Origin of the sequence: Brevibacillus sp. HB1.1 (assembly GCF_013332445.1) — a bacterium.
Taxonomy (GTDB): domain Bacteria; phylum Bacillota; class Bacilli; order Brevibacillales; family Brevibacillaceae; genus Brevibacillus; species Brevibacillus porteri.
In genome coordinates, this window is the sequence record NZ_JABMIV010000009.1 from 230686 (window position 1) to 288356 (window position 57671).

The following is a 57671-nucleotide window of genomic DNA, read 5'->3' on the forward strand; positions in this document are numbered from 1 at the left end:
TCGTCGTGTAAGGTGGCAGCTTCACTTTTGCCGCCAAGTACGGATAGGAAATCACTTGCGGGTACATTCTACCCGGATCAGGCAGCGTTTGTTTGACATACACAAAAAGCTGCTCCCAGCTCTGCTCGACTTTGGTTACTTGCAGTCCGTAGCCAGGATTCGGCGAGGACCCGCGTGCGATGACATAAAGATCTCCCTGCTTGTGAATGCCTTGCTGTTCTTTTACCGAGTCAATAAATGTACGTTCCTGTTCCGTCAACTTATCGGCATCAACAAGCGTAAAGCCACTCTCTTCTCCGGCCATCACAATTTCCACCGCCTTTTTCTCGGCATTCCACGTGATTTGATGTCCGGCCTGCTCTGCCATCCATCTCAACGGCAAATACACTTGCTTGTCACGCACGATTGCGCCCTGCCCATCTTGCAGCGACTTGCCATTCAACGCTACTTTGCCTGAAGCCAGTTGAAACGTCAGCGTACCTTTTGCCAGCTTCATTTCTCCATTCGTTGCGTCTTGTTTCCAAGTGCCTTCTAAAATCCGGCTCGCATCCTCGGCAGAGACATATGTACGCTGCTGGACGAGAATCGGTGCTTTTGCCAAGGTAGATTGCTCTCCGTTTACCATGATCGCAGTTGTCGCTGTTTGTGCTGTGCTAGCCCCTGCCGCCTGCACAGGGTAAGCTGCCAACATCTGAAGTGTCAATGCAACTGCCAAAATCGATTTGCCTTTCATTGTTGTTCCTCCATCCCTGATCATCATTTTCGTCATTCTTTACTTGTTAGACATAGGTTACCTCTGATTCGTTTCACTATGACTGAGATTGGCGAGAGATTAGTGCAAGAGCCAATTTCCCATGACCAGAACAACCGGGATGGACAAGAGCGCCAGCAAGGTAGAACAAACCGTCGTCATGGCACCCATCTCCTCATCTGCCGCGTAGCGCCCGAATAAGATCGAGGCCAATGTCAGGGTGGGCATTGCTACTTGCACAAGGGAAACGCTGACAATATCGCTGTCGATTGAAAAAACGGACAAAAGAAAAGCCGTCATCAGCGGAAAAACAACTAATTTAAACGTGAGTGGCATACTCAAAAGCTTTAATGACACTTGCGGTTTATTGCGCAAAAACATAGGCAAGAGCATACCAATGTACATCATGGCTAACGGAGAAGCGAGCTTGGACAGCGTTCCAAACAGTTGCTTCACAGGCTCAGGTGGCACAAACCCGATGATGGCAGAACCGAGTCCAAAAACGATTGCAATCATCGGGATGTTAATGAGTGTCTTGAGCCCTTTTAAGGAGAAGCTTCCTTTTTCCTGGAGCATCATCACACCAACGGTCCATAGCACAACATCCACGCCTGCGTCGAAAATAGCGGCCAAGAGCGCCCCTTTTGGTCCAAACAATGCCGCACAAAGCGGTAAACCGATGAAGCCTGTATTCCCCAAGCCGGACAAGAGCGCAATCTCCCGACGTTTTTTCACCGGAAGCGGAAGGGCACGCGCACCTAACCAGCCGATGAAAATGCCCAGGCAGTTTAGGATAATTGAAATGAAGAATATTGCAAAAATTTGGTATAAAATTTGTTGATCAATGGTTGTCTGAAAGATCCCGTCTAAAATAATGCACGGCATGGCAACATTTACAATAATCGTGATGACGAGTTGGCGGGAGTCCGCAGTCAAGGGTTGCCGGTAGCCGATTAAGCTACCGATCCCAATGATGACGGCCATGATGAGGATGGACTGCTGCAACGTTTGTAGTTCCATGCTGCCCTCCTGCCTACATTTCTACCGGAAGCCATTCGAGTTCGGTCGGCTCCCCTTTTTCACATGTTCGTAGCAAATCTCCGCACAAAGGAACAACTTGCTCAAGCGGAACGCACCAGGAAAGGGGAAAGGCAACTTCACTACCCTCGATGACGAGCGTGGACATTACCGCCGATTGCTTGTCTGCCGCAAGTACAAAGTGCTGCTCAACCGGCTCATGTTCTTTCCATTGCACTAATACTTTACCGTTGTTCCCGCCTGCTACGACCAAATCCACATGGTCTCCATACGCTGCGTGTACCAACGTCCGCGTTACTCCGTCCAATTGAGCGATTTCCTTCAGCACTTCATGCCAAGCTACATGCTTTTGCTCCATTCCACTTCCATCTGTATACATACGCCAGTCATTTAACATGTTGATTGACTCCTTTTATCGGTGCGCTCTCCTATGAAGAACAAGCACGTAATTGCTTGTAGGCCTTTCAATTCGTACTAATTGTACGCTTCTTGACGAGGAACCTCAACCACTACTTCTGCGGCAAGTTTCGTTCCATGCACATAGCCACCGTATGAATGGAGAATCCTTAAAAGAGATAAAAAGTGTAAACGTTCTGTAGTGGTGGGGAGGAAACAGGAGAAAACGCTCAGCTTCTTGTCCCACCCGCTGGGGGATTCACTGCCCGACTCCATGCAAAAAGCGAAACCGCGTCCAAAGTGGTCATTCCAGGATGCCTTTTCAGAGGTGGACGCTTAAGAGCGTGTTTCGCTTTTTGCATTCCGTCTCGGTCGGTGTACCAAAGATCTTCGCTGTTTTCTCCTGTTTCCTCTAAGCGCTTTCCGTGCTTATCCCGCTTTTTAAAGCTTTGAAAGAATGAAGGAATGTCATTAGTTACGACAGAGAAGAATATTTCCAGACGTAGCGACTTGTGGAGTCCTACCGAGCGGAGAAGCGATTAGCGGGCAAAAGAAACTTAGGCGTGCCCACACGACGAAGCTGCTACCACTTTTGCGTTTCCCCGCTAATCGCTTCGGAGCGGACAGTCTCAGCCCCCAGCAGGACGGAGCCTGGAGCCTAGACTGGAAATATTCTTCTCCCCACGGCAGCTACATAGAACCTTGTCCCCTCCAATTCAAAGTAATCAAATAGGATTTAACAATTTAAAGATTGACAAAGGCATGAACGACCACTACTATGAATCCATGAAATCCGATTAACATAAAGGGGATTACAACATGAAAAAAGTCATTCTGTCTACCTTACTATCTTGCCTGCTACTGGGAATGGCTGGCTGCGGCACTTCTGGTTCTCCTTCTCAGCCGAATCCTACGAATCCGCCTGCTGATCAAGCAGCTTCGCAAAATTTGCTAGAAAAAGTGAAAGCCGAGAAAAAACTCGTCATTGGTACGGAAGGTACATACTCTCCGTTTACGTACCATGATCAGTCGGGCAAATTGACCGGCTATGATGTGGAGGTTATCACGGAAGTTGCCAAGCGGCTCGGTGTAGAGCCTGTGTTCCAGGAAACCCAGTGGGATGCCATGTTTGCGGGACTCGACTCTAAGCGCTTTGACGTCATTGCCAATCAAGTAGGAATCCGTCCTGATCGTCAGGAAAAGTACGATTTCTCCAAGCCATATACGATTTCCCGTGCGGTTTTGGTGACTCACAAGGACAATGACACCGTCAAAGACTTCAAGGATATCAAAGGGTTAAAAGCCGGACAATCCATGACCAGCAACTACGCTGACCTCGCACGCGCCAATGAGGCAGAAATCGTCGGTGTAGACAATTTCAATCAAGCCATTGACCTGATTGCACAAAAACGCGTGGACGTTGTGCTCAACGATAATTTGTCAGTACTTGATTTCCTGAAACAAAAGCCTGATACGCCCATCAAAGTCGTGGCGAAAAATGCAGAGGGCCAACCAACCGGTTTTATGTTCCGTAAAGGAAGCACAGAACTGACTGACGCGATTAATAAGGTGCTCGATGAGATGCAGCAGGACGGCACCCTTTCCAAGATTTCCGTCAAATGGTTCGGCGAAGATATCACGAAGTAATTCTTAGTCATTGACAAAATTGTCTGTCCCTTTTAGTATGTTCCTATTCAAATTCACATCGGTTTAGTGGGGGTTAATTTATGAAAAAACTATTTTTTTCCCTTCTCGCTTCCACTCTGTTAGTCGCATTGGCAGGCTGCGGGTCGTCTTCAACGGGACAACCACCGCAAAATAGTGCCACTCCTGCCCCAACAGAAGAGAAAAAAGAACAAAACTTGTTGGAAAAAGTAAAAGCCGACGGAAAAATTCTGATTGGAACCGAGGGCACGTATGCGCCGTTTACGTTCCACGATCAGTCTGGCAAGCTGACGGGCTATGATGTGGAGGTCGTGACAGAGGTAGCGAAGCGCATCGGAGTAGAGCCTGTTTTTCAAGAAACACAATGGGATGCGATGTTTGCTGGACTCGACTCCAAGCGCTTTGATGTCGTAGCGAATCAGGTAGGCATTCGCCCTGATCGTGAGGAAAAATACGATTTCTCCAATCCATACACCGTATCCACAGCGGTCCTTGTCACCCATAAAGACAACACGACCGTAAAAGGCTTCGAGGATATCAAAGGTCTGAAAGCAGCCCAAACATTGACGAGCAACCTCACAGATATCGCGAAGAAAAACGGAGCGGAAATCGTCGGTGTGGAAGGCTTTAACCAAGCGATCGATTTGCTTGTTTCCAAGCGTGTAGACATTACGATCAACGACGGGATTTCCCTGTTGGACTTCATGAAGCAAAAGCCTGATGTTCCTATCAAAATTATCGCAAAAGATCCGAACGTAGCGAAAAACGGTTTCCTCTTCCGCAAGGGTAGCACAGAGCTGGTTGATGCATTCAACAAAGCACTGGACGACATGACGAAAGATGGTACCCTCGCAAAAATATCAGAGAAATGGTTTGGTGCAGATGTCTCTAAGTAGCTTCTTTGAAAACCCAGAACGCCTGAACCGATGGATCGATATCGCGCAAAGCTCCTTTCTTCCTCTGTTGAAAGGAGCCTTGCTCTATTCTTTGACAATCGCCATCGCGTCCTTTTTCATTGGTCTGATCATTGCGGTTCTCACTGCGCTGGCACGTCTATCCGGCATAAAGCCGCTGATTGCCATCGCCCGCTTTTATGTATCGATCATTCGCGGTACTCCTTTATTGGTCCAATTATTCATCATTTTTTATGGCTTGCCGAGCATCGGCTTGATGATCGATCCGATACCGTCGGCAATCATCGGCTTCTCTCTCAGCATCGGTGCCTATTCCTCCGAGGTGGTACGTGCCGCGATCTTGTCCATTCACAAAGGGCAATGGGAAGCAGCCTACTCCATGGGGATGACCTACTGGCAAGCACTGCGCAGAGTCGTGCTCCCTCAGGCAGCTCGCGTCTCCATTCCTCCTTTGTCCAACTCGTTTATTAGTTTGGTCAAGGATACTTCGCTGGCTTCGGTCGTTCTGGTACCAGAGATGTTCCGCAAAGCCCAAGAAGTCGTCGCTGCGACATATGAGCCGCTGCTCGTCTATGCGGAAGCAGCCCTTATCTACTGGGTGATTTGCTTCATACTCTCTATTATCCAGGATCGCATCGAAAACAAGCTGGACCGTTATGTCTAAAAAGCAGGTGAAAACGCATGATTACGATCACGGATGTGCATAAACAATTCAATACCTTACATGTACTCAAAGGCATTTCTCTCTCGGTGGAAAAAGGAAAGGTAGTCGTTATCATCGGTCCTTCTGGCTCCGGGAAAACAACCTTGCTTCGCTGCCTGAATGCACTTGAGGTTCCGACCAGCGGTAGCGTCCAAATCGGCGACGTCAAGCTGGACTTTTCCAAAAAAGTAGAGAGAACGAGTATTCCGAAGCTGCGAAAGCAGACCGGGATGGTGTTTCAAAACTACAATCTGTTCCCGCACATGACAGCCCTTGAAAATGTGATGGAGGGACCCGTCACTGTCAAAAAAGTAGACAAAGAAAAAGCACGTGCGAAAGCCGCTGCTCTCCTGACAAAAGTAGGTCTTGGTGACAAGCTGGACCATTATCCTGCACAGTTGTCTGGTGGACAACAGCAGCGTGTAGGGATTGCTCGGGCACTGGCGATGGACCCGCAAGTCATGCTATTTGACGAGCCTACCTCCGCTCTCGACCCGGAGCTCGTTGGCGAAGTGTTGAGGGTGATGAAGGAGCTTGCCCAGGAAGGGATGACGATGATCGTCGTCACGCACGAGATGGGGTTCGCCCGGGAAGTTGCCGACGAGGTTATTTTCATGGACCAAGGCGTCATCGTGGAGCGAGATACACCGTCCCATTTGTTCGCAAAGCCGCGTGAGGAACGCACACGTCAATTTTTGCAGCATTTGAAGTAAGAACCAGAAAAAAGACTCTGTCTCTTGTATAAGAGCACAGAGTCTTTTCTTTGCAATAGTGCCTTAATCATCAATGAAGCAAATCACTAGGAAAATAATAATGAGAATCCAAATGAACCCGCCACCAAAAAAGCCGAAACCATCGCGATTGCAACCCATCATTTACCTCTCCTCTCATTGAAATCAGATGGAAGCACCGATCTGCTGGCAAGGATCGGTACTCCATTCAGCTTATGACGACCGCATCTCTCCTGTATGGATGCCTGTCTATCCCAGTGATTAAAAAGAAAAAAACGGGTGCTTGCCCTCCGCATTTATACAAAACCTAAAATTAACAAATGCTTCATGTTCTCTCTACTCTTCCTTAACATCAGACAACTATCATGAATGTGTCAGACCCTACGATGGACATTACGTCCTCCATTTCCGCCCGAATAGCCCCCTTCTACATCGGGCGGGCTTTTTTTCTTTGCCGTAAACCTATAATATATGGATAAATAGACCATTTTTAGCGGAGAGAGGGATCATTTGTGGAAGGCTATAAACAGGCGTTAGCGCAATATATTGACGCTACCAATACACATGACTTTGCCAATGTAGAAAAGGTGCTTCATCCGAATGCCATTTACTGGTTTTCCGACAAGACTTGTACATCCATGAGTGAGATCCGCGCTTACTTTGAAAATGCATGGCATCTGATCAAGGATGAAGTCTATGCGGCTACGGATGTCCAGTGGATTGCTGTCGATCAAAGTTCCGCTAGCTGTGTATATACGTATCAATATCAAGGCTATTACAACGGGGAATTCGTCACGGGAAGTGGCAGAGCTACGAATATTTTTACGAAAACAGAGACAGGGGAATGGAAGCTCATTCATGAGCATCTGAGCGGCAAAGTGGAGTAAGCCCCAAAAATAAAAGCCTCGCTAGGAAGCAAGGCTTTCTTGGTAAGTCGAGACCCCTCGTACAAGGGGTCTCGTTTGTTTTTTATCGATTAAAAAGGGATTCGCTCTGAATGAATCACATACTGATGCTGGGCAGCCCACTCTTGGAGACCATCCCAGAATAATTCGCAAGCGCTAACGATTTTTGCTGGATCAGTCAGATCCCCCGCCATCACCAATCTGGCTACCTGATCGAATCCAGCCGGACGATGCGGCAATTCCATCGCTTCCGGCAAAACCTTGGCCCCTGTCGAGTAAAGCTTTCGGTTGTGCAGCCCGATCAACATCGCACCGTATTGGGCAAACTCCATAGCCAAGTAGGGCAGATAGGTATGTGGGCCGTTTAGATTTACGTTTCGCAACTTGCCAATAAACTCGTACATTTCCCCTACGAGAATACCGTTGATTCCCTCTGTGAACTCTTCCTGCGCTGGTGATTCTGCTGCTTTTTTGAGCGTTTCAAAAAAGTCCTTCGGATCGTACAGACTCAGTGGAGTAAAGAATGGGCCATGTGTCAGCGGCCAATCATCTTCGACAGTAGCGGCAGTGTTCAGCAAAACATCTGCACTGCACACATTTACTTCAGCCTTCCAAGGTCCCGCTGACCATTCGTAGCTAAATTCTATTTCTTCCCCTGATTCTTCTAATACACAAAACATCTCGATATCCGAATAAGGGCCGTCTGTCCCTCGAGAAATAGAGCCGTACACCCCAATGGCGAGAACTTTTTCTTTGTACACTTCATGTAATCTCGCAGCAATTTCTTGGCAGGTTTGAAATCGTTCACTTCGAGATATTTTTACAGGTCCATTCATGTTCATTTACGTACATCTCCCTTGATCTATTTTGGGGTAGCTGACACAAATACATGAATGGAGGACCTCGGGATTAACGGGGGACTTTTTTTGGATGCATGTGAACTTCCTCCCATCGACCAGATCGTGGTTCGTAATGATATGCATTTTACCAAGGAAAGGAAAATCTTACGAGCGATTTTTATTCGTGTTGGGAGCATGAGTGTTGTCGATGGCCGATTGAATATACGCTTGTAGCGTATCGATGAAGGTACGAGCGGCAAACCCCATATATTTGTCTCTGCGATAAACCAAACAGATATCTTGGCTGGGTGTCGGATGCAAGAGGTTGATGATCGCAATCTCGTCGTCGTTTATGTTTTGCAGCAATAAGCTAGGCAGAATACAGCCCCCGATCCCCTTTTTCACTAGAGTCAATAGGGACAGGAGTGTGGTCGTTTCGATATGAGGCTGCAAGCGAAAGCCTTCCTGCATGCAATAGCGATTGATGAGCTGTCTCGCTTGATGATCCGACGGAAACATCACCGTTTTCACATCTTGAAGCTGCTCAAACTTGATTGCCTTTTCCTTGGCAAGTGGATGTGCGGTATGAACCGCAAGCGCGAACTCTTCGTGAAATAGCGGAATGACAGTGATTCTCTCATCCGGCTCAGGTAACACAGTCACGCCCAAATCAATCTCGCCGGATGTGATTTGCTCCACTATTCTTGTAGACTCAATGACGGATAAGGATGTTTTTGGATACAAGCGGTGGAATTCTACAAGAAGAGCATCAAACAACAAATCGGCATCGCCAGGCAGGACACCGATCGTGAGCGTGCCCCCTTCGTTGTTTTTCATGGCAGCAATCGCTTCGCGTGCGTAGTCGATATGGGAAAAAACATGCCGACTCTGTTCCAGCAATACCTTTCCTGCTTCTGTCAGCGTGATTCGCTTGCCTAAGCGGTCAAACAGCGGGACACCCAGCTCATTCTCTAAAAACTTGATTTGCTGACTGAGATTGGACTGCGAGGTACACAGCTTTTCTGAGGCCCGGGAAAAATGCATTTCCTCACATATTGCCATAAAATACTCCAATTGCCTGAGCTCCATTGCTTCACCTCTTGTGCCCATTATCATTTTTACTAATCATTCTAATCGGAAAAGCATGATTGTTGCGATTTCCCCTACGACGTACACTTTAGTTGACGGTAAGATCGCTGTCAATCATAGGAAAATGATAGGGAGGTTTGTCTCATGTCTCAAAGCATGATCACTACAGCCACATCCGTTCGTCAAATTGGCCTGCAACAGATTCCGTTGATTCCTGAGGAGCTATTGGATGTGCAATCCCCCGCTTTTTCAAATACACTTCGCTGGAATATCGGGCATATCGTCTTTTGTTTTCAGCATTTTCTGTCCATCGGCTTGCCTTACCAATCTGACCTGCCCGCTTCCTACGCTACTCTTTTTCAGACGGGAACGAAGCCTTCTGACTGGACGACTGCACCACCCTCGATAGATGAGCTGATTTACTACTTGTCCGTACAGCTTGAACGGTTGGCCTCCGTCACCCCTGACGAGCTAGAGGCAGCATTGCCAGCCCCCATTACAATGGGTCCCTTCCAGTTTACGACGGTTGGAGAAGTCTTTAACTTTGCCGTCATGCACGAGTCCATCCATCTGGGGATCATTTCAAGCATGGTAAAAGTCGTAGCGCAGGAAGCAGCAGCAAAGTAATTGCAAAAAAACGAGACCTGTGAATGGTCTCGTTTTTTCTTCCCCAACCGTGTGCCTCGAGCGTGAGCAACATTTACCTTGCAAGAAAGTACTCGACACTTTTGACATTCGCTATGTCTATTTTCCCCGTTGTTCCTTGCAATTCTCTATCCTCATAGGCGTCCCAACTGGAATCTCGCTTTCTATTCCAGGCAAAGATACGCTCCCAGCTTTCCTCTTTTGAAATCGTACCTTTTCCTTGATGATATTCTTCATATTCCTGTTCACTGTTAGCTAAGAAGTCATTATTTAATACCATATGCCACTCATCATAGTCAGAGAGTAAAACGTCTTGTTCATCCAATTCCACTTTGATTCGAACGAACTGGACTCCACTTTCAAAATAGCCTGTACGCCTCAAATCAGGTTTATCCACCCATAACCAAATCGGGTATTCTCCCCTATACTTCGCTACTCTCTTTTTCATCTGATGAATCATCCATTCGTATTCCTTAGGGAACATCGCATGTTTTCGGTCCCCTTGTAAAAAACCCCGTTCTCGAGCCAATTCCCACACTTCTTGGTTTTGTAACGTCCAAAAAACCCTCATGTCATACACCCTAATCGCATATTTCAAGTTACGTAAACATAATCAAGCACTAGTGTAGCAGGAAGTTGTCCAGTTATCACGAAAAAACGAGACCTCAGATTGGTCTCGTTTTTTTCCATTTATTCGAACCGAGTGAACTTTTCTTCAGCAGATGTGCGTGTGCGTGCTGCTGGTACATTTTCCTGATCGAAAAAACCGAGGTGCAGGAAACCAACGATTTTCTCTCCTGGCGTAACACCCAAGATGACGTGTGCCTTCGGATCCCAGTTGTGCGCGTTCGTTTTCCAGACTACGCCTAATCCACGCTCCCATGCGAGCAACTGGAAGTTTTGAATGAGAGCTGCCGTCGCACTGAAATCTTCTTCCCATTGTTTTTGGCGCGGATCTTCTTTCATGATGACGACCAAATAGGCTGCCGGTTGGTTGTACATGTCTCGGCGCGCCTGATGGGCTTCTGGGGGATAGCAGGTGATCAACTTCTCTACAAACGCTTCTTTTTTCTCTGAAGATACAAACAGAAATCTCCAAGGCTCACGAATACCATGGTTCGGCGCGTACACAGCGTCATTCAATAGCTCCAAAACAAGTTCTTCGGACACAGTATCTGGTTTATAGTCTTTTTTAATAGAGCGGCGCTCTCGAATGATTTTGGCAATGGACACAACGGTCACCCTCTTCTCTTAGACTCCCACACTTTGATAATGGTTATCAATCTTATTCAGAACATATGTTATCGTGTACACTCGGCAAAATCAAGTAAGAAGTAAACGAAACTGCACACCACGCTTACAGGGATATGGTAAACTTTTGGACGAGGAGGGATGTAGCTTGGACGAACAGCGCCCAGCTCTCATAAAGCCCGGATTTTTCAGTATCGATGCGCCAGCAGACAGACGACGCAACGAATTTGACTTTCATAATGAAGCGCTGCTCTTCCACCAGCAGCCCGTCGATTTTGTTTTTTTCGGCGATTCCATCACGCATTGGTGGGATCTCGCTACCTTTTTTGGTCGGTCGGGTCAGACCATCGTGAATCGTGGAATCGGCGGTGACACAACCGAACAGGCCCGCAGACGTTTTGCCGCAGATGTCCTTCAATTGAAGCCACGTTACGTGGTGATCATGATCGGGATTAACAATACGTGGGCGTTGGATACATTCTTGCCTTCCGACCGACTGACACCTCAAGAGATTAACCAGCAGGTGACCCGTGATGTAGAAGCAATGGTGCATGCGGCTCTCGAGCAAGGCATTCAGCCCATTCTTTGTTCCCTTTTGCCTACATGCATGGACCGATACGCACGCAACTATGAGCGAAACCAACTCGTCATCACGATCAATGAACGTTTTCAAGCGATTGCTGAACAAACAGACTGTCTCTATGTCGATTACCACTCCCGCATGACGGACGCAGATGGTATCACACTGCGCAAGGAATTGGCTGACGACGGACTTCATCCGCATGTCCTCGGCTACCAGCTCATGGCGACCGTTCTCCGCGATACACTTTCTGCACACGACATCGCACTTGGCACACCATCATGAATAAAAAAAGGATGCGGCTTCTTATGCCCATCCTTTTTTGCTGCTTATTCCGGTCGACGATCCGTCAGCCAATGCCCACCTGCAATTTTGCCCACGGATGCCATCAAAATAGACAAATGGGACTTGCCATCGATGCCTAAATATTCGTTCATGTCATGATCCATCCAGTGACCAATTGTCGTTACCCCAAGCCCCAGTCCGTTTGCTACCAAATGCAGGTTCTGCGACACGTGCCCGGAATCCCACCAGATATAGCGGTACGCACGTTCTTTGTATTTGTCTTTCGTGCGATCCACCATCGCTGTCCAAACGAAATTGACAGCAGCCCGTCTCGTTACCTCTTGCTCTTCCGTGAACAGATAGGCGATCTCGGACGTGTCTTCTCTCTTCAATCCTTCCAAGCACCAATTCTGTACATCCAGATGATACAGGCCTTTCTCCAGTCCCTCCACGTTGTTAATCATCAGATACGTCTCAATCGGATACAGGGCACCGGCAGACGGCGTCGTGCGTAATTGATAGTCACCCATATCATCTGTGATGCCCTGTGTACCCCACAGTAGGAGATTCAATTCGTTAAGCGTCATTGACTGCTTCAAGAAATTACGCTTGGATCTTCGATTAGCGAGGACCTCCCACAAATCGACGGACGCTGGAAACTGTGGCTTGCCTAAATCAACGCGGGCAAATACCTCTTCATAACGCAAATACGTCGCAGGTCTTTTGGAAAAATCGTAACGAGAGGCCCAGCCTTTTTCCAGCTCGCCCACTCGGTAAGAGGTCGCCTCGATAAATTCATTTGCAATTCGCTGCCATTCGGGATGCATCTATGTTCCTCCTCGTATTTTCTTACTGGTGATGCCTTTTACTATACGAAGCTCTTTTCCATTAGTAAAACAATGATTTATAATATTTTTCATAAGAAAAAACTAATGAAAAGGAACCAGGAGACATGACGCTTACCCAACTGCAAGTGTTTGTCGCCGCAGCAAAAGCTGGAAGCTTCACGCGGGCAGCAGAAGAAATCGGCTTTACGCAATCCGCCGTCTCGCAAATGATTCAGTCCCTGGAAAAAGAGCTCGGTGTCAGTCTTTTTCAACGAAGTCGCAGCGGGATCACTCCGACGAGCATCGGAGAGCGAATGCTTGCGCACGCTCGCGACATTTTGAACATCACATCCTGCATGACGGAGGAAGCAAACGTGGCCCGCGGGATTTCGTCCGGTACCCTGCGTATTGCCTCGATCCCCAGCGTCGCCTCCCGCTTTTTACCTGGACTTTTGGGTAGCTTTCGCAAGCGGTTTCCGGCCGTGGACATCCTGCTTTTGGAAGGCGATAGTGATGAAATTAGCAACTGGCTGCACAGCTTAGTTGTCGACATTGCCTTTACCGTTATGCCTGATAAGGAAATGCAAACGTTGCCGCTCTTGCAAGACGAAATGATGGTCATTTTACCAGATACCCATCCACTGAAAGACAGTCAGACCCTTCGTTTTTCCGAAATTGCGGAGCGTTGTTTTATCATGCCAAAGGATGGCTGCATCCGAAAAATGCTGCAAGAGAATCACATTACCCCAACGGTAACGTTTGAAGTACGTGAGGTGTATACGATTTTGACCATGGTGCAGGAGTATATCGGCGTCACCATCATGCCTGAGCTGTACATGCCACCTGTCATCCCCAAAGTCGTCGCGATCCCTCTGTCGCCCCCTATTACAAGGGAAGTGGTGCTCGCGGTGCGCAACTGGCAGTCGATCTCCCCACTCACGGCAGAGTTCGCCGTTCATAGCCAGCAATATGTAAAAGGCATGGACTTCACGCCAACGAGCAAGTAGCCCCACGAACAAAGCCCTCGCCTATTGGGATTGGCGGGGCTTTTGGTGTGCGAGAAGCTCTGTTAGCCATTTTTCAAATTTGTTGGCACTCATGATTTCATGTGTAATAAATTCACCCTGATAAAACAAGCCAAAGGTCGTCCATATGACAGGCGCGTTCTGTGCTGCTTCCCTCGTTGTCAGCTTGTACGAATGAAAGGGAACACTTTTCGCTTCCGCTACTTTTCTCAATTCTTCCAAAACACCAACAGCAAATGGACACTGTGCTGTGTAATAAATGGTGACGCCATTCTCCTTTGAAGAAGTTGTTCCTGTTTTCTTCAAGGACGGTATAGCAGCTTGTTCATTCCATTTCCATGCCACTAATTGAAAATACGGTTCTGCTTGATCTGCCAGCTCAAACCCCATATGTTCAAAAAAACGTCTCTCACTCAAATACGGGTACTTGTTCTTCCCTACGATATGAACGATTCCGTCCATGCCACGTTTGATAGCATCCTCCTTGCAATGATGCAACAATTGTTTCGCATACCCGTTCTCTTTATATCTGCCAGACACCCACAAGCAGTTGATATACATATAATTGGGCGCTTCAATTGGAACCCAGGCCATTTCCGCAGGCAAGTATTCAATAAACACTTTTGCCCGCTCATCTAAGCGATAAAACACCAATCCTTCATCCATTCGCTCTGTCAGCCACTTCTTCTTCTCGGCTACTTCATGTTCGTATTGTTTTGCACCTAATGCACAGCATATGTGCTCCGTTTCTATATTCTTTTTTGTTATTTCTATATACCCCATTTACTTCCACCTCCATCTTTCCTCTGCTTTTATATACTATCGCGGACGATTTGACCCAGTCTTTCGATACCAGATTCAAAATCGGCGATCGACGAGTACCCATACGACAGCCGGACATATCCTTCTTGCGTCTCCCCGTAAATCTTGCCCGGATTCAGCAGAATGCCCTGGCGTTTGGCTGCTGTAAAGAGCTCCATCATCGAGAGCTTTCCGTTCATTTTCAGCCAGATGAAAAATCCTCCAGCAGGCACTTCCCACGTCGCGTGTTCACTCATGTGCTTCGTAAGTGCCCGGATGGCAGCCGCTCGTCTCGTAATTAGCTGCTCTCTGACCTTGTGCATATGCCTCTCATACAAGCCACTCGCCAGCCACTCCTCCGCCACACGTTGCGATAGCGAGCTAACCCCGTAATCCGTCTGCATCTTGATATCGGCCAGGCGTTCGATGACTGGCTCTGGCCCCACTACCCATCCAATCCGCAAGCCGGGAGTCAGTGTCTTGGACAGGCTCCCGATGTACAGGACATGTCCATGTTTATCTCTTGCCTTGAGCGGCAGAGGTGGAGGCTCATTCGTCCACAGCTCGCGGTAAATGTCATCCTCGATAACAGGCAGACGCTCTTCTTCACATACACGCAGCAGCTCCAGCCGGCGTTTCTCTGTCATCAGGATGCCTGTTGGATTATGAAAGCACGGATTGGTGTACAGAATCGCCCCTTGCTCCTGTTTTCGCCTCGCATAGATCGCCTGCGCAATCATCCCCTGACGATCCATCGGCAATCCCGCAAGCTCCATCCCCGCCGACTGGAACACATGCAAAGAATTGAGATACGAAGGCTGTTCCAAAAACACGGTTGAACCTCGATGCAATAACCCAACCGAAATTAATTGGAGTGCCTGCAATGCACCAGACACGATTAAGACAGAAGACGGCGAAGCTGTAATTCCTTGTCGTCCGACATAATCACTGACCGCTTGGCGCAGGGGAAGGTACCCTCTCGGCTCTTCATATCCAAATCCGCTTAGGTTCCTCGTCACTCGCTCCATGACTTGCTTCATCGCTTCGACTGGAAACATGTCTGGGGAGAGCTCTCCTTTGCTCAACTGAATCAGGTCTGCCTGGAATTCACGCGTATTGATTTCTTGAACCGCCGTCATGCTTGGCTTGTGCAATCCAGATCTGACGTACTCACTCCAATCCGGAGGTCGTGTCGTAGCCAACAGCGTCCAGGTGTTGTTGACGACGACAGTGCCCATCCCCAGCTTTCCCTCGATCAACCCGTCTGCGGTCAATTCCTCCAATGCTGCAATGACCGTGCTCCGATTGACTTCGAACGATTGTGCCAAGTCGCGTTGGCTGGGGATTTTGCTGCCAATCGGCCATTCTCCTGTCGAAATTTTTCCTTTGATAAAATCAATAATTTTCCGATATTTCGGCAACCGTTTCTCTCTGTGCAACCTGATCGATCCCCTTCATCTTCCTCATCTTAATAGGTAAAAGTGGTTGGTTTTTTTGATAGCCGAGTGGTTGCAGATATTTTACCACTTCTTGATTACCATAGAAAAGAAAGAAGAAACAGTGAATAGGTGGTTGGTTTTTTCATTCAAAGGAGGGAAGTTATCTTGTTGCATCATGTCAGAAGTCGTATTTTCGCTGCACATGCTATCAGCATTTTGTTATGGGCCTCGGCCTTTGCTGGTATTCGCGTTGGGCTGCAAGCTTACTCGCCGGAGCATCTCTCGCTGCTTCGCTTTCTTATCGGCTCTCTTTTTCTCGGGATACTCGCACTCTTTTTCCGTATCCGTCTGCCAGAGTTAAAGGATGTCCCAGCTATCTTTATGCTTGGGGGCTTGGGTTTCGCCGTTTATCATACAGCGCTCAACTACGGGGAGATGACTGTAAGTGCAGGTGTAGCCAGCCTCTTGGTCACGACTACGCCTATCTTTTCCGCTCTCCTCGCTCTCCTATTTTTCCGGGAGCATTTCGGGGTAAGAGGCTGGCTAGGTGCACTGATCAGTTTTCTCGGAGTCTCCATCTGCACGATTGGCACAGGGGAGACCCTGTCTATATCAGACGGAATATTCTTGATTTTATTAGCAGCCATTAGCGAAAGCATTTACTTTGCGTTTCAGAAGCCATTCGTAGAAAAATACGGCGTTTTCGCATTTACCGCCTACACCTTGTGGGCAGGTACCTTATGTATGCTCTTCTTTTTGCCCGGGCTTGGCACAGCGATAGCCCAAGCGCCATGGGATGTGACACTCAGTATTGTGTATTTGGGGATTTTCCCTAGCGTTGTTGCTTATTTGTCCCTCGCCTATGTGACTTCTGTCGTCGGTACCTCAGAGGCTACTACCTCCCTTTATATGACGCCAGTGCTCGCTTTTTTGATTGCCTGGATGTGGCTGGGTGAAGGTCCTACGCTTGTGACGATGGCTGGTGGCGTTGTGACGCTTGTCGGTGTCCTGCTCGCAACGATGAAGCCGCGGTTATCCAGAAGGACTGTCAAGCACCAAGCCTTTTAGAAACGCCAGTATTTCCATGCTTGTCGCTATTGGCGCATCGATCGGCATCAAGTGCTTGGCGTTTGGAATGACTACCGTTTTGCTTTGCGGATGCCTCGTAACTTTTTGGATGAGAGAGAGCTTCACATCGAGCTTTGGCTCAGTCTCCGCCGGGAGAAACAGAACCGGGCATCTCATTTGTGCGTAGGCATCTTCATAGTGCAAATCACAGACTGTCTCCATGATTTGAAGGTTAATCGTAGTCGGTATCTGGTATGTGATCAGCCCATCAGACAGAGGGTAGATCGTCACATGCTGAAACCATTTTTCGTAATACGGGTCCCACGGATACCAATGCTGCCTCGCGTATGACGCAAACTCCTCTCGATACTGGAACGCTGGCACTGCACGCTTGCGATACTGCTCCAAAATTTCAGCTTTTGATCCTTCCCGCTCGCCATTTGGGCCCACAAAATCAATCATGCCTGAATCCAGATTAATCAGTGATCGCACACGGTCAGGGTACCTCGCTGCAAAAAAGGTGGCGAAATCTCCGCCGAGAGAATTGCCAATCAGATGCGCTCTATCTACCCCAGCATGATCGAGTACTGCCCGTATATCCTCACATTGCGTACCGATATCGTAGCCAGTAGCCGCATGCTCCGATTGGCCATGCCCACGCAAATCCATACAAATGATGTGGAAATCCTCTGAAAAATAAGGTAACATGTCGTTCCAGATAGATGAGGTCCCGCCTTGGGGGTGCAAGAACAGAATCGTTTCACCATTTCGTGCGCCTTCTAACACATGTAACCTCGTCCCCTGCTGATAAATCATCACTGATTTCACTTTGACTCACCCTTTTATTCGTTTTAGCTAAAGCGAGGAATACATATGAACCGAACAGGTCGTTTACTAGAACTGCTTGCACTTTTCCACACAGGAAAAACCTTTACCGTGGGCGATTTAGCCAATACGTTGTCTGTGTCCAAACGAACGATGCTGCGTGACTTGCACTTGCTCAGCGAGGCTGGTGCGCCCTTGCAAGCTTCCCCCGGTCCTGGCGGCGGTTACAGGCTGATTCGATCCCATCAGCTAGCGCCCCTTGCTCTCACGACAGAGGAAGCCGTTGCTCTGATTTTGTCGTATGAAGCTCTTCTCTCCTACACGGACAAGCCATTTGCAAAAGAAACCCTATCTGTGATCGCCAAGCTGCTCTCGAGTCTTCCAACAGACGCTTTGATGAGAGTAGAGCAGCTACGCAAAAAACTGCGGGTGACGAACCCGAGCAGAAGTGTGGAAGCGCCCTTTTTGCGACCTCTCTTGGATGCTGCTCTTTCCCAACAAGCTGTGGAAATTGCGTACGACTCCCTGAATCGACGAAGCACCCGCATCATTCAGCCCGATTATTTGTACGCCTTCGATGGCTACTGGTACTGCAAATGCTTCTGCTTTCTCAGGGGATGCACGGTCAAACTGCGCGTTGACCGCATCCAAGCCATGACGATTGTGGATACCCCTACCTTCGTCCCTGATCCGCATGTCTCGCAGTATGAAGAACTAGAGCAGCTTCCCCTGCGAATTCGTTTGACGAGAAAAGGCTGCAAACTAGCCGAAAGCCACCATCAATTCGGCAATCAGATTACGCTTCTGGCAGATGGTTCCGGTTTCATTATCGACACTGTCGCTCCCTCCGAAATCGATTGGGTAGCCCGGTTTGTACTCGGTCTGGGAAGGGAAGCGACAGTAGACGAGCCTGCTGAGCTAATCGGCTGGCTGCATAAAGAGCTTCATGCCCTGTGTCATTTTTATCCCGTTTGAACGCCACTCTGTTCGGTCCTGAGATGAGCATAGCAACAAATGGTGTCAATCGATGTCAGTAATAAGAAAAGCCAGGAAGACTCTCTTCCTGGCTAGTACTGCATGCCGAGCTCTGCCGCCAACACGAGAAACATCGCATGCGACCAAAGGAGCGGCACAGCAGGATGGCCTGCCCTCTCCACCCACCTCTCATAATGAGCCGGAGAAAGCAAATGCTCCTGCACTTGTTCAGGCAGTCCGCTCGCTTGCCGCTGGGAAACAATCCACGCTGCTATCTTTTCCGCTTCTTCACGCCTGCCCGTTTTCACGTAATACCAGCCCAACCACGCAGATAATAGCAGCCACTGCCCCCCGCCATAATACGTATCGGTCGGGTAGCGATGCACGCCGTATCCTGCTCGCAGCTCCTCTTCTATGGCCTGCACGGTTCGGATCATGAGCGGATCATCCACGTCGACGATCCCATACGGCAGGGCCAGCCAGAGAAGACTCGCATCCACCGAATGATCCCCAACGGACTTTATCAATCGCCTGTTGGCTGTGCCATGCTCGCGTATGAATTGGCGAATGGTCTCTCCTTGCTGAGCGAGTTCGAAAGCTCGGTCGGACAAATAAGGCTCCATCGCCTTGATCCCGGCATAAATAGCTCCTAGCGTTACTGGGTGGATTCGGTCTCCTCCCTCTTCCCAGCAATCAAAGTTAGGGAGCTGCCAGCACGCCACTACATAGTCAATCGTCAGTTCAATAGATGGCTTCAGCTCGTGAATCAAGTCATGCTCCCCACTCATCCGCACATGCTCAGCCAGCCCCCACAGCCATGTCCCGTAGCCATCGAGCTGAAAGCTGCCCCATTCGCCTGCTACTTCTTCTCCGTCCGCTGTATAGCGCGTATGCAAATAGCGGTCGTTCCCCGCATCATTTTTGTCTAATCCTTTTTTTACTGCCGAAATGGCTGCTCTTGCCTTTGCCTCATGCTTTCGGATCACATCATCGCACCATTGGTAAAACTTGCGGGCGCTCTCATGGTTGCCGGTACGGTTCATCGCGTAGGCCGTAAATGTTCCATCGCGGAGCCATGCATATTGATAGTGAATAAATGCGGGTGAAGCGAGATACGCCCCCGTACTCCCTTGATGCTGAAGGATCAACTTTACACTTTCCTCAATCAGGGTCATGGTTATCCCCCCTTATTCGGACAAGCCGACTTCGTAACAAATACAGTCGCTGCTCGTCTTCCGGCTATGCTTTTATAGCATATGCAACCGACGTCCAAACGAAAACCCAATATGCATAGCAAAAGAAAACCCACTGGATGCGCATATCCAGCGGGTTCTTGTGACATTTAATTTTGTGAAGGTACATCCGTCTGTTCGGATTTCAAGTAATGCTGCAGCTCCTCATAAAAAGTCGGGTTGCAAGCCATCACGCTGCTTTTTTGGTCGTACGGCAGTGGTGTCCCCATCATGGTCGTCACCCGGCCACCCGCTTCCTCTACAATAATGCGAGCTGCCCCGAAATCCCACGCATTGAGCTGCATACTGACGTAGCCATCCAGTCTACCCGCAGCCACATACGCCATCTCCAGAGCGGCGCTTCCTAGCAGGCGCATTCCGCGAACCTTCCCAGCAAGCTTTTTCACGATCAAGTCGATGCCAATCTGCTCAGCACGCTTGTTCCAAAATACACTCGTGCATAACAAAGCTTGTTCCAGGCTTACTGCTCGATTCACCTGCAAGGGACGATCATTGAGAAAAGCCCCTTCCCCTTTTACCGCATAAAATAACTCGTCTCTGGAAGGATCGTAAACCGCTCCGACCATTCCCTCTCCTTTATGGTAAACGGCAATGGAAACGGAAAAATTGATTTGCTGATGAACAAAATTGGTCGTGCCATCAATCGGGTCGATGACCCAAAGCGTGTCATACTGCTTGTAATCCTCCGCATGTGCACTCTCTTCTCCAAGAATGCCGTGATCAGGGAAGCGTGCAAGAATCATCTGAATGACGTGATTCTCCACTTCTTTATCTACGGCTGTAACAAGATCGGAGGCTGATGTTTTATACTCGACGGTAAAAGGCTCCTTCATTCGCTTCAGACTCAGCTCACCCGCTGAACGGGCGCATTGCAAAGCGAGCTCCTTGAGAGCCGCCAGTGTTGATGCTTGCACACGTATCGCCACCTAAAACTTGACTTATTTTTTCGCAAAGCACGCCCCTTTCACCTAGAAAGAGAGGCTTCGACGTTTTATTTAAAAATGATGAGACAGCTCGTGCTAAAAAACGGCCATGCTATATTATTTAGTGTACCATACTTTACCTGCTGTTACACCACACGTTAGCCATGAGGAATGCGCCTGAAAACGCCCGAATGATTGAAAAAAGGTGTCTCCCTCGTCATTATCTGACTGTGGAGACACCCTTTTTTACATGACTACTTTAGCAGCAGCGCGTTACGCCGCCTTTTTCAAAGCGTTCAGTCAAGGCGTACATGTAGTACTCACGCTCTGTCATCGGAAAGATACCTGGCGCCCCATGCGTCTCGTACCAATGGGCGAGATAGCGATCATAGTCGGGCATTCCGAAAATCGTTTTAATAGCCGAGCTCACTTTGCGCATTGCCTTTCGCATGGCTCTTAGCTTGCGCCTCATGCTACGTGATGCCCTTTCCCGTCAAATACATTTCCTTTGGACTTGATGTACGGCGACTCCTGCAACGGATAGTGCTTGCCACGGAGAATATTGATCCATACCCGCGCTCCGTCGAGAATGATCCCAATCGTAATGACCATGAAGATCGCACATACCACAGCATCGATCTGGTCGTTGAAGATCATTTTTTGTGCAGCTTCCACCGTTTTTACCCCTTTTGGAAGCGTATCGGCATCCAGTGCCTTTTGGAATGCTTCTGCATGCGAGAGGAACCCGATTTTTGGATCAGGATGGAACAGCTTTTGCCAGCCCGCTGTCAACGTAGCCGTCGTCAGCCAAGCCATCGGTACGAGTGTGATCCATGAGTAGGCGGCTTTGCCCATTTTGAAAATAATCGTCGTTCCCACCGTAAACGCAATCGCGGCGAGCATCTGGTTGGCAATACCAAAGAGCGGCCACAGGGTGTAAATGCCTCCCAACGGGTCCATGACACCTTGGAGCAGGAAGTATCCCCATCCGATGGTAATGATCCCAGAACCAATCAGATTACCCGGCAGCCAGTTGACTTCCTTCATTTTCGGAATGACGTTTCCGAGCATGTCTTGTACCATAAATCGTCCGACACGCGTTCCCGCATCGATCGTCGTCAAAATAAAGACTGCCTCAAACAAGATCGCAAAGTGATACCAGAATGCCATTAATGCCTTGCCACCTAATACACCCGAGAAAATCGTCGCCATCCCGATTGCCAGTGACGGCGCTCCGCCCGTCCGGGAAAGGATCGTCTTTTCCTGAATGTCGTTGGCAAGCGTTGTTAATTGGTCAGGGGTTACGGTATAGCCCCAGCCCGTTATCGTCGTCGCAACCTGGACTGCATCCACGCCAATTGCGGCGGCCGGTGAGTTGATCGCAAAATAGACACCAGGAGTCAGCACGCACGCTGCAATCATCGCCATAACCGCAACGCCAGACTCCATCAGCATTCCACCGTAACCAATCAGTGGCGCATGCGATTCCTTCGCGATCATCTTCGGCGTCGTTCCGGATGATACGAGAGAATGGAATCCCGATACGGCTCCGCACGCGATGGTAATAAACAAGAAGGGGAACAGATTTCCTGCGAAAACAGGGCCAGTTCCATCAATGAACTTCGTCAGTGCTGGCATTTGCAACGGCGGCAATGTCAGCACGATTCCCACCGCCAATACCGCAATCGTCCCTACCTTCAAGAATGAGCTGAGATAATCGCGCGGTGCCAAGAGTAGCCACACAGGCAAAACTGAGGCAATGAAGCCGTACACAATAATCATCCAAGCAAGCTGTACCTTGGAAAAAGTGAAGGCTGGTCCCCATGTTGGCGATGCAGCTACGATTTGACCGAGCCACAGGGAAAAGAACAACAACGCCAGCCCGATGATCGAGCCCTCTAATACCTGCCCAGGTCGAATATACCGCATATACAATCCCATCAATATAGCAATGGGTAGCGTCATGAATATCGTGAAGGTAGCCCACGGCGATTCTGCAAGAGCGTTCACAACAACCATCGCCAAAACAGCAATCAGGATAATCATAATGGCAATGATACCAATCAGCGCGAGTGCTCCGCCTACTGGACCGATCTCTTCCTTGGCAATTTGACCAAGAGATTTACCGTTGCGACGCATCGATCCGAACAAAATAATGAAGTCCTGCACCGCTCCACCGATCACAACCCCGACGATAATCCAGATCGTTCCCGGCAAATATCCCATTTGCGCAGCCAGCGTAGGACCTACAAGCGGGCCTGCACCTGCAATCGCAGCAAAATGGTGCCCGAACAACACCCATTTGTTCGTTGGCACAAAGTCTTTGCCATCGTTGTTCACTTCCGCCGGAGTGGCGCGATTGTCGTTGAGCGACATGATTTTACGAGCAATGAATTTGCTGTAAAAACGATAAGCTACAGCATAAGTGCAGAACGCAGCGGTCAATAACCAGAACGAGTTGACAGATTCCCCTTGCCAGAGCGCTATCATTCCGAATCCGACAGCACCCAATGCGGCTATCCCGCCCCAGATCAGGAGGGAAAGAAGCCATTTTTTCATCCGAGTCGCCCCCTTCTATTTATGTAATATTCAGGCAATAAATCCTTAAAAAAACGTATCACATCGGACGAGATCCCAACATAAAAAATGGCTGAACCGTACAAAAACAAGCACAAGCTGCACCATCCTCGTTTGAGTGTAAGCGCGTTCAATTTTGGGACGTAGAAAGTCTCCGCCCCGAGTCTGATCCAAACTCCTCCACAATATGTTAAAGTTATACATAAATTGGTATGGAAATCAAAAAGGAGAATACGCACATGCGACGAATCGGGGGTTACATCATTATCGGAATCGGAGCGATTTTTGTTCTGGCAACCTACCTGAACATTCCGCTCGCGATAGATTTGCTATGGCCAGTCTTTCTTCTCATTCCAGCAATCGGGTTTCATATTTTCTTCTTTATGAATCCGCAGCCAAATCGAGCTGGATTACTTGTACCAGGAGGGATCTTGCTCGTCTACGCTCCGCTCTTCTTTTTCAGTCAGCTATTTTTTGGCGGTGATATGAGCACGACGTGGCCCTTTTTTCTCATTGGTCCTGCCGTTGGGCTTACCGAGCTGTACATATTCGGCAATCGCAAACCCGCTCTCTTGATCCCTATTGGTATCCTCACCGTCATTGCCATCGTGTTTTTGATCGCGAATCTGGCGTCCACCCAAGTAGGCGGCATCCTTGGCTTGCTCCTGATCGTATTGGGCGGAATTATGGTGACGCGTAAGAAAAACGATCACTATCCCATGTAAGCAGTCGAAAAAAACAGACCAATCCTCCCCTCCCAAACGGGACGCAGGATTGGTCTGTTTCCTTTAAAACCCCAGTCGTTTCTTCAATTCCTTCACGACATTGCGGCTAACAGGCACTTCTGTTTTGCGATGATCTTCCATGACTAGATGAATCGAGCCTTTGAACCAAGGAACGAGCTCTGCCGTTTTGGATAAATTGACAATAAAAGCGCGATGCGTCCGAAAAAACTGCTGGCGTGACAGCCTGCTCTCCAGCTCCTGCAGCGTAAACGTGGTCGCATATTGCTCACCAGCTGTATAAATGCTCGCATACCTTCCTTCCAAGGTGGCATAGACGATTTCGTTTGGATCAATCAGCATGATCTTTCCGTTTTTTTCCACCGGGACTCGATGCGGCTGAGTATCGACCAGCACATTTTGCAGAAGAGACTGTAGCCTTTCCTCCAACAGTGGTGACGCGTCCAATGCAGGCTCACTTTTCCGTCTCATTTTTCGTACCCGATTCATCGTCTTTTCCAGACGCATTTCGCTGAACGGCTTGACAATATAATCAACGGCTTCCGCCTCAAATGCTCGAACCGCATGAAATTCATACGCACTTGCAAAGATGATGACAGGTGGATTGACCATGGATTCCAGAAGCTCCTGCCCCACATCGACGCCATCCCTGTCCTGCAAATGGATGTCCAAAAAAACCGCATCCGGCTCAGTCTGAAGAACCGCTTCCAACGCCTCTTCTCCGCTGCCCGCCTCTCCTACTACGGACACTTCCGAGAACTGCTCCAGCAAATACCGCAGTTCTTCTCTGGCTGGCGTCTCATCATCGACGATGAACACTTTGAGCACTGACGTTCACCCCTATCGGTAATTGTATGGTGCATGTTGTGCCGCTCCCGCTTTTGCTCTCGATCACGATTCCATACGGTTCTCCGTAGATCGACTGGAGACGGCTTTTTACATTGGCAAGACCGATCCCAGATAATTGCCGCCCTGCACTCTTCTCAGCTAGAGCTGGCTTGAATGGGTCCACTTCCATTCCGACTCCATTATCTGCCACTGTCAGTTCGACGATTTGCTTTTCTTTGCGCCGTGCACGAATCACTACGGTTCCCCCTTCGCGCTTGGGCAACAGCCCGTGCTTGACCGCATTTTCTACCAGGGGCTGCAAAATCAGTCCTGGTACGGTAAACCGCTCTACGCCATCCTCGATGTCGTACTCTACATGGAGCTTGTCTCCGAACCTCGCACGTTCGATGGCCAGATACGCTTCGATATGCTCTAACTCACGCGCCAGACTGACATATCCGCCAGAGTCATGCAAATTTCGCCGGAAGTACTCCCCCAAATGAATCAACAGTTCGCGCGCCTGTTCGGGACGGAAGCGAATAAATGAAACGATCGTATTGAGCGCATTGAACAAGAAATGCGGATTGATCTGCGCATGCAAGGCTCTGATTTCTGCATCTGCCAACAGGCGGGACTGCTTCTCCAGCTCAGCCAGTTCGAGCTGACTCGATATCAGGTTCCCCAATCCGCGTACGAGTTCCAAGTCCACTGCTGACAATTTGCGTGAGCGATCCTGATACAGCTTGAGTACACCCGCCACTTCACGTCTTCGCATCAGGGGGACAAGGATCGCATAGCGCAAGGAACAATTCGTCTCCCTGCACCCAATCTCTTCCTTCGTCTGCGCAATTTTCACTTCTTTGGTCGATAAAACTTCACGGGTCGCTTTGGTCGTTATGCCTTCTCCCACTACGTGATGGGACGAGCCTGCGCCAACATGCGCAAGCACAGAGCGGGTATCGGTAATCGCTACCGCTGCTACACGCGTCGTGCGCAATATTTCCTCCGCTACCTTTTGAGCCGAATCGTACGTCAGTCCTTGACGCAAGTAAGACAGCGTTTTGTCCGCTACTTGCAGCGTTCGCTGGGCTTGGAGCGCGCCAATCCGATCTTCTTCCTTTTTGGCCAAATCAATAATAATGATCAAAATAGCAATCCCGACTGAGTTGACGACAGACATCGGCACACTAATGGCCTGCACCAATGCCAAAGCGTCAGCGTAAGGACGTGCGATGAGCAAAACAATTCCCATTTGCAGCCACTCCGCCAAGAAACCAACAACGAGTGCTGTCGTCCACCCGATTTTTTTGCTGCGGTTACGGCGGAACTGATAGATTAATCCCGCAAACAAGCCCTCGCTTATCGTCGAGATGGCACATGCCAAGTCCGTAAAGCCCCCCAAAGAATAGCGATGTATCCCGGCAATCAGCCCCGTCATTAGCCCTACCCAAGGACCAGCCAGCAAGCCTGCCACAACGGTCCCGATCACACGTGAATTCGCAATCGCATCCTGATACCAGATGCCATTGTATGTACCCAGTATGGAAATAGCGGAAAAAATGACGACCATTAGTGCTTTTTCTCGCCATGTCGCTTGCTGGTTCAATATGCTGCGGAATGCACGTACACGTGTAAACAGCAAGGCCACCACGATCAAAACAGCCGTCCGCTCCGTCAATGGAACCATTAATGCCATATTCATTGGTTGATCCCTCTCAATCGCTGCCCGATGATTCCTGTTCGTTTCTATAACTAATCAAAATATTCACTTATCACATCGTATTTCCCTTTAGATTCTCCTCCTTTCCTAGCAAAAAAGGTTGCCGAAGTGATTTCGACAACCCATAGATACGCGTATCGTTTTAATATTCGAACTCCAGTATTTTACACTTTTCCTTAGGCTCAAATCCTAGCTTTGTCCCCAGACGTACCGATTCCTCGTTGGTTTCCAGAGTGGTCCAGTGCGGTGTCAGTCCATGTTCCATGCAATGCTCTAGGTACGCCGCGCAAGCAAGCGTAGCAAAGCCTTTGTTCATGTCGACTTCCTCGTACGTTTCCACGCTAATTTCATGGTCACGCTCATGGACACAGCAAGACAGGCAAGCACTCACAATCGTATTTCCTTTACATACGCAGAATCCTACACCCCACTGCAAAAAATCATCCACCGAATGATAGAATTCTTCTACAACCTCTATCAAGATGTTGTCAGGGTCGTTTTCAATGACACCCGCGTCAATTTTTTTCAAACTGTATCCTTCAGGAAGAGGACGGTAGCTGATCTTTCGCGCTTGGAATTGCTCGGGATTGAACTGGTAGTAATACTCCCAATCCGTTTCTATCTCTCGATGCGAGATCGCTTTGGTCACTGCCTCCTCCCACGCTTCATCAGGCACAACTGCCAGAAAATGAGTGCCCCCGCACGATTCAGTCGTATATCTGCGCAATTCTCCCTCAATAAAGGTACCCAGATCCACTGTGAACGCTTCATTGGCAGCATCCCCTACGAAGATACTGATCACGCCGGTTTGATCGACCAATGCTGTCCGGGGCTGCTCCACATCATCTACGTAAATCGCTCCTCGATTTGTCCCATTGATAATCGCATGGATGGTCAAATCGTTTACGTTATCAGGTGATAGCAACGTCTTGATTTTTGCATAATCCTTTGGTTCCAATCGACGAATCATCGCAATTTCTGCCCTTTCTCTCTTTTTTGGTCATCTGTGTACTTATGCGGCTAATAGCGGAGCGAAGTCATCCAGACTCAGCTTCCGCACGAAAGTCGGGTCATCGTCCACGTTCCTTTCCTGGGAGGATTCCAGCTCTTCTGCAAGCAGCACACGAGCCCGGTGCAGCCGGGATTTCACTGTGCCTTCTGGGACACCTACTCGCAAGGCGACTTGCTTGATCGGCAAATCCTCGTAATAGTGAAGCCAAACAACGATGCGCAGCTCATGCTCCAGCTTCCATACTGCCTCTGTTAGTTCAATAGCTTCGTAGGAAGCCTGTATCGATTTTTCCTCTATTTGTAGCGGAGACAGCTCTACGGTTGGACTTCGTTTCTTTTTTCGCTGCCATTGTCTGCATTCGTTTATGAGAATTTGGATCATCCATGTTTTAAAATAAGCAGGCTCTCGCAGCGTTCGGATGGCTCTGAATGCTTTCATCACCGTATCCTGCACCACATCGGCACAATCCTCATCCCGCCCGACATAGGTTCGTGCCACACCATACAATATTTGGTTCCTACTAGTATAGATGATAGAGGCGGTCATATGGTTCATGAGATTTTATTTTTTCTGCTTCGCAAATAGAAAAAGACCATCCCTTTAGCTTTTTCAGCTTGAGATGGTCTTGTCATGCTCGTTATATCAATAAATTACAGGTTACCTCTGCGCTCCTGTTCGCGCTCCAGCGCCTCGAACAGTGCCTTGAAGTTGCCATTCCCGAAGCCGCGTGCTCCTTTGCGCTGGATAATCTCGATGAACAACGTCGGACGGTCTACAATCGGCTTGCTGAACAGCTGCAAGAGATAACCTTCGTCGTCTCTATCGACCAAGACACCCAGCTTTCTCAGCGCCTCGATATCTTCATCAATTTCCCCAACACGCTCTTTCAAATCTTCGTAGTACGCATCTGGCACCATGAGGAAATCCACACCGTTATCACGCAGTTTCGATACAGTGTCGATGATATCGTTGGTCAGGATGGCAATATGCTGAACGCCTGGCCCTTTGTAGAACTCCAAAAACTCCTGAATCTGCGACTTGCGGCGTCCTTCTGCTGGCTCATTGATCGGGAACTTGATGCGTCCCGTTCCACTTTGCATCACTTTGGACATGAGCGCAGAATACTCCGTCGAGATGTCGTCCTCACTGAAATTTTGTACGGCTGTAAAGCCCATGACCTTTTGGTAATATTCCACCCACTCATCCATGACCTCAACATTACCAACGATGTGGTCGATGCCGATGATACCTGTACCCTCACCTTTGACTTGTGATTGGTAAGCTTTAAAGCCTGGGAAGAATGGTCCGTTGTAATTTTTCCGTTCGATAAAGGAGTGAATGTTTTCGCCGTACGTACCGATAATCGCTTTTTTGACCGTCCCGAATTCATCGGTATACTCAGTCGGTTCCATGATCGGAATGGCTCCGCGAGAAACGGCCTCCCGGTAAGCCTGCTCACAATCCTCTACACGCAGGGCAACGTCTTTGACTCCGTCCCCATGCTTTTTCACAAATTCCGCGATCGGGCTGTCAGGCGTAAGCGCACCACTGATCACGAACGTCATATGCTTCTGCTTCAAGACGTAGGAAACCTTTTCCCGAGAACCTGTCTCCAAGCCTGCATAGGCTACTGCTTCAAATCCAAACGCATTTGTGAAATAGTGCATCGCTTGCTTGGCGTTCCCTGTATAAAACTCCAGGTAGTCCCAGTCCTGAATCGGGAAAAAATCGGTATTGCTCATTGCCTACCCCTCCGCTTTCTTTTTCAATTATTGACATTATTTTGTTAATTGGGATTATTTTGTCGTTATCTTGAGAGTACATTGGAAGCGCTTCCTCGTGCAAGAGCACGGAACAACGCGAAAACGCTCAAACGCTTTCATTTATTAAAGTACGCATGCGAGTAACAACTGGATACCAAAAAGCCACCGATCAAGTTGACCGATGGCTTTCGCTGCGTTTTCCTATTACCTATGTTTGAAAACAAATTGTTTCAGTTCCGGTAGAGGCGCCGCTCCTACGACTTTGTCGATCAATTCCCCGTTTTTTAGCAAGATGGTCGTTGGCAAACTCATTATGCCATACTGATTAGCGATCTCCGTTTGTTCATCGACATTGACCTTTAGGACTCTCACTTCGCTGCTATGCTCCCCATCAAACGATTCGAGTATCGGCCCAAAAAAGCGGCATGGCCCGCACCAAGGTGCCCAAAAATTGACGAGCGTATAGCCTTCGCTTTTTACATCATGTTGAAAGGTAGTGTCTGTCGTGTGGCAAATGCTCATTTGTACTTTCCTCCCCTTTTTATGTTGAACAGTTTTTCGAAACGACCATTACAGACCCGTAATATCCTCAATAGAGACAAAAAAATAACTCGCTGTACTTGGATCATTTCAAACAACTTATTTACAGACTTATCGTACCCATAATATCCTTTAAAGATTTTTTGTGTCAAGTTGCACCTTCCTAAAATGGGCATCGAAAGTGCAGATGATAGCACGAATCACTCTTCCCCTTGCTCATGCTTCCGATTCACTTTATGATGGATGTATTAAGTCCATGATTGAGGTGTCTTATGAAGTATTCACAGGCAACAGACTATGCCCTCCATGCGATGCTCTATCTGGTGGCAGAAACGCCTGATAAACCCGTTAGTGTCCAGCTTTTGGCAGAGAAGCTAGGCGTTTCACAAACGTACCTATCCAAAATGCTGACGAAACTGGTTAAGGCTGGGTTGATCCACTCGGTCTCTGGCGCAAATGGCGGATACAAGCTCAAACGCAACCAGGATGATATATCGTTTCTGGATGTTATCCAAGCCATTGAAGGGACAACCTCCTTATTTGAATGCAGCTTCCATCATGATAGTGCCTGTCTGATTCAACAGGTTGTGGCAGACGCTGAGCAGCAAATGATGCAGACGCTGAAGAGTAAAAAAATTGCTGACTTGGTCTCACATATCCCCAAACAACCTCATGAGCGTTTGACGTAAAACAACTTCCCTGAAAAGCTCCGGCCGCCTAGACCGGAGTTTTTCTTCATAATGGTATCGTTCATTCAATGAGAAAGGCGTGAACAATGATGAGCCAATGGACGGAACAAGCCGCCAAGCAATGGGATCAATTTGCAGAAGACTGGCGAAAACGAAGTGAGCACATGTGGGAAAAAGGCAGCCGCAGCACCATCCTCCCCTTTTTTATGAAGCATGTACCTGTCGGATCGGGACCTGTTCTCGATGCAGGCTGTGGTGACGGCTATGCGAGTTGCAAGCTTGCAGAGCATGGCTATCAGGTGGAGGGCATCGACATTGCCGGGGAAATGATTCGTCTCGCTCATGACCGGGTCATTTCCTTCCCAGGCTCTGTTCATTTTCAGACAGGAGACATCAGTGAGCTTCCTTTTGCCAATGATTCATTCGCCGGTGTGCTCTCGATTAACGTAGTGGAATTCACCCCATCTCCGCTCCAGGCACTCAAGGAGCTTCACCGCGTGCTCGCTCCCGGAGGAATTCTCGTCTTGGGTATCCTCGGTCCTACAGCTGGCCCACGAGCTCATAGCTATCGCAGACTCTATGAAGAGGCAACCATCCAAAATACGATGATGCCTTGGGAAGCCAAGCAGTTGGCGAGCGAAAATGGCTTCACACTGTTGGGTGAAGAACCGGTATACAAAGATGGAATTACGCCAGATATCGCAGGTCGCTTAAGCGTAGAGCTGCGGGAGGCTGTCAGCTTTTTGACCTTGTTTGCTTTGCGGAAATAAAAAAAGAGCCGCATACGCGACTCCTACTTGATCATTTTAGTGATGCTCCCATTAGTGCTTATATTCAATGACATCTTCGACTGTGCCTGTTCCATTCTCCAAATTGACGTCGGTAAAGTGCACCTTATATTTCGCCGACGGATTTCCATTTGGATACCAGTATACGTCAATGAATTGCAATACATCGTCCACTGTCACACCCGTAGCGGAAATTTTATAAGCACTTTCCGATGGGGTAAAATTCTTCGCTTTCATAGCCTCTTTTGCTTTTTCGATAAAAGGGGCTGCTTTTTCTTGCGGAAGAGGTCCCATAACGACACCAAGCTCATTGATCACTTTTGCATTTTGCACTGTCGCTGTCCCTTTCTCGACATCGACATCGATAAAGTTGACAACATAGCCTTTCGATTGCTCTTTATCTCTCCATAGAACCATTAAGGTTTTGTCTTTCTTGCTCCCGAAATGCATCACTTCATATCCATTTTTTGGCAGCTCAATCTTCTCTGCTTTCAAAGCCTCTTTTGCTTTTGTAATAAACGGAGCAGCCTGTTGATCTGTCAATTTCCAGGAATCCTTTTTTTGTTGCTTGGCCTCCTTTTCATCCTCCTCTTCCAAAGCAATGAGCTCATCGTAATTGTCTACATAGACATCATCGATATTCCCCGTCCCTTTCTCCAAATCGACATCTGCAAATCGCACGGAGTAATACTTTCCTCCCTTTTGCCCCGCCTCAGGACGCCAGGTAATTTGAACACTTTCCAGCACATCGTCATAAGTACGGCTGCTGCTTGACATCTTGTACCCCCTCGCTGGCAGAGCTATATTTTTTGCTTTCAAAGCCTCTTTTGCTTGTTCAATAAACGGAGCAGCATGTTTTTCTGTCAGCTCCTCTTCGAAGGAACCTGGACGATTAATGACATTTACCGTTTTGAGAGTCGCTGTTCCTTTCTCTACATCGATACCCTCAAATTCGGCGACATACGCCTTGTCCTTCACGTTGGTTTCAGATCGCCATACGACAGTCAAGGTATTGTCCTTTTTGCTACCATAATTCCGAGCCTTGTAACCACTTTCTGGGAGAGAAATGTTTTTCGCTTGAAATGCTTCTTTTGCTTTTGCAAGAAACGGAGCCGCCTGTTGATCTGTCAATTTCAAGAGATCAAATTCCTCCTCTGTTGCCTCGGCTGCAACGTTATCCTTCGTATCGTTGAGTGCGGCGCTGGCAGCTACAGGGGAGAACATGGCTGTCACTGTCAATGCGCTCATAACAGAGCGATTTAACCATGCAGCCGTTTTTTTCGTTTTGGACTTTTTCATCGTACTACCTCCAAGGTTTTTACTTTGGATCGAGTGTTTCTACTCGTCATCCATAGAATAGCTGCTGATTGTCATGGTTTAATCGGGAGGTTGTCAAGGTTTTGTCAAAACAAAAGAGCCGCTATACGCGACTCCCCATGTTCTTCGTCCACATGCTAGGAGGAGCTTGTTACGAAGGATCTTTTCTCCTAACTTCAAGGTGCATTAATTCACCTATTCCTTTGTCCAAATCAACGTCATCAAACGAAGCAATATAAACCCTATCCTTTATAGAAGCATGATCAGTCCCTTCAGCAACGCCGTCGGGATACCAGCGTATATCCACCTCTGGTGGTCGTTTCGGTTGATCATCGTAGTACGAAATCGTGCTGCTAATCCAATAGCCACTTTCAGGAAGTTTTACCTGCTTCGCTTGAAAAGCGTCTTTTGCCATCTGGATATAAGGGGCTACCTGTGATGGTGTCAGTTTTACACGCCTGATAATCGGCTCTGGTGCTTTTTCTTGCACGATTCTCGTTTCTTCTTCGTCTGTTTCTACGTTCTCAACTGTACCTGTTCCTTTTTTTAAATCAACATCTGAAAATTGCACGTAATAAAGCTTGTCATGAACAGCTTGATAAACATTATTGCTTCTCGTATATATTGGGTACCAGTAAAGATCGACAAGCGCTATCGTCTCTTTCTCCGTAATGGGCTTTATGAGCAAGCATCCTGCCAGATCGTAGCCACTTTGCGGAATTTTGATATTCTTGTCTTTCCAAACTTTTTTTGCTTGGTCAATATATGGGGCGAACATCGTATTTGGTTTGAACGATGCGATGTCCCTGCGTATACAAATCTCGATCTCTTTAATTGTGCCTGTCCCTTTTTTAAAATCCACATCAGTCAAATTGACAAAATAGCTTTCCTGAAGTCCTTTGAAAGGTCGTTCGGCTCCTGCCTTTACTTTTGGATGCCACCATATCTCAGCGGTCGTTGTTTCCTCGCTTATGTCACCGAAAATATCAAGCTCGTAATTATTATCAGGTAGGTCGATATGATTGGCGATAAATGCATCAGTTGCCAACTTGACGAAGGGCTCTCGCTGTTCTTTACTAAAGTCATTAAGACTTAAACTCACTGAACTTTCTTTGGGTTTCGGATTATCGTTTTTCTTCTTTTCCTGCTGCTCTTCATCCTCTTTCGGTTGAAAAGCGCTTGACGCTGTTGTTTCCGTTTGGATAACATCTTTGTTTTTATTGATTTCAGCCAAGCCAAATGTCGTCGGGGAGTAGCTCAAAGCGAGGGCTAACACGCTCAACACTCCAATACTTAGCCATAATCCCATCTTTATTTTTGTTTGTGTCAGTTTTTCCACAATTCTATCTCCTTACACTCTCTGCTTCTTATTCTACGTTTTCGCCATACCAATTAGATTCACCGTAATTCCAAACTACCCCAAGTTCAACCATTTTCCCTACGCCTTTGTCCACATCAGCGTTGTAAAACAATGCGTAGTAAACCTTTTCCTTGATCTTAGTCTCTTGGCCAAAAACAACGCCATTGGGATACCAGGATATTTCAACATCATTTCTACCTTTCGTCACAGTGCTGCTGATCCAATAACCAGTTTCAGGGGGGGCCATGCCTTGCGCTACGAACGCTTCTCTTGCTATCCGAATAAAGGGAGCCGCCTGTTCCTTTGTCAACGGATCAAAGAAGTTTTTATTCTTCTCATCATTTTGCTTCAGAGTGGTTTCTTCGTTTTCCACGTTTGCTGGTGGAGAAGCTTCCGTTATGATGACATCCTTTTTGCTATCCAGAACAGCCGGGCCGAAAGCAGCCGGAGAAAAGAAGGCCGCCACACCTAGTATGCCGATAACAACAAGACTAAGCATGAAGCCATGGGACTTTATCTTTATTTTCTTGAAATTCCGCAATAGATGCCTCCACCGTTACGTCGAAGTTTGTACTGGAACCTTTGTGTAAACCGATGTTCCCCCGTTTAATCGGCTTTTCATATAAATACTTCCATGGTGTGCCGTGGCAATCGCTTTGCACAGAGACAGCCCTAAACCGTGTCCGTTCTTTTTTCGATCCCTCGAACTATCCAGCATAAAAAATGGTTGAAATACATTCGCCAAATGCTCTTCCGGCACCCCACAACCTTGGTCTTCCACGCAAAAAACAACAAAAGAGTCTTCTGCATAAACAGCAAGTCTTATGACTGTATCGTTTTCAGACGCTTTGGAAGCATTTTCCACCAAATTGCTTAACAACACCAAATAAAGCTCCGGATCGACAGTTACGGTAGAGACAGAATACGCTACTTCCAGCGTTTGCCCCCTTCTGTCCAACGTAAACTGGGAAATGATTTTCAACTGCTGTATGAGGGAAGAAACATCGACTTGCCGTTTGTTGGGTGGCTCCCCATTTCCAAGGCGAAAAAGCTCCAACAGCTTTTTGGACATACCGTCAAGCCGCTTGCTTTCCGCTTGAATGAAACGCAGAGCCTGCTCGACGTCTTTTTCTTCCAGGTCATAATTCTGAAGCAAGCTGGCATAGCCCATGATGGATGTAAGCGGCGTTTTGAATTCATGGGCCAGACTTACGATAAATGCCTCTCTTTCCGTTACACCCCTCTGCAGAAGCTCCATGTTGGATTGGATCGCCTCCGCCATATAATTGAAGTCAACCGCGAGCTGGCCAATCTCATCGGCATGCTGAACCGTTATGCGATGCTGATAGCTTCCTTTTGCAATCCCTTGAGCCTGTTGGCTTAACATGCCGAGTGGACGCAAGGCTTGTCTGATCAGGACAAACAAGCCAACCGCAAAGACCGTCAAACCAACCAATACCCAAGAAGAGATCTGTAAGGAGAGTGACTTCTGGTCATCGATCAGACTCGTTATGTCATGGGCGTAATCCAATCGAAGCAGTTGGTCATCCATTTCCATCCAGCTGGAAACAAACAGTACGGTGCGCGCATCTATGTTTCGAATCACATAGCTTCTTCTCCCATCTTTGGGTGGGACAAGACTCATTACCTTCTCTTCTTCATTCGATATACTGCTAAAATGCTTTTCACCAGATTCACCCGTTATGGCAAGATGGCTTCTCTGATCAGTAAAATACTGACCATAATTTTGAAAAGATTTCGTTAAAATGTCTTTCAGCAACGTCGGATAGTAATCATCAATCGTACTTTCATACATTTTCAGTGAGTTCCCGATCATGCTATGGTTCTCAAGAGAACTGCTGATTTCCCTTTGAAGATTGTACTCAATGGAAACCTCGATGATCCGGTAGGAAACAAAGACGATGACCACTGTCACCAATCCAAACACCATGAGATAGATTCGCATCCACAGAGGCGTTTTCTTCATCCTCTCACGCATCTTACAACTCCATTCGATAACCAATTTTGTGCACAGTATGAATATGATCGGACAAACCTAGTTTTGTTCGCAGATTCAAGACATGTGTATCAATTGTTCGGGTGCTGCCATAAAAGTCATAACCCCAGACCTGATTCAGTAAACTTTCACGAGAAAAAGCAATATTCGGATTATGCACCAAAAACTCAAGCAACTCATATTCCTTCGGGGTTAACGTGACGAGCTGATTATTTTTGTACACTTTGCGGCTATGGTAATCCACTGTCACATCGCCTACGGTCAATGTTTCCAATACAACCTGATGACTTCTTCTCAGAGCGACTTCCACTCGTGCCAACAACTCCAGCAAATCAAAAGGTTTTGTAATATAATCCTCAGCACCAAGACGCAAACCTTGTACTTTGTCCATAACACTTGTCTTGGCTGTAACAAAAATGACCGGGATATTCTTTTTCTTAAAGGATTCCAACAGTGAGAACCCGTCAACTCCAGGCAGCATGATGTCAAGGAGCGCCAAGTGATACTCCTTTTCTTCGAGTTCGTTCAACGCCGTGTTACCGTCGGATGAAACTTTACAGACATAGCCCGAGGCGCCTAATGTCATTTTGATTAGCTCGGATATGGATGGATCATCTTCAGCGATTAGGATAGAATATGCCATTTCCTTACACCTCCACCATCATTACACATTCCCGATGTTTTCTTGTCAACAAAATGTAAAAATACAGCTCCACACGTAAACAAAAAGACCCGTACGATCACTACTTTATAAAGTGATCGTACGGGTCACATTCAATATAGACTACCGCCTTTTTTACTTAACGGTACTGAATATTATTCAGTTGCATCCACATCAATTTACTATCAATCAACATCGCAAGCGTCATCTCATCCATTCCATGCAGTTGACGGTACAGACGTTGGGTTTCGACCAAGTCATTGTAGGTCAAGAACGGATAGTCTGGTCTGCCGAATGTCCCGTCCGGAAAATAAGCGTAATGCAAATCGCCATTCCCGAGAATCCACTGCGATCCGAGGTTTACGACACCGTAGAGCATGATGTCTGCTAAGTCTCTGTCCGTCTGGTCCCCGAATTGCAGGTAGCTTTTGTAGAGAAAATTGATTTCGGCCAACTGATGATTCAAAGAAACATGTGTCTGAATCATTGGATTCGTTGCTGTTGCGTAGTCAGAAACCAGCCACCCTTGCTGTACACCAGCGACGACAAAACGGTTCGTGGCTGCGTGATTGTGAAAGTAAGAAGCATATTTTTTCGCCGATTGGCAAAAGTCTGTTTCTTGGTACTGATCACAGCCCCGCAGCATCAGATCGGCCGCTCCTGTGTTGAATCTCGTATCGTAAAAGCCCTCTGGTATCCCGTAATCACCGCTTAACCACAAGGAGCGCGGCTGTGTCTTCCAGTATCCCTGAGGCTCCTGCTGCTTCAGGCTCGCTTTCAACATTACATAGCCCATATCCCGGGCAGCCTTGCTTCCACCTGTATATAAAAAGGAGCGAAGGACATAATTTTCAGGAATTCGCCAAAAGGAGGACTCCGAAGTCGGCTCGTACGTGGAAGGGCTTTGATAGTAATACCCATCGTACAGCCATTTTGCCTTTTCCGTAACGTCCAAGTTAAGCCAGACGCTGTCAATCGATTGTTCTCCCCAAGGAACGAGTGGATCTCTCGAATCGAGCGCCCACATTTCGCTGATAAAGCCAGCTTTCATCGGCAGCTTGATCACAAGCTCGACACCAGAAGACGTCTGTTTTACTTCAACTGGTAGCGCCAATGCCGGCTTTTCTTCAATCGTGGCTCTGCCTTTATCCACGTAGGTAATGGGCTTGCCTAACCAAATATACCTGCCCTCTGTCTCTACAAAACCAGAGGCAAGCGGAAGAGTCTGGACTTGATCAAGCGTGACGACCTTCCAATACGGTTTCTTCGACTCATCATAGGCTCGATAGCGGAACATCATGTTCTGACTGTTACCCTGAATCGGAATGGTGAAAACGTAGGGCATCATATTGCGCTGACCTGTCATTTTATGGGCCCAATACGTGACACCATCTGGGAATCGAAATTCTTGTTTTTGGTGAATCGCGCCATTCAGGTGGTTAACATTCTCCGATTCTGTTGGTTTTTTCCATTCGTTTGCAGAAATATGGCTCGGAAAGAAACTACTTACGGCGATGGCCGTCATCAAAAGGAGCATTCTGCTGATTTTTCTGACCATGTCATCCCCCTATTTTATTAAAGGAGAACCGAAAGTCCTACTTTAAAATGAATATTTCGTAGCGATTATTATTTTTATAATAATCTGATAAATTAATCATAGGTGTCTTATTTTATTTCTCAGGAGGGAATTTATGGACAAGAAAGTACGCTACGTTGTTTCTACAGCACTCGTAATATCTCTGTTCACCAGCCCCTCAATCATCCATGCCACCCAAGCTGAACCACAACCCCACATTCCTTATTACGGAATAGGGCCAACCTATGTACAGCCTGCACAGATTGAGAGCTTGTTCCCCAAGCCAACTATCCAGTTTGGGACACCCGGCTTCCAAGAAGGAAAAGAAGCTTTTACATCCCAGGAAGAAATGATGGCTTACATAAGCAAGTTAGCTACAGGCAACAAGGAAATCAAGCTGCTATCCATCGGTACATCATTGGAAGGTCGCGACATCCCCCTGCTGCTATTCAGCAAAGACCACAACAAGCTCAAACAAAACAAGGAGAAACCACTCATCTGGCTACAGGCACAAATCCACGGAAATGAACCCGCCTCTGGTGAATCTGCTCTCGTGATCGCCAAATGGCTGGCAGAAGGAAAGCTTGGCCCCGACCTCCTGGATCAAGTAAACGTCGCGATTGTTCCTCGCATCAACCCGGACGGCTCCTACCAGTTTAAACGCTACATCGCGACAGAGCTGGATGCCAACCGTGACTACATGAAGGTAGAATATCCAGAGGTGCAATCGGTTCACCAGGCGATCAATACCTATCAACCTGATGTGGTGCTTGACGCCCATGAATACGGCGTCTCTTCCAGCCAGCTTCGCGATGTAGGGGAAAAAGGCGCGATCTCTTCCTACGACGTTCTGATCTCTTCCGCGAAAAACTTGAATATCCCCGCCAACCTTCGTAAAATGTCAGACAACCTGCTCTTGGCTGACGTTCAAAAAGCACTCGACAAGGAGCAACTTTCTCATCACGCATACTATACGCTGGCAAAAGGCAAGGACGGAAAAGTGACCGCAACAGAAGGCAGCACAGAAACGAGAATCGGCCGCAATGCCTTGGGCTTGAAAAACACGTTGACGTTTTTGGTGGAAACACGCGGCATCGGCATTGGACGCGCCGATTTTGAGCGCCGTGTATACAGTCAGGCCGTGACTCACGCTGCTGTCATCCAATCAACAGCGGCCAACGCCAAAGCAATCAAGTCCTCCGTGACGCAGGCACGCGCAGAAATCACGGAAAAAGGCAAAAAAGCAAACGACAACGACAAACTCGTCATCCTGAGTGAGAATAAGCGAGTACCGGGTCAATCTCTCGAAGTGGTCGATCTAGCCACGGCAAAAAAAGTGTCTACCCGCATCGACTGGGTAAGCTCCACGGATGCCTATCCCGTACTCGAACGCGAGCGCCCCACTGCTTATCTTATGCCTCCTGGCTACCATGACGTTGCAGCCAAGCTGGAACTGCTCGGTGTTTCGGTAAGCAAGCTATCAAAAGAAACGACCATAGCGGTAGAAAGCTACACCATTTTGGAAAACAAGGTGAATCCGATATACGAGAATGGGCATTTCACCAACCAAGTGACTGCAAATGTGACAGAAACAACGAAAACCTTTCCTGCGGGTAGCTACGTGTTCAGCATGGCCCAGCCAAACGCCAACTTCATTGCTTTGGCCTTGGAACCGGAATCAGTAGACAGCTACGTCACGTTTAACTTCTTTCCCGTTGAAAAGGGCGATGAAGTCCCGGTATATCGCTATATGCTGGAGCAATCGCTACCCACCACACCAAAAAACTAAAGGAAAAAATCCCCTCTCTAAAGTTAGACTCCTGAGAGGGGATTTTTGTTACATGTATGGGCTTACTTTATTTCAAACACTTCTTGGGCAAGCCCTGCCAGCTTTTGCGTATTGTCGCTCACTTCGACCATTGTCGCAGAAAACGGAAGTGAAACAAAGTGAACAAATACCAAAAAGTCCGCATCGCTTGGATACGGACTCCTGATTCTTTTTCCTTATGATCACAATACCTTTTTGACATCCTTTACGCTCGACGCGAGCATTTGCTCTACTGCGTTGGCGTCCCTCACGTGCTTGGTCAAGCCTTCATTCAGCTCGTCCAGCAAGCCCTTCGCATCACTTACCTGTTGGGACACATCGTCAGCAAATCGCTTTTGGTGCGCGATGATTTCCATCACACCTGACACTTCGCCGTTCAGTACCTGGAAAGCGTTCACGATCTGATCCGTCTTCTCCGCAGCATCCTTGCTGATAGAAAGCCCATTTTTGATCGCACTGCTGCTTTTTTCACTGTTGGACAACGCTTCTTTTGTTTCTTCCTGAATCTTGCCGATCAATTCTGCAATCGTCTTGGTCGAGTTCGCGGTCATCTCGGCCAGCTTCCGTACTTCATCCGCTACTACAGCAAAGCCTCGGCCCTGTTCACCCGCACGTGCCGCTTCTATCGCAGCATTCAAAGCGAGAAGGTTGGTCTGATTGGCAATGTCGCTGATCACCTTGACGATGCTCGTAATTTCCGAAGAGCGCTCTTCCAAGCGGCTCATGGATTTGGACGTATGGACCGATTCTTTGTCGAGCAGGCTCATGACTTCTACAACGTCGGTCATGGCCTTCTTGCCTTCATCTGCACGCGCTACCGATTGTTTACAGATGTCTGTCAGGCGCTCTCCTCGAACCGATAACTGACTCGCAGATTCATCATCCCGCTCGTTAATACCCTGGATATTATCTACGACACGCTTCATCCTCGTTACCAATCGCACCATTTGATCGGATTCGGCGTTCATCGCTTGGTTCGAAGTGAGGATCGCACCCATCTGTTCGTAAATACCGCGAAGCTCATGTTTCCAAGCGTCTTGTTGTCCTGCCATTGTGGTTGTGGGAGTTGCCACTGTCGTCGCTGCTGTCTCTTTTACTGCTAGGCCTTTGTCTTTTTTCCAAAACATCCGCTTCCCTCTCCTTTGTACCCATCAATTGTCACCTCGGCGGCTATATACGCGGGACTCGATTATTCCCGGATGTTGTTTCGCCAAGCTCAGCAAGTTTTCCAAGAAATAATAGTGACCCTCCAAGAGCTCCACGTCTTTACGCTCAAAATGCTTCGCCTGCAAATACTGCTGCATTTCCAAAGCATAGCGCTCCAGTTTATCGTGAAAATCGTTGGCACGAAGCATTTGCTCCACTTCTGGATATTCTGTTTTCAGGCGACTCAGCTCACTGTATACACGTCCACCCTCCAGAATCATCTGGTAGGCCGTACGCTCGAGCGTAGCTGTCGTAGCTGCCTCCTGTTCCTCACGCTCCTCGCGCAAAGCTGCCAAGTACGTGATAAAATGGTAGACAGTTAAAAACAATGGTCCTAAAAATAGAATGATCCCTGCTTTGTACACATGCTGATTGGACAAATTGCTGATGAGCAGGAACAAGTGAAACAAGATCGCACCCAACCATACATAGATGATGATTTGGTGATTGATCTTCCCTGCCTTTTGGTGGCGTGAAAAGGCAAAGGTAAGTCCGAGCAGATAAAAGGCAAGTAACGTAAAGCTGGCAGAAAACAAAGCCATCTCCATATCGATCAGCCAATCTGCGTCGGCGGGTATTTCGATAAAGAATTCAAAAGCGAGCACCAGCAGTGAGAACAGCAACCCCATGATCCAAAACCGGCTTACTTCCGAGTCATTTCTCCGCCGGGAGCGGTAGCGTTTTGCACGGGATCCTTCCATAATGCTCTCACCTCATTCTCTATGATTCGCCATGATTCTATCTTTTCCTTTCACATGGGGCCAAAATCTGACACGGAGGCTGTTATGACAAAAAATTTACCAACATCATTTACCGAGCGCATGCAAACCTTGCTCGGACACGATTATGAGGCATTCGTTTCCTCGTATGATCAGCCAGTGGCACACGGCTTGCGGGTCAATCCGTTGAAGGTGGGTCGTGACCATTTTTTGAAAATCTCGCCGTTTGCTCTGGAAGCAGTCCCTTGGTGCGAAAACGGTTTTCGCTACAAAGAGCCAGATCGTCCCGGCAAGCATCCTTTTCACTCCGCTGGCATGTACTATTTGCAGGAGCCCAGCGCGATGTCCGCTGCCGAAGCACTCGGTGCACAACCTGGTGAGCGCATCCTCGACCTGTGTGCAGCGCCAGGAGGGAAATCGACGCAGCTTGCAGCGTTTTTGCGTGGACAAGGAATGCTTGTGGCAAATGAAATCCATCCTGTTCGTGCAAAAGCCTTGTCAGAAAATCTGGAGCGCTGCGGCGTGACCAATGCCGTCGTGACCAACGAAACGCCTGAACGCTTACAGGAGCGATTCCCCCAGTTTTTTGACCGAATTTTAGTAGACGCTCCATGCTCTGGCGAAGGAATGTTCCGCAAGCTACCCGAAGCAATCGAAGACTGGAGCCCTGCAAAAGTAACCGAGTGCCACCTCATGCAAGGCGATATTCTTGAAGCGGCCGCTGCGATGCTGAAGCCAGGCGGGACGTTGGTCTACTCCACCTGCACATTCGCTCCGTTGGAAAATGAGCAGTCACTCGTTAACTTCCTGGGACGTCATCCGGAATTTGAGATCGTCTCGCTGCCACATGTAGATTGCTTTTCTGCTGGTCAACCAGAGTGGGCCTCCCCGTATAACGAGCAGCTCACTCAGACAGCCAGATTGTGGCCGCATCGTCTACAGGGAGAAGGTCATTACCTCGCCAAGCTGCAAAAGAGTGATACCTCTGAAGTTCATGAACCTGCCGGGAAGCGTAAAGAAAAGCGTGCGGCAAAATCGGCTCCGGCAGGTCGTAAAGAAGCCATGGCAGCTTGGCGTACGTTCGCGGATGAAGCACTCCCGGCGCTCTCCAAACCATTCGATGATGAATCAGCTTTTCTTTTGTTCGGCGAACAGCTCTACTACTCACCTGCTCCCGAGCTCGACTGGGACAAGCTCAAGGTCGCGCGCGTCGGTCTACACCTAGGAACTGTAAAAAAGAACAGATTTGAACCTGCACACGCCTTGGCACTCTCCCTCTCTCCTGCGGAGGCAGTCCGTGTCGCTCCATATGGCGCAGACGATCCTGAGATGTTGCGGTACTTAAAAGGAGAAGCGCTCACGCGTGATGGTGAAAGCGGCTGGACGCTGGTTACTGTAGATGGATTCCCCATCGGTTGGGGCAAACAATCTGAAGGACAACTCAAAAATCATTATCCAAAGGGTCTACGCTGGTTGTAGATTTGCATCAAAAATAAAAAAGCGCACAAGTCTACACGAAATGCATTCGTGACTGCTTGTGGGCTTTTCTCTTTTTCTTATGATCGCCCTCTGCGGGGCGGATTGTCTACTACCGTCAACGAGCCATTTCTTATATAACGCAATATTTTTGAAACAGATATCCCTGTTGCATTGGCTATTTGCATCGCATTTGAATTCGGATAACTTCTCACGTAATTGCGAATCATCTGGTAGTCTTGTATTTCGTTTTCTCCGCAAACCTGGCAAGTGTACTCTCCCCGGCCCATCGGACTGCCGCATTTCAAGCACGTATCCGTCGTCATCACTGGTTCTCCTCACACCCTGTACTATGGTACTTTCACAAGAAAGGGTTCTATCTTCCTATCTATTACCCAAATCACATGGGAGGAAAACACTATTTTCGATCGCAATTCCTGTATTCTATTTAAAATTCGATGCAGTCATTCCGAACTCCTTTAAAAAGGCCAGTATGGAGGCATCAGACAGCTTTTTGCGTAAAGGACAATCGCAAACCCAATGAGAAAGACACCACTGAGTCCATGAAAAACGTTGAGCCAACCTGGGCGAAAAAATCGAGCCAAATACGTGGCCAACAAAGCTATCAGCCCCAAGAACAATAAAGTCGATAACAGACAGCCTGTAGCAAACAAGAACAACTCTGTTGAATGAACAAAAGTGCCAGATGCCAATAGTGAGCCAAAAACTCCCGCCCAAAACAGAATGGTCAGTGGATTCGCGAGCGTCAGAAGCACGCCGTGCCAAAAGCTGTTTCGACCCGATGGAGCATGCTGGACTGGAGCTTGTTCATATACGCCTCTGCCTTTTATGGCACGCAAGGTTTGAATCCCAAACCAAGTCAAAATCAGAGCTCCCATAATCAAAACCATCTGTTTGACCCAATGGATTTGTAACAGCAGCGACAGTCCCCCGACCGCCCCCACCATATAAACCGCATCTGCGAGTGCAACCCCCAGTACCATCATGAGTACATCCCGAAATCGCCGAGTCATCGAGCGATGCAATACTCCCAGACAAACCGGACCAACGGATAGCTGGAGCATCATCCCGAATAATAGACCGTTCCAGATCGCCATCAGGTTCACATCTCCTCTTTCATGGAAGACAGGACGATCATCGTATTCGTCTTGCTTACACCATCTATTTGCTTCAATGTTTCAGAGATGAATCGTTCCAGATCGACCGTCCCTTTTACAGCAACCTTCAATACATAATCGTAAGCTCCCGCGATATGATGGCATTCCAGCACAGAGTCTGCCTGCAAGACCGTTTCACGGAAGCCAGCGATATGCTCCGTTTTTTCGATTTCCACCATCACAAATGCAATCAGGTGAAGCCCTAGCTGTTCCCGATCCAGCTTCACCGTGAATTGCTTGATGAGTCCTGTATCCTCCAGCTTGCGTATTCTCTCGGAGACCGCAGGCACAGACAAATGAACCTGCTTACTGATGTCTGAGCTGGTGATTCGGGCATTTTCCCGCAATAAGCGGAGGATTTGTTCATCAATCCGATCCATTTGATCTCCCTCCTTGTTTTCCATTCATTATAACAACTTCTTTCAAAGAGAAAGGTATTCGGTGTAAGAACCTTATACTTTTAACTATTTATCCGTATTTCTTCATTTCTTTCTGTACGACATGTAATCTCAGAGCGTATTCCTAACAGATTTAGGTCATCCTTCGATTTCAGATACGAAAAAAGCTTATTCCTCCTCCTGATCGAAGTGGGAATAAGCCTTTTTAGGAGCCTTACTGCTCTTCTTTATTCAAGTTCGCAATCTTTGCCCCTTGCTCCAGAAGAGCTTCATATCCATACTTGCTCTTGATTCTCTCTATTTCTTTTTCCACGCTATCACTACCCTGTATGTTGAAATAGGCTTAATGGGGGTCAAGGGTTCTTGCCCAATATCGGATATGTACGCAAGTTCTGTCCTCCGACAGTGTATACGTAATCCATTTATGTTCATAGCTCATTACCGTAATAAAGAAAAATGCTGAGTTACATTAGCATGCCTAAAATAACATCCTGACTGTTCAAAAATAGACCTCCTTATCAGTTTTTAGAATATATTTAACCTTCGGATATTACGATTTTAATATTACCAACACAATATATATTGTGTTCGACGTATGATAAACTTTGTCCCGAGCAAAGGATAAGAACTTGGGCATGCCATGGCTGTTACATAAAGAATTGCAAGCGTCCATAAAACTTCATAAAAAAAGAACATCCAAATCAAAAAAACTGCCCAGACCCTTTTCGAATCTGGACAGTTTCTCTTACCATCTTTACTTATTTCCACGCGTTTTCCCAGCGGATGAGGATTGGCTAAACGGTCTTCCACCCTTGGCAGAGCGAGCGGCTCCACCTTTTCCCGCTTTCTTGGCATCGGCTGGCTTCCCAGATTTACCTGCTTTACGCGCTGCAATCGCTTCTGCCTTCTTGCGATTTTTCTCATACTGCGTCTGCAATTCACCCAGCTCACGCGCCATTTTCCTTTTGTAGCCTGGTTTTACCTTCGTCTTTTTCTTCAAGGCTTCACGTACAGGAGTGAACTCTTTGTCTTTTTCCTTCTGTTGCTCTTTCGCCTGTTGTGCACGCAGCTCAATGAAATGAGCTTCCCGTTCTTCCGCACGTTGACGGCGACCCGCATCCAGATGGCGACCTTCCTGCAAAATTCTTTCCTCGATCGATGCCTTCGTAGCTTTGGCAAAACGCCCCATCAAGTTCTTCTGACGAGGAGAAATGAGGGAGATGGCTTTACCTTTTTGTCCCGCACGACCCGTACGTCCAACGCGGTGAATGTAGCTATCCACGTCATTCGGCAAATCGTAGTTGATGACATGTGTTACGCCTTCTACGTCGAGTCCACGAGCCGCGATATCTGTCGCGATCAAGTATTGGAAACGAATCTCACGGAATTGCTTCATCAGTTGTTCCCGCTTGTTTTGGGACAAATCACCGTACAGTGCTTTCGCAGCGAGGCCATTTTCCTGCAATCGAGCTGTAAGCTGCTGTACACGTACTTGCGTATTGGCAAACACGATGGTCAAGAACGGCTGCTCTTGCTCCAGCACATCCACGAGAGCGTCCGTCTTATCGCTTTGGTTCACTACATAGTAAAATTGTTCAATGCGCTCAACAGTCTTCTGCTTACCCTCAATCTTGATATGCGGTGGCTGCTTCATGAAGCGGTGCGCCAGTCTTTTCACCAAATCAGGCATCGTAGCAGAGAACAACAGCACCTGACGCTGGGAAGGCGTGTGCACGATCACTTGCTCCACATCTTCCAAGAAGCCCATTTCCATCATTTTATCTGCTTCATCCAGCACCAATGTGGAGATGCGTCCGAAATGGAGCGATCCGCGCTTCATATGATCCAGCACGCGCCCTGGTGTTCCGACTACAACATGTACGGTTTCTTTCAATTTGCTAAGTTGCTTGTCGATATCCGTTCCACCATGCAGAGACAGCACGTTTACATTCAGGTGCTTACCCAGCTTTTCTACTTCTTTGGCAATCTGAATGGAAAGCTCACGTGTCGGGGTGAGAATGAGCGCTTGAATGTCGCGTTTTCCCTCTTCCAAAGCGTTGAGGATCGGCAGCATGAATGCAGCTGTTTTTCCCGTACCTGTCTGAGCTTGTCCGATTAGATCTTTGCCTTCCATAATGAGAGGAATAGCTTCCTCTTGAATTTGTGTCGGTTCTTTATAATACAGGTCTTGAATCCCTTGCATCAGCTCCGGACGAAAACCAAAAGACGCAAACGATTTTGCCATAACTTCCACTTCCTTTCACAAGCGAACCGATTCGCCACACCATGACTGCATGGACAGTGGATGCGATAAAACCGGCTCTCATCAATCAAATTCATCCTAGGCAGGTTGTTGCCCTTGCGAAATCCTATCCTACCTATACTAAAGGAGTACTCTCGAAAAAACAACTAAACCGTTCAACTCCCGGGTATTTTTCTCCGAGGCTCGTGATTTCATAACCTCTCCATCATCACAAAAAACACCCTCTCCATCGCAATGATACATGCATGGAGAGGGTTTCGCCTATCTCATCTATCGAGCAGTTGTTGAACCGTTTCCTTATCGAGCTTCTTGATGACAGCTGTCAGCAACTGGGCAGCCTGCTCGAAATCGCTTTTTGCCATAATCGCATTATGGCTGTGAATATACCGTGTCGCAAAGCCGACGACAATCGACGGGCAGCCAATGCCGCTTGTATGGAATTTCGCTGCGTCTGTTCCGCCTCCTGCGAGGGCATCCACCTGGATATGGATGCCGAGCTCCTCTGCTGTGTCGAATACGAGATCGCGCAATCCGGTATGTGGAATCATCGTGGCATCAAATAACATAACGAGCGGACCGTCCCCCACGTTGCAGGTCATCGGATACGATTCATTTCCAGGCGTGTCATATGCGAGTCCAACATCGACAGCAAAAGCAATATCCGGTTCAACCAGCGACGCTACTGTGCCAGCACCGCGCGTCCCAACCTCTTCTTGAACGGTTGCACCGGCGTATAGCACATTTGGATGCTCTTCCGACTGCAAACGTTTCAGCACCTCGATTGCCAGCGCACACCCCGCTCGATTATCGAGCGCCTTTGCGACCCACAGCTCTCCGTTGCGCATCGTCGTAAAATCACTGTCAGGAACAATCCAATCACCAGGGCGAACACCCATTTCCTTCGCATCTGCTTCATCTTTTGCCCCGATGTCAATGTACAAATCCTTGAGCTTCATGACTTTTTCCCGCTCTTCTTTTTCCAGAGCGTGTGGTGCCTTCGAGCCAATGAGCCCGAGATACTCACCTTTGCGTGTCTTGACCTTCACGCGTTGTGAGAGAATATTGTGCGTCCACCATCCGCCGAGCTGAATAAAACGCAAGTACCCTTTTGGCGTGATATGAGTCACCATGAAGCCCACTTCATCCAAATGTCCCGCGAGCAAAATTTTCGGACCGTTTTCTGCACCCGTCTTCTTCCCGAGTACCCCACCCAGTCGATCCTTTACCAACTCGTCGCTGAGATGCTGTAAGTACTCCTCCATCTTCACCCTGACTTCGCGCTCGTGCCCAGGTACTCCGTCCGTTTCCGTCAAATCCTTGATCAATTTCGTGAGATCGTCCATCCTTTATCTCCTTTTCGATACTGACGTATTCCCTTTACGATTTCGAGAAACCGCTTACAAAATCCTTTTATTTCCAAGTTGCTGACACCCTATTTGTTATTGTTTCCCCAACCAGTGTCCCGAATGCGCTCGAGTACTTCTTCATGCTGTCGCATTTGATTGGGTGGCCTTCGTAGCAGCTTCTTGTTCTTGCCCACCCCTTTTCGTAATCCGATGAAATAGCACGAGACAAATCAGTCCCATCCCTGCAAAAATTCCGGTGATTGCAACATTAGGAACCCACGCACTGACAAGAATAAACACACCTGCACTACTGACCCCTACCATGCTAAATAGGGAATGTACAGCCATATACGTGCTCCGCGCATGATCCGGCACCATATTGGCGAGTAACGCTTGTTTTACCGGAATGTGCATCACTTCACCCAGTGTCGCGAAGAACATGGCAATGAGTAAGACAGCGGGAGAGTTGCTGAAGCTAATCCAGGCATACCCGCAAAAGTACAGGACCAGGCCTGCCAGGAGCACGGCCCTATCTCTCAAGCCCTTCACCACGTAGGAGATTAAAACGGTCAAGCAAACAACCAGCAACGTGTTTTCTGTTTTTAAAAGGCCTAACAAGTTCATCCCATCCACCTGAATAGCAAGAAACGAAAATAACTGCTCAGGCTCCGGGATATCTTGCACTAAACGAAGGCCTATGACATTGGTCAATTGCTCCTCTACAGCTATAATGAGCAGATTCGCTATGGTAAACAGCAGAAAAATCCGATGCTTGAGCACTTCTTTATAAGCTCCGATGACATCTGCCATAAAACTCGAATCTTTTTGTCTTTGTTTGCCAGACGCTGAGCGTGCACCTTTTTCTGGCACATACGTTTCCTTGATAAACAGGATCGTAAAGGCAAGCGAAATCGCGATGCTTACAGCCACACCGAGAAATAGGGCAAAGTAATGCTTGTCGAACAAAAAAGCCCCCACCAATCCTCCTATCGCTACCGCCAGATTATTCAACCAATAGGAAGCCGTAAAAATCGCTCGCCTGTTCTCAGGCTGACTCACATCAATGATGAGTGCTTGGTATGCAGGACCTGACGCCCCCAAACAAAAGTTATTGAACAGAAACAAAATAAATGTCACGTAAGGCAGTTGAATCCAGGGCGAGTTGACAAAGGCTACACCAAGAAAACTGAGGAAGATGACCGCCTCACACACAACGATAACTTTTTTTCGCCCGATCCTGTCTGCCACATATCCCCCTGCAAAAGAGCCTGCGACACTCGCTGCCATCACGCCTAAAAACATGAAGCCCGTTACAACCGTCCCCAATTGCTTGGAGAAAAAAACAATCAAGTACGGGGTCACAGTCATGCTTGCCATCGTCGTTAAAAATTGTAACATCAGTCTGATCTGGATGTTGCTGTCGAACTTCCAAAAACTCATCGTGACCACTCCTATTTTTTAACGATTGATTAATCAATCATTTATATACCAAAAAAAAGACCGATGGAGAATGCTAGCGATTCTTCGGTCCAAAAAGCTGCATGGCAAACGGAACGAATTTTTCCCACATGTTGCTTTGTGGCTCATCGGTCAAATTCACACGCAGACCAATTAACAGACTCATGTACGCTGTCGCCACGTATTTGGGGTCTTGGACATGCAAGAGTCCTTTCTCTTGTCCATTGATCAAGAGCTCGGCAATTTTCGTACGAAATGTGTTGTGAAACGCATCTAACTCAGCAAATGAATGGGCAAAACGATTGTAGTAGCCAACTACTTGGACGACCAGACGCAAGTACGAATCGAACGCGGCGAAAAGCTTGATGTGATTGGTCACCATTCTCTCTAATTCTATTAATGGCTCAGATGCTTGGGGATCAAAGTCAAGCAGTTTGACCGAATGCTCTTGTAATGGCTCCGTGACGGCGGCATGAAAGAGCTGATCCTTGTTTTCAAAGTACGTGAAAACACTGCCAAAGCTCACTCCAGATGCCTTCGCGACTTTTGCAATGGTGGTATCATCATAGCCGCGCTCGGCAAACAAGAGAACGGCCTGCTGAAGAATCGTTTCCCGCTTTTGCTTCATTTTTAGCACTTGTTCTTCTGAAAGTGGCATGCTGTACAGGCTCCTTGCTGATGAATGATTAATCGATCAATCGTTACTTGCATTATAGTACTGACTTTCAGCATTTGCAAAGAGTTTTGTCTCTCCTGATTCAGCAAAAAATAAAAACGGCTGGCACTTGTGTCCAGCCGCTTGCTATTCCTACTTCGCTAATTCATAGATCGCTTGCGCGTAAATCGCTGTCGCTTTGATCAGATCATCCACGAAAATATATTCATCTCGCTGGTGGGCACTGTCAGGACGACCTGGGAAAAGCGGTCCGAATGCTACCCCAACATCCAGCGAACGGCCGTAGGTAGCGCCGCCAATTGCAATGATGCCTGCTTCCTCGCCTGTTTGTTCCGTATAAACGCGTTGCAGTGTCGTCACCAAAGGGTGATTCGGGTCGACGCGGTGCGGTGTCAGATGCTCAGCCACTTCGAGCGTAAATGCCCCTTCACTGAATCGTTCAGCAAGAACAGCCGACCATTTTTCGAAGGCAACAGAATGTGGGTAACGGATATTCAGACGGAAAAGCGCATCCTGCTTTTCGTCATACTCGATCACACCTGTGTTCAGTGTGAGCGCACCCATTTCTTCATCATCATGCGCGATGCCGAGCGCTTCACCGTAATGCTGCTTGTGCAAATAACGATCAGCCAAGCTTACAAATACTGCTCCGCGTTCATCCAAGGACAAGGTGCGCAAAAAGTGAATGAGCTCAGTACCCGCGTTGACACCTTTGCTCGGGTCCATTCCGTGAACCGAAACGCCCTCCATGTGCAGCACTACGAGACCGTCCTGCTCCTCCACTTTGCCTTTCAAGCCAGTCGCTTCCAAGTGCTGACGATAACTTTGTGCAATCGCCTCACTATTCAAGCCGATTGGCGCAAGCGTTGCTACAGCCTTGTCTGGAACCATGTTCATCCGCAAGCCAGCCTGTAAGGAAACGAGCTTTGCCGCCACATTATCCGCAGCAGGTATTCCGAGGCTTTGGAAGGATGCAAGCGTCTGCCGCAATGACAGATCAGTCAACCCTTTTTCCGCATAGATCAGCGGGAAGTCTGCATCTGGTGTAAAGCCCATCGTCGGCATTTCTTCCGTTTCAAAATACGTGTTCACACACTGCCAGCTCGATTCTTCATCCGTACCGAAAATAAAGCGCACGCGCTTCGACAGCGGCAATCCCAACTCCATCACGATCTTCGCTGCGAAAATGGCCGCCATCGTCGGTCCCTTGTCGTCAATCGCACCACGGGCCACCATGCGTCCATCCACGATCTCGGCTGCATACGGAGGCGTACTCCAGCCCTCGCCTTCCGGTACGACATCGACATGGCTCAGAATGCCGATCAATTCCTCACCTTGTCCGAATTCAGCGTGCCCTGCATACCCGCGGACGTCTTTGGTTGTCATGCCTGCTTTTTCACACACGCCTAGAGCAAAGTCAAGCGCTTGCCGAATCCCTTCTCCAAAAGGGGCACCTTCCCGTGCTGACTCGGGGTCTAATACACTTTTAATCTGCAAAAATTGTTGTGTCGTCGCAATCAGTTCGTCCTTGCGTTTCTTTGTTTCTTCCAGCCAATTAACGCTTGTCATTCTCTTCTCCAGTCCTCTCATTCATACTTCCTTCGTCCATTGCCGCATCGACGTCGAGATCCAGCTCCACCAACGATAACAATGACTCCATCGGCACTTCTTTTTTCGTAAATTCTGCTTGGGCGTCTTTAATTTCGTCCCGGATGTTGTTCATTTCGCTATCAAGCTTGTAGGACGCCTTGGCAGCCTCGAACAATCTTTGCCGTATATCGGATGGGATAATTCCCTCGTATTTATAATTCAGCGAGTGCTCAATCGTCGCCCAAAAATTCATTCCCAATGTGCGAATCTGAATTTCTACCGGAATGGTCACTTGCCCACCCGCCATCATGATCGGATACTCCACGGCAAGGTGATAGCCGCGATATCCGCTTTCTTTTGGGGTAGAGACATAATCCTTCTCCAAATACACACGCATGTCTCCGCGGTTGCGTATCATCTCAACGACTGCAGGTATATCATCAATAAACTGGCAAATGACGCGGATGCCTGCGATATCGCGAATTTCCCAGCAGATATTCTCATCAATCGGAAACTGCAAGCGGTTTGCCTTGTTGTAAATACTCGGGATCGATTTGACCCTGCCCACCGCAAACTCAATCGGTGAATGCTCCTTGCGTTTGCGCAGCTCGTTACGGATATTTTTAATTTTGACTTTGATTTCTTCTACAGCTTGTTCGAACGGTAGCAGATATAGTTCCCAATCTAGTTTGTGCACGCTTACGTCCCTCCGGCTTGAAACTCTCCATCGTCCTTATCATTCAACATTTTGTGTGAGATATCCTTCCAAAATACAAAAAGAGACGGGAGAAAAGGCAGTTGTCACTGGCTTTTGCTCCGTCCCTCTTTTCTTAATTTTCGCGCGAAACAAAGGTTGCAAGTGAGCTTCTCAGCTCTTCTGCTAGAATGGCCAGCTGATTCGCAGCATCTGCGATAAGCTCCATCGCTGCACTCTGCTCCTCTACCGCAGCCGAGATGCTTTGGACACCGGCAGCCGCTTGCATCGATGCGGACGATACTTCACCAGCGACAACGGCTACCTGCTGGGCATCTGGCGCCATACGCTTGAATGCTTCACTGACACCATTAATTTCTTGCGACACCCCGAGGATGTTTTCCTCGATGTGTTGGAACATCTCCTGCGATTGGTGTGCTGTTTTTATGCCGCGGGCGGTCGTTTGGGCACCCTCGACCATCCTGGCGACTGCTTCCTTCGTATCCTTTTGTACGTCTCCAATCATGCCTACGATCTGCTGGGCAGCGCTGTTGGTATCTTCTGCCAGCTTGCGCACTTCCCCAGCGACGACGGCAAATCCCTTGCCATGCTCTCCTGCTCTGGCTGCTTCGATCGCAGCATTCAAAGCTAGCAGATTGGTCTGTCGGGCAATTTCTGTAATGACGGAGATAATTCTCGAAATGTCCTTCGATCGCCCTTCCAATACATGAATGACATCCGTTGCAGCTTCTACCGAACGATTGATTTCGTCCATGCTGTCCATCACATCTGCGATCGCGCGTCTGCCAGCGTGTGCATGCTGCTTCATTTCTTCCGCAGATACAGTCACCCGTTCTACATTTTCCGTTACGACCGTCACATCTTTCGTCAAATCAACAGCTAGATTCAAGGTTTGTCCCATTTTTTCTACCTGACTGTCAGCAGATGCAGCCACTTGATCGACGACGAGGACAATTTGCTGACTGGAAGCGGCAATCTCACTGGTATTTCCCTGGATATTTCGCACCGCACCGGAAACGGAAGCGGCTGCCTGCTGAATCTGAAACAAAATTTTGCGCAGTTGCTTTTGCATCGTAACGAGAGACCCTGCAAGCTCCCCCAATTCATCTTTTCGTTTTAATAGCTTGTCAGGAATCTCACGCGAAAAATCCCCATGTCCGATCCGCTCTGCCACGGAAAGCATGCCGCGAAACGAGCGACGAAGCCAATTTGCTGTATATAACGAGATGATGACGATTAGCAAGAGGACGACACCATTAAAGGCAATCATGGCATCCCGAATGCGGGTTGGGCCCTCCAGTATTTCGGTCATATTCATCTCTGCCAAAATCGCCCACGTCTTCTTCCCCACTTTGACCTGATCATAGGACACGAGCACTTGCTGTCCTAAGTAATCCATGCTTTCGACCGTTCCTTCGGATTGTTGGGTGAGCAAGACTTGATCAACGATGGGCGTATCTACTTTTTGCTGTAACAACGTATTTGGCTCACTGCCCAGTTGTGAGCGCATGAGCTTGTCCGGACCACCCACCAAGTAAATCTTCCCGGTTTCCCCAAGTCCCTCTCGTTGATTTAATATTCTAGAAATATAATCCATGGATACTTCGACTGCTATTTGCCCGATGATGTAACCTCGCTCGTAGATCGGCGCTGCCATGTATACCCCTGGCGCTCCTCCAGATGGCTCGTAAATGCCTAGATCTGACATTTCTGCGCTTTGGGTTTTCTTGACTTGCTGCACAGTCTGGCCAAGTACAGAGTCAGCGTGTGGGCCTGTCAGGAGATTGGTACCAAAATCGGCCTGCGGCTTTGTCTCGTACACGATGTCCCCTTGTGCATTCAACAGAAAAGCATTTACGAAGCCGTAGCGAGCGACCTCCATTTTCAATTCGTTGGTATACCTCGCTTGCACTTCTTCGTAGGTAGGCGATTCTCGTCCTTGCCGCCACACGTCCTCAAACGAAGAAAGGGCAGACATTACTGTTCCCGATGCAGCCAGCGTATCCACGTTCCTGGCTCGCTCACGAAAGTAATTTTCCACCTGTTCCTTGTTGCTGTGACGCAGCGCTTCCAGTGTAGCGGCGCTTCCGTTCAACAATTCCTGCTTGGATTCCTGATAAGCAAACACTCCCGCTGCCGTCAGCGGTACACTTCCTGCCAGTAGTAGTACGAGCAGTATACGAGCGCCTAATTTCATGGAAAAGCCCCCTATTTTTTCCAATCTCATTTTCTGGTATACTTATAGAATATTATTTATATTTCTACTATTCATATGAATATAGTACCAGAAAAGGAAAAAGGAAGGCTAGACCAAAGTATCAGGCTGTTTCGAAAATCATAGCAATTTCGTCGCACATCGGCAGCTTGGAGCAATTAATACAATCCTTCCAAGCTTTTTGCGGCAGTGTTTCCTTGGCAACCACCCAAAACCCGCACTTTTCAAAAAACACTTGTTGATAGGTCAGCGCCAGTACACGCTTAATTCCCAGAAGGCGGCATTGCTCAACCAAATGAAGAACCAGATGTTTCCCTACGCCCATCCCCTTCGCTTTTTCCGAGATAGCCAAGGAGCGGATCTCAGCCAGATCCTCCCACAAAATATGTAGGCCTGCGACACCTACGACCGAATCTCCATCATGAGCGACAATAAAGGATTGCAAGTTTTCTAAGAAAGACAGCTTCGTACGTGGTAGCATCAAGCCTTGCTGTGCATATTCATTAACAATCTCCAACATGGCATCCACGTCTTTCATCGTAGCCTGACGTACTGCCAGTGCCTTTGCAACACCCATTTTACTCTCCTCCACCCCATGCATTTCGAGCCTGGCATGATTTAATATTTATTCATTATAGTATATAAATATACATTCGAGCTGCGCAGAAGTCTATCCTTTTTTCACCTAATTTATGCTCAATTGCATGAACTATTCTTTTGTTAGGTAACCGTTGTGTTATAATCAAGCGTACGAGTTCATAAGGAGGTGCTACATACTTGACGACGAGACGGGAACGGAAAAAGCGCGAAACACGCGAAAAAATCTTCAATGCGGCTATCAAGCTTTTCAAAACGCACGGCTTTGAAGCAACCACAATCGACATGATTTCCGAAGAAGCGGATGTTGCACGCGGTACGATCTTTCTGCATTTCACTTCAAAGGAAGCCATTCTCGCTAACTGGGGATATGAGCGTCTGCATGAAATCGAGGAGCGCCGGGAAGAGTGGGATTATGGTAACGAATGCAAATCGAAGGTGCTCCGGATCTACAAGATCATGAATGAAGTCACCATCACCAATTTCGATTTCATCAAAGTCGTCGTAGAATCCTCGATGAAACATCGGAAAGTGCTTGAGAATGAAAAGAACATGTACTTTGAATTGCGTCAACTTTTCGCTGACCTGATTGAAGAAGCGCAAGAAAAGAATCAATTGAAAAGTAAATTCAACCCTCTTGTCGCTGCGAATATGTTGGAAAACATTTACTATAACGCTCTTTATGATTGGGTACGCAGCGAAGGCGCCTGGGCACTCGAAGAAATCATGGAAGAGAAGGTCTCTATCGTATTCGAAGGGCTGGTCGTGGAATAATCCGACTGACCAGCCCTTCGAATGTGACTACTGTATGATTTATTCGAAATATGCCCATTTGTACTGTGCATATCCCAAACCTGAAATGACTACGCCTTTCAACTTGGGGTTCTGCGCATACACCGTAGACTTGAAATAAAACGGAATGACTGGCATTTCGTCCACCAAGATTTTCTCAGCCTCTTGCAAGATCGCTTTTCGTTTGGCAGCATCCTTCTCCTTGGCAGAAGCCGCCAATAGATCGGCATATTGACGATTCTCCCAACGAGTATGGTTGTTGCCTTCCTTCGTTCGGAATATTTCTAGGAAGTTGATCGGATCGTTGAAATCCCCTGTCCACCCCATCCGCGCTACTTGGTACTTCCCATTTTTCACGTTTTCATAGTAGACATTCCATTCCTGATTCTCCAGCTTGACATGCACACCCAAGTTTTTTTGCCACATGTCCTGTACGGCTTGCGCTATTTTGGTCTGTGCTTCCTCTGTATTATAGGACAGTGTAATCGGCGGGAGCTGGTCGACGCTAGCGTACCCTTCTTCCTTCATGCCTTCCGCCAACAGCTGCTTGGCTTTTTCTATGTCGTTGTCTGGAAACAAGCCTTGCTCGTTCTCAGCAAACATCGTAGGCGGCACTACGGCTGTTGCAACCAATTCCCCTCCTTGCGTGATGTTCTCCACGATGTCTTTCCGGTTAATCGCGTATGAAAAGGCTT

General features: G+C 48.0%; 57 protein-coding genes (2 of these 57 only partly in view). 16 read left to right on the top strand and 41 right to left on the bottom strand.

The features are described from left to right. The 3 genes from HPY27_RS22240 to HPY27_RS22250 form a co-directional block, all read right to left on the bottom strand. On the bottom strand, window positions 1-733 hold the 5' portion of the coding sequence (locus HPY27_RS22240) for a stalk domain-containing protein (protein WP_017250602.1). 65 nt of this gene lie to the left of the window's left edge; only the first 733 of its 798 coding nucleotides appear in the window; it begins with the start codon at window positions 731-733; the stop codon falls past the left edge of the window. Window positions 734-832: 99 nt separating this feature from the next. Further along, window positions 833-1771, bottom strand: coding sequence for an AEC family transporter (locus HPY27_RS22245; RefSeq protein ID WP_069847811.1), 939 nt, complete (start codon window positions 1769-1771; stop codon window positions 833-835). 13 nt (window positions 1772-1784) lie between these two features. Further along, a complete protein-coding gene (locus HPY27_RS22250) occupies window positions 1785-2186 on the bottom strand; it encodes a hypothetical protein (protein WP_017250604.1) in 402 nt (133 codons plus the stop codon). Window positions 2187-3004: 818 nt separating this feature from the next. Here HPY27_RS22250 and HPY27_RS22255 point away from each other — a divergent pair. The 5 genes from HPY27_RS22255 to HPY27_RS22275 all read left to right on the top strand — a co-directional run bounded on the left by HPY27_RS22255 (window position 3005) and on the right by HPY27_RS22275 (window position 7085). Next, the gene (locus tag HPY27_RS22255; RefSeq protein ID WP_174225978.1) at window positions 3005-3832 is read left to right on the top strand and encodes an amino acid ABC transporter substrate-binding protein; all 828 of its coding nucleotides are present in this window, start codon (window positions 3005-3007) and stop codon (window positions 3830-3832) included. Window positions 3833-3912: 80 nt separating this feature from the next. Next, window positions 3913-4746, top strand: coding sequence for an amino acid ABC transporter substrate-binding protein (locus tag HPY27_RS22260; RefSeq protein ID WP_017250606.1), 834 nt, complete (start codon window positions 3913-3915; stop codon window positions 4744-4746). Continuing rightward, window positions 4733-5428, top strand: a complete 696-nt coding sequence (locus HPY27_RS22265; RefSeq protein WP_174225979.1) for an amino acid ABC transporter permease — start codon at window positions 4733-4735, stop codon at window positions 5426-5428. The genes HPY27_RS22260 and HPY27_RS22265 overlap by 14 nt, the downstream gene beginning before the upstream one ends. A gap of 17 nt (window positions 5429-5445) precedes the next feature. After that, the gene (locus HPY27_RS22270; protein WP_017250608.1) at window positions 5446-6180 is read left to right on the top strand and encodes an amino acid ABC transporter ATP-binding protein; all 735 of its coding nucleotides are present in this window, start codon (window positions 5446-5448) and stop codon (window positions 6178-6180) included. A 530-nt stretch (window positions 6181-6710) separates the two neighbouring features. Beyond that, window positions 6711-7085, top strand: coding sequence for a YybH family protein (locus tag HPY27_RS22275; RefSeq protein ID WP_174225980.1), 375 nt, complete (start codon window positions 6711-6713; stop codon window positions 7083-7085). A gap of 89 nt (window positions 7086-7174) precedes the next feature. On the opposite strand, the gene HPY27_RS22280 is transcribed toward HPY27_RS22275, so the two are convergent. Together HPY27_RS22280 and HPY27_RS22285 are read right to left on the bottom strand one after the other, a co-directional pair. Next, window positions 7175-7945 carry an ANT(4')-I family aminoglycoside nucleotidyltransferase gene (locus HPY27_RS22280; RefSeq protein ID WP_174225981.1) on the bottom strand — a complete coding sequence of 257 codons (771 nt, stop codon included), beginning with the start codon at window positions 7943-7945 and terminating at the stop codon, window positions 7175-7177. Between the two features lie 162 nt (window positions 7946-8107). Then, window positions 8108-9031: a LysR family transcriptional regulator gene (locus HPY27_RS22285; protein ID WP_174225982.1), complete on the bottom strand. Its 924-nt coding sequence runs from the start codon at window positions 9029-9031 to the stop codon at window positions 8108-8110. Between the two features lie 144 nt (window positions 9032-9175). On the opposite strand from HPY27_RS22285, the gene HPY27_RS22290 reads away from it, so the two are divergent. Further along, complete coding sequence (locus tag HPY27_RS22290; protein WP_017250613.1) at window positions 9176-9658, top strand: DinB family protein; 483 nt, start codon at window positions 9176-9178, stop codon at window positions 9656-9658. Between the two features lie 73 nt (window positions 9659-9731). Here the strand turns inward: HPY27_RS22290 and HPY27_RS22295 are convergent, their stop codons facing one another. Together HPY27_RS22295 and HPY27_RS22300 are read right to left on the bottom strand one after the other, a co-directional pair. After that, on the bottom strand, window positions 9732-10247 hold the full coding sequence (locus HPY27_RS22295) for a DUF3841 domain-containing protein (RefSeq protein WP_017250614.1): 516 nt from the start codon (window positions 10245-10247) through the stop codon (window positions 9732-9734). A 119-nt stretch (window positions 10248-10366) separates the two neighbouring features. After that, a complete protein-coding gene (locus HPY27_RS22300) occupies window positions 10367-10918 on the bottom strand; it encodes a nitroreductase family protein (RefSeq protein WP_174225983.1) in 552 nt (183 codons plus the stop codon). A gap of 157 nt (window positions 10919-11075) precedes the next feature. Between HPY27_RS22300 and HPY27_RS22305 the strand changes: the two genes are divergently transcribed. Continuing rightward, entirely contained in the window at window positions 11076-11792 is a 717-nt protein-coding gene (locus HPY27_RS22305) for a GDSL-type esterase/lipase family protein (protein ID WP_173623765.1), read from the top strand. Window positions 11793-11836: 44 nt separating this feature from the next. Here the strand turns inward: HPY27_RS22305 and HPY27_RS22310 are convergent, their stop codons facing one another. Next, window positions 11837-12619, bottom strand: coding sequence for a SagB/ThcOx family dehydrogenase (locus HPY27_RS22310; protein ID WP_173623766.1), 783 nt, complete (start codon window positions 12617-12619; stop codon window positions 11837-11839). Window positions 12620-12744: 125 nt separating this feature from the next. Here HPY27_RS22310 and HPY27_RS22315 point away from each other — a divergent pair, with 125 nt between their 5' ends. Continuing rightward, the gene (locus HPY27_RS22315) at window positions 12745-13626 is read left to right on the top strand and encodes a LysR family transcriptional regulator (protein WP_174225984.1); all 882 of its coding nucleotides are present in this window, start codon (window positions 12745-12747) and stop codon (window positions 13624-13626) included. A gap of 21 nt (window positions 13627-13647) precedes the next feature. Here the strand turns inward: HPY27_RS22315 and HPY27_RS22320 are convergent, their stop codons facing one another. Together HPY27_RS22320 and HPY27_RS22325 are read right to left on the bottom strand one after the other, a co-directional pair. After that, window positions 13648-14427 carry a GNAT family N-acetyltransferase gene (locus HPY27_RS22320; RefSeq protein ID WP_017250619.1) on the bottom strand — a complete coding sequence of 260 codons (780 nt, stop codon included), beginning with the start codon at window positions 14425-14427 and terminating at the stop codon, window positions 13648-13650. A 29-nt stretch (window positions 14428-14456) separates the two neighbouring features. Continuing rightward, complete coding sequence (locus tag HPY27_RS22325; protein WP_174225985.1) at window positions 14457-15884, bottom strand: aminotransferase-like domain-containing protein; 1428 nt, start codon at window positions 15882-15884, stop codon at window positions 14457-14459. A 165-nt stretch (window positions 15885-16049) separates the two neighbouring features. On the opposite strand from HPY27_RS22325, the gene HPY27_RS22330 reads away from it, so the two are divergent. Next, window positions 16050-16952, top strand: a complete 903-nt coding sequence (locus HPY27_RS22330; protein WP_174225986.1) for a DMT family transporter — start codon at window positions 16050-16052, stop codon at window positions 16950-16952. Here HPY27_RS22330 and HPY27_RS22335 read toward each other — a convergent pair. Beyond that, window positions 16917-17780 carry an alpha/beta fold hydrolase gene (locus tag HPY27_RS22335; RefSeq protein WP_174225987.1) on the bottom strand — a complete coding sequence of 288 codons (864 nt, stop codon included), beginning with the start codon at window positions 17778-17780 and terminating at the stop codon, window positions 16917-16919. The genes HPY27_RS22330 and HPY27_RS22335 overlap by 36 nt on opposite strands. Window positions 17781-17825: 45 nt before the next feature. Between HPY27_RS22335 and HPY27_RS22340 the strand changes: the two genes are divergently transcribed. After that, entirely contained in the window at window positions 17826-18752 is a 927-nt protein-coding gene (locus HPY27_RS22340; RefSeq protein WP_174225988.1) for a helix-turn-helix transcriptional regulator, read from the top strand. Window positions 18753-18844: 92 nt separating this feature from the next. Here the strand turns inward: HPY27_RS22340 and HPY27_RS22345 are convergent, their stop codons facing one another. From HPY27_RS22345 to HPY27_RS22360, 4 genes are all read right to left on the bottom strand, one after another. Next, a complete protein-coding gene (locus HPY27_RS22345; RefSeq protein ID WP_174225989.1) occupies window positions 18845-19927 on the bottom strand; it encodes a glycoside hydrolase family 15 protein in 1083 nt (360 codons plus the stop codon). Between the two features lie 167 nt (window positions 19928-20094). After that, the gene (locus HPY27_RS22350) at window positions 20095-20919 is read right to left on the bottom strand and encodes an inositol monophosphatase family protein (protein WP_017250625.1); all 825 of its coding nucleotides are present in this window, start codon (window positions 20917-20919) and stop codon (window positions 20095-20097) included. A gap of 268 nt (window positions 20920-21187) precedes the next feature. Further along, complete coding sequence (locus HPY27_RS22355) at window positions 21188-21400, bottom strand: CstA-like transporter-associated (seleno)protein (protein WP_017250626.1); 213 nt, start codon at window positions 21398-21400, stop codon at window positions 21188-21190. Then, window positions 21397-23487, bottom strand: coding sequence for a carbon starvation CstA family protein (locus HPY27_RS22360; RefSeq protein ID WP_174225990.1), 2091 nt, complete (start codon window positions 23485-23487; stop codon window positions 21397-21399). The genes HPY27_RS22355 and HPY27_RS22360 overlap by 4 nt, the downstream gene beginning before the upstream one ends. Before the next feature lie 257 nt (window positions 23488-23744). Here HPY27_RS22360 and HPY27_RS22365 point away from each other — a divergent pair, with 257 nt between their 5' ends. After that, the gene (locus tag HPY27_RS22365; RefSeq protein WP_017250628.1) at window positions 23745-24230 is read left to right on the top strand and encodes an LPXTG cell wall anchor domain-containing protein; all 486 of its coding nucleotides are present in this window, start codon (window positions 23745-23747) and stop codon (window positions 24228-24230) included. A gap of 63 nt (window positions 24231-24293) precedes the next feature. Here HPY27_RS22365 and HPY27_RS22370 read toward each other — a convergent pair whose 3' ends face one another. The 6 genes from HPY27_RS22370 to trxA form a co-directional block, all read right to left on the bottom strand. Further along, on the bottom strand, window positions 24294-25076 hold the full coding sequence (locus tag HPY27_RS22370; protein ID WP_174225991.1) for a LytR/AlgR family response regulator transcription factor: 783 nt from the start codon (window positions 25074-25076) through the stop codon (window positions 24294-24296). After that, entirely contained in the window at window positions 25051-26778 is a 1728-nt protein-coding gene (locus HPY27_RS22375) for a sensor histidine kinase (protein ID WP_017250630.1), read from the bottom strand. The genes HPY27_RS22370 and HPY27_RS22375 overlap by 26 nt, the downstream gene beginning before the upstream one ends. A gap of 160 nt (window positions 26779-26938) precedes the next feature. Then, window positions 26939-27766, bottom strand: a complete 828-nt coding sequence (locus HPY27_RS22380) for a GNAT family N-acetyltransferase (RefSeq protein ID WP_173623776.1) — start codon at window positions 27764-27766, stop codon at window positions 26939-26941. A 42-nt stretch (window positions 27767-27808) separates the two neighbouring features. Next, on the bottom strand, window positions 27809-28363 hold the full coding sequence (locus HPY27_RS22385) for a sigma-70 family RNA polymerase sigma factor (RefSeq protein ID WP_371736778.1): 555 nt from the start codon (window positions 28361-28363) through the stop codon (window positions 27809-27811). A 95-nt stretch (window positions 28364-28458) separates the two neighbouring features. After that, on the bottom strand, window positions 28459-29550 hold the full coding sequence (hppD, locus tag HPY27_RS22390) for a 4-hydroxyphenylpyruvate dioxygenase (RefSeq protein WP_017250633.1): 1092 nt from the start codon (window positions 29548-29550) through the stop codon (window positions 28459-28461). 225 nt (window positions 29551-29775) lie between these two features. Beyond that, the gene (trxA, locus tag HPY27_RS22395) at window positions 29776-30093 is read right to left on the bottom strand and encodes a thioredoxin (protein ID WP_174225992.1); all 318 of its coding nucleotides are present in this window, start codon (window positions 30091-30093) and stop codon (window positions 29776-29778) included. A gap of 290 nt (window positions 30094-30383) precedes the next feature. On the opposite strand from trxA, the gene HPY27_RS22400 reads away from it, so the two are divergent. Next, window positions 30384-30800 carry an RrF2 family transcriptional regulator gene (locus HPY27_RS22400; RefSeq protein ID WP_174225993.1) on the top strand — a complete coding sequence of 139 codons (417 nt, stop codon included), beginning with the start codon at window positions 30384-30386 and terminating at the stop codon, window positions 30798-30800. Window positions 30801-30889: 89 nt separating this feature from the next. Next, complete coding sequence (locus tag HPY27_RS22405; RefSeq protein ID WP_174226012.1) at window positions 30890-31570, top strand: class I SAM-dependent methyltransferase; 681 nt, start codon at window positions 30890-30892, stop codon at window positions 31568-31570. A 51-nt stretch (window positions 31571-31621) separates the two neighbouring features. Here HPY27_RS22405 and HPY27_RS22410 read toward each other — a convergent pair whose 3' ends face one another. The 6 genes from HPY27_RS22410 to HPY27_RS22435 all read right to left on the bottom strand — a co-directional run bounded on the left by HPY27_RS22410 (window position 31622) and on the right by HPY27_RS22435 (window position 38501). Further along, window positions 31622-32887: a hypothetical protein gene (locus HPY27_RS22410; RefSeq protein WP_174225994.1), complete on the bottom strand. Its 1266-nt coding sequence runs from the start codon at window positions 32885-32887 to the stop codon at window positions 31622-31624. A gap of 169 nt (window positions 32888-33056) precedes the next feature. Then, complete coding sequence (locus HPY27_RS22415; protein WP_017250639.1) at window positions 33057-34244, bottom strand: hypothetical protein; 1188 nt, start codon at window positions 34242-34244, stop codon at window positions 33057-33059. 28 nt (window positions 34245-34272) lie between these two features. Continuing rightward, window positions 34273-34806, bottom strand: a complete 534-nt coding sequence (locus tag HPY27_RS22420) for a hypothetical protein (RefSeq protein ID WP_173623779.1) — start codon at window positions 34804-34806, stop codon at window positions 34273-34275. 15 nt (window positions 34807-34821) lie between these two features. Further along, a complete protein-coding gene (locus HPY27_RS22425; protein WP_174225995.1) occupies window positions 34822-36264 on the bottom strand; it encodes a sensor histidine kinase in 1443 nt (480 codons plus the stop codon). A gap of 1 nt (window position 36265) precedes the next feature. Continuing rightward, on the bottom strand, window positions 36266-36925 hold the full coding sequence (locus HPY27_RS22430; protein ID WP_174225996.1) for a response regulator transcription factor: 660 nt from the start codon (window positions 36923-36925) through the stop codon (window positions 36266-36268). Window positions 36926-37082: 157 nt separating this feature from the next. After that, window positions 37083-38501: a hypothetical protein gene (locus HPY27_RS22435; protein ID WP_017250643.1), complete on the bottom strand. Its 1419-nt coding sequence runs from the start codon at window positions 38499-38501 to the stop codon at window positions 37083-37085. 133 nt (window positions 38502-38634) lie between these two features. Here HPY27_RS22435 and HPY27_RS22440 point away from each other — a divergent pair, with 133 nt between their 5' ends. Then, entirely contained in the window at window positions 38635-40308 is a 1674-nt protein-coding gene (locus tag HPY27_RS22440; RefSeq protein ID WP_174225997.1) for a M14 family metallopeptidase, read from the top strand. Window positions 40309-40529: 221 nt separating this feature from the next. On the opposite strand, the gene HPY27_RS30205 is transcribed toward HPY27_RS22440, so the two are convergent. Next, the gene (locus HPY27_RS30205) at window positions 40530-41474 is read right to left on the bottom strand and encodes a methyl-accepting chemotaxis protein (protein ID WP_173623782.1); all 945 of its coding nucleotides are present in this window, start codon (window positions 41472-41474) and stop codon (window positions 40530-40532) included. A 24-nt stretch (window positions 41475-41498) separates the two neighbouring features. Then, window positions 41499-42254, bottom strand: coding sequence for a hypothetical protein (locus HPY27_RS22450; RefSeq protein WP_017250646.1), 756 nt, complete (start codon window positions 42252-42254; stop codon window positions 41499-41501). Window positions 42255-42338: 84 nt separating this feature from the next. Between HPY27_RS22450 and HPY27_RS22455 the strand changes: the two genes are divergently transcribed. Next, window positions 42339-43751 carry an RsmF rRNA methyltransferase first C-terminal domain-containing protein gene (locus HPY27_RS22455; protein ID WP_174225998.1) on the top strand — a complete coding sequence of 471 codons (1413 nt, stop codon included), beginning with the start codon at window positions 42339-42341 and terminating at the stop codon, window positions 43749-43751. 77 nt (window positions 43752-43828) lie between these two features. Here the strand turns inward: HPY27_RS22455 and HPY27_RS22460 are convergent, their stop codons facing one another. From HPY27_RS22460 to HPY27_RS22510, 11 genes are all read right to left on the bottom strand, one after another. Continuing rightward, a complete protein-coding gene (locus HPY27_RS22460) occupies window positions 43829-44074 on the bottom strand; it encodes a hypothetical protein (RefSeq protein ID WP_017250648.1) in 246 nt (81 codons plus the stop codon). Window positions 44075-44227: 153 nt separating this feature from the next. Then, window positions 44228-44866, bottom strand: a complete 639-nt coding sequence (locus HPY27_RS22465; protein WP_174225999.1) for a LysE family translocator — start codon at window positions 44864-44866, stop codon at window positions 44228-44230. Window positions 44867-44871: 5 nt separating this feature from the next. Then, window positions 44872-45306 carry an Lrp/AsnC family transcriptional regulator gene (locus HPY27_RS22470; RefSeq protein WP_174226000.1) on the bottom strand — a complete coding sequence of 145 codons (435 nt, stop codon included), beginning with the start codon at window positions 45304-45306 and terminating at the stop codon, window positions 44872-44874. Between the two features lie 772 nt (window positions 45307-46078). Continuing rightward, window positions 46079-47569, bottom strand: a complete 1491-nt coding sequence (locus HPY27_RS22475) for a DEAD/DEAH box helicase (RefSeq protein WP_017250652.1) — start codon at window positions 47567-47569, stop codon at window positions 46079-46081. 284 nt (window positions 47570-47853) lie between these two features. Continuing rightward, window positions 47854-48930 carry a M42 family metallopeptidase gene (locus HPY27_RS22480; RefSeq protein ID WP_174226001.1) on the bottom strand — a complete coding sequence of 359 codons (1077 nt, stop codon included), beginning with the start codon at window positions 48928-48930 and terminating at the stop codon, window positions 47854-47856. A gap of 141 nt (window positions 48931-49071) precedes the next feature. Next, a complete protein-coding gene (locus tag HPY27_RS22485; RefSeq protein WP_174226002.1) occupies window positions 49072-50373 on the bottom strand; it encodes an MFS transporter in 1302 nt (433 codons plus the stop codon). A 73-nt stretch (window positions 50374-50446) separates the two neighbouring features. Further along, on the bottom strand, window positions 50447-51049 hold the full coding sequence (locus HPY27_RS22490; protein WP_174226003.1) for a TetR/AcrR family transcriptional regulator: 603 nt from the start codon (window positions 51047-51049) through the stop codon (window positions 50447-50449). A 150-nt stretch (window positions 51050-51199) separates the two neighbouring features. After that, the gene (pepV, locus tag HPY27_RS22495; protein WP_174226004.1) at window positions 51200-52636 is read right to left on the bottom strand and encodes a dipeptidase PepV; all 1437 of its coding nucleotides are present in this window, start codon (window positions 52634-52636) and stop codon (window positions 51200-51202) included. After that, window positions 52623-53354 (bottom strand): GTP pyrophosphokinase, encoded by a 732-nt coding sequence (locus HPY27_RS22500; RefSeq protein ID WP_017250656.1) that lies wholly within the window; start codon window positions 53352-53354, stop codon window positions 52623-52625. Before HPY27_RS22500 ends, pepV begins: the two co-directional genes overlap by 14 nt. 133 nt (window positions 53355-53487) lie before the next feature. Beyond that, window positions 53488-55569, bottom strand: coding sequence for a methyl-accepting chemotaxis protein (locus tag HPY27_RS22505; protein WP_174226005.1), 2082 nt, complete (start codon window positions 55567-55569; stop codon window positions 53488-53490). A 121-nt stretch (window positions 55570-55690) separates the two neighbouring features. Then, window positions 55691-56164: an N-acetyltransferase gene (locus HPY27_RS22510; RefSeq protein ID WP_007722846.1), complete on the bottom strand. Its 474-nt coding sequence runs from the start codon at window positions 56162-56164 to the stop codon at window positions 55691-55693. A gap of 200 nt (window positions 56165-56364) precedes the next feature. Here HPY27_RS22510 and HPY27_RS22515 point away from each other — a divergent pair, with 200 nt between their 5' ends. After that, window positions 56365-56958, top strand: a complete 594-nt coding sequence (locus HPY27_RS22515) for a TetR/AcrR family transcriptional regulator (RefSeq protein ID WP_017250658.1) — start codon at window positions 56365-56367, stop codon at window positions 56956-56958. 39 nt (window positions 56959-56997) lie between these two features. Here HPY27_RS22515 and HPY27_RS22520 read toward each other — a convergent pair whose 3' ends face one another. Next, a protein-coding gene (locus HPY27_RS22520) for a peptide ABC transporter substrate-binding protein (protein WP_174226006.1) crosses the window boundary here: on the bottom strand, window positions 56998-57671 show its 3' portion. The gene runs 1003 nt beyond the window's last position; 674 of the gene's 1677 nt are visible here — the last part of the coding sequence; its start codon lies off the right edge, out of view; its stop codon occupies window positions 56998-57000.

Coding starts and splice junctions, on each gene's coding strand:
- HPY27_RS22245 (WP_069847811.1), bottom strand. CDS start 1,771: ATGGAACTACAAACGTTGCAGCAGTCCATCCTCATCATGGCCGTCATC.
- HPY27_RS22250 (WP_017250604.1), bottom strand. CDS start 2,186: ATGTTAAATGACTGGCGTATGTATACAGATGGAAGTGGAATGGAGCAA.
- HPY27_RS22255 (WP_174225978.1), top strand. CDS start 3,005: ATGAAAAAAGTCATTCTGTCTACCTTACTATCTTGCCTGCTACTGGGA.
- HPY27_RS22260 (WP_017250606.1), top strand. CDS start 3,913: ATGAAAAAACTATTTTTTTCCCTTCTCGCTTCCACTCTGTTAGTCGCA.
- HPY27_RS22265 (WP_174225979.1), top strand. CDS start 4,733: ATGTCTCTAAGTAGCTTCTTTGAAAACCCAGAACGCCTGAACCGATGG.
- HPY27_RS22270 (WP_017250608.1), top strand. CDS start 5,446: ATGATTACGATCACGGATGTGCATAAACAATTCAATACCTTACATGTA.
- HPY27_RS22280 (WP_174225981.1), bottom strand. CDS start 7,945: ATGAACATGAATGGACCTGTAAAAATATCTCGAAGTGAACGATTTCAA.
- HPY27_RS22285 (WP_174225982.1), bottom strand. CDS start 9,031: ATGGAGCTCAGGCAATTGGAGTATTTTATGGCAATATGTGAGGAAATG.
- HPY27_RS22290 (WP_017250613.1), top strand. CDS start 9,176: ATGTCTCAAAGCATGATCACTACAGCCACATCCGTTCGTCAAATTGGC.
- HPY27_RS22295 (WP_017250614.1), bottom strand. CDS start 10,247: ATGAGGGTTTTTTGGACGTTACAAAACCAAGAAGTGTGGGAATTGGCT.
- HPY27_RS22310 (WP_173623766.1), bottom strand. CDS start 12,619: ATGCATCCCGAATGGCAGCGAATTGCAAATGAATTTATCGAGGCGACC.
- HPY27_RS22315 (WP_174225984.1), top strand. CDS start 12,745: ATGACGCTTACCCAACTGCAAGTGTTTGTCGCCGCAGCAAAAGCTGGA.
- HPY27_RS22320 (WP_017250619.1), bottom strand. CDS start 14,427: ATGGGGTATATAGAAATAACAAAAAAGAATATAGAAACGGAGCACATA.
- HPY27_RS22340 (WP_174225988.1), top strand. CDS start 17,826: ATGAACCGAACAGGTCGTTTACTAGAACTGCTTGCACTTTTCCACACA.
- HPY27_RS22345 (WP_174225989.1), bottom strand. CDS start 19,927: ATGACCCTGATTGAGGAAAGTGTAAAGTTGATCCTTCAGCATCAAGGG.
- HPY27_RS22355 (WP_017250626.1), bottom strand. CDS start 21,400: ATGAGGCGCAAGCTAAGAGCCATGCGAAAGGCAATGCGCAAAGTGAGC.
- HPY27_RS22360 (WP_174225990.1), bottom strand. CDS start 23,487: ATGAAAAAATGGCTTCTTTCCCTCCTGATCTGGGGCGGGATAGCCGCA.
- HPY27_RS22365 (WP_017250628.1), top strand. CDS start 23,745: ATGCGACGAATCGGGGGTTACATCATTATCGGAATCGGAGCGATTTTT.
- HPY27_RS22375 (WP_017250630.1), bottom strand. CDS start 26,778: ATGAATATGGCATTAATGGTTCCATTGACGGAGCGGACGGCTGTTTTG.
- HPY27_RS22380 (WP_173623776.1), bottom strand. CDS start 27,766: ATGATTCGTCGATTGGAACCAAAGGATTATGCAAAAATCAAGACGTTG.
- HPY27_RS22385 (WP_371736778.1), bottom strand. CDS start 28,363: ATGAACCATATGACCGCCTCTATCATCTATACTAGTAGGAACCAAATA.
- hppD (WP_017250633.1), bottom strand. CDS start 29,550: ATGAGCAATACCGATTTTTTCCCGATTCAGGACTGGGACTACCTGGAG.
- trxA (WP_174225992.1), bottom strand. CDS start 30,093: ATGAGCATTTGCCACACGACAGACACTACCTTTCAACATGATGTAAAA.
- HPY27_RS22400 (WP_174225993.1), top strand. CDS start 30,384: ATGAAGTATTCACAGGCAACAGACTATGCCCTCCATGCGATGCTCTAT.
- HPY27_RS22405 (WP_174226012.1), top strand. CDS start 30,890: ATGAGCCAATGGACGGAACAAGCCGCCAAGCAATGGGATCAATTTGCA.
- HPY27_RS22410 (WP_174225994.1), bottom strand. CDS start 32,887: ATGAAAAAGTCCAAAACGAAAAAAACGGCTGCATGGTTAAATCGCTCT.
- HPY27_RS22425 (WP_174225995.1), bottom strand. CDS start 36,264: ATGCGTGAGAGGATGAAGAAAACGCCTCTGTGGATGCGAATCTATCTC.
- HPY27_RS22430 (WP_174225996.1), bottom strand. CDS start 36,925: ATGGCATATTCTATCCTAATCGCTGAAGATGATCCATCCATATCCGAG.
- HPY27_RS22435 (WP_017250643.1), bottom strand. CDS start 38,501: ATGGTCAGAAAAATCAGCAGAATGCTCCTTTTGATGACGGCCATCGCC.
- HPY27_RS22440 (WP_174225997.1), top strand. CDS start 38,635: ATGGACAAGAAAGTACGCTACGTTGTTTCTACAGCACTCGTAATATCT.
- HPY27_RS30205 (WP_173623782.1), bottom strand. CDS start 41,474: ATGTTTTGGAAAAAAGACAAAGGCCTAGCAGTAAAAGAGACAGCAGCG.
- HPY27_RS22450 (WP_017250646.1), bottom strand. CDS start 42,254: ATGGAAGGATCCCGTGCAAAACGCTACCGCTCCCGGCGGAGAAATGAC.
- HPY27_RS22455 (WP_174225998.1), top strand. CDS start 42,339: ATGACAAAAAATTTACCAACATCATTTACCGAGCGCATGCAAACCTTG.
- HPY27_RS22460 (WP_017250648.1), bottom strand. CDS start 44,074: ATGACGACGGATACGTGCTTGAAATGCGGCAGTCCGATGGGCCGGGGA.
- HPY27_RS22465 (WP_174225999.1), bottom strand. CDS start 44,866: ATGGCGATCTGGAACGGTCTATTATTCGGGATGATGCTCCAGCTATCC.
- HPY27_RS22470 (WP_174226000.1), bottom strand. CDS start 45,306: ATGGATCGGATTGATGAACAAATCCTCCGCTTATTGCGGGAAAATGCC.
- HPY27_RS22475 (WP_017250652.1), bottom strand. CDS start 47,569: ATGGCAAAATCGTTTGCGTCTTTTGGTTTTCGTCCGGAGCTGATGCAA.
- HPY27_RS22480 (WP_174226001.1), bottom strand. CDS start 48,930: ATGGACGATCTCACGAAATTGATCAAGGATTTGACGGAAACGGACGGA.
- HPY27_RS22485 (WP_174226002.1), bottom strand. CDS start 50,373: ATGAGTTTTTGGAAGTTCGACAGCAACATCCAGATCAGACTGATGTTA.
- HPY27_RS22490 (WP_174226003.1), bottom strand. CDS start 51,049: ATGCCACTTTCAGAAGAACAAGTGCTAAAAATGAAGCAAAAGCGGGAA.
- pepV (WP_174226004.1), bottom strand. CDS start 52,636: ATGACAAGCGTTAATTGGCTGGAAGAAACAAAGAAACGCAAGGACGAA.
- HPY27_RS22505 (WP_174226005.1), bottom strand. CDS start 55,569: ATGAAATTAGGCGCTCGTATACTGCTCGTACTACTACTGGCAGGAAGT.
- HPY27_RS22510 (WP_007722846.1), bottom strand. CDS start 56,164: ATGGGTGTTGCAAAGGCACTGGCAGTACGTCAGGCTACGATGAAAGAC.